This is a genomic window from Caldinitratiruptor microaerophilus (assembly GCF_025999835.1).
In the GTDB taxonomy this organism is placed as follows: Bacteria; Bacillota; Sulfobacillia; order Symbiobacteriales; family ZC4RG38; genus Caldinitratiruptor; species Caldinitratiruptor microaerophilus.
Map to the genome: position 1 here is coordinate 1,658,064 of NZ_AP025628.1, position 56,797 is coordinate 1,714,860.

Annotated in this window: 56 protein-coding genes, 3 tRNA genes, 3 rRNA genes and 1 riboswitch (1 of these 63 running past the window's edge); of the genes, 18 read left to right on the top strand and 44 right to left on the bottom strand. The window is 69.4% G+C overall.

Going from position 1 to position 56,797, the window contains the following annotated elements; genetic code table 11:
* The first annotated feature begins 49 nt into the window (after positions 1-49).
* From caldi_RS08030 to caldi_RS08085, 12 genes are all read left to right on the top strand, one after another.
* On the top strand, positions 50-808 hold the full coding sequence (locus tag caldi_RS08030) for an EAL domain-containing protein (protein ID WP_264844578.1): 759 nt from the start codon (positions 50-52) through the stop codon (positions 806-808).
* Between the two features lie 8 nt (positions 809-816).
* A riboswitch (cyclic di-GMP riboswitch) is annotated at positions 817-901 on the top strand.
* A 126-nt stretch (positions 902-1,027) separates the two neighbouring features.
* Positions 1,028-1,609 carry a DUF5317 domain-containing protein gene (locus caldi_RS08035; protein ID WP_264844579.1) on the top strand — a complete coding sequence of 194 codons (582 nt, stop codon included), beginning with the start codon at positions 1,028-1,030 and terminating at the stop codon, positions 1,607-1,609.
* A 684-nt stretch (positions 1,610-2,293) separates the two neighbouring features.
* Complete coding sequence (locus caldi_RS08040; RefSeq protein ID WP_264844580.1) at positions 2,294-4,012, top strand: HD domain-containing phosphohydrolase; 1,719 nt, start codon at positions 2,294-2,296, stop codon at positions 4,010-4,012.
* 3 nt (positions 4,013-4,015) lie between these two features.
* Positions 4,016-4,315 carry an STAS domain-containing protein gene (locus tag caldi_RS08045; RefSeq protein ID WP_264844581.1) on the top strand — a complete coding sequence of 100 codons (300 nt, stop codon included), beginning with the start codon at positions 4,016-4,018 and terminating at the stop codon, positions 4,313-4,315.
* Between the two features lie 190 nt (positions 4,316-4,505).
* Positions 4,506-5,144, top strand: a complete 639-nt coding sequence (locus caldi_RS08050) for a PP2C family protein-serine/threonine phosphatase (protein WP_264844755.1) — start codon at positions 4,506-4,508, stop codon at positions 5,142-5,144.
* Positions 5,145-5,167: 23 nt separating this feature from the next.
* A complete protein-coding gene (locus caldi_RS08055; protein ID WP_264844582.1) occupies positions 5,168-6,394 on the top strand; it encodes a FapA family protein in 1,227 nt (408 codons plus the stop codon).
* A 162-nt stretch (positions 6,395-6,556) separates the two neighbouring features.
* On the top strand, positions 6,557-7,171 hold the full coding sequence (locus caldi_RS08060; RefSeq protein ID WP_264843435.1) for a DUF6431 domain-containing protein: 615 nt from the start codon (positions 6,557-6,559) through the stop codon (positions 7,169-7,171).
* A 95-nt stretch (positions 7,172-7,266) separates the two neighbouring features.
* On the top strand, positions 7,267-8,652 hold the full coding sequence (locus tag caldi_RS08065) for a DDE-type integrase/transposase/recombinase (RefSeq protein ID WP_264841556.1): 1,386 nt from the start codon (positions 7,267-7,269) through the stop codon (positions 8,650-8,652).
* A gap of 23 nt (positions 8,653-8,675) precedes the next feature.
* On the top strand, positions 8,676-9,482 hold the full coding sequence (locus caldi_RS08070) for an ExeA family protein (protein WP_264841555.1): 807 nt from the start codon (positions 8,676-8,678) through the stop codon (positions 9,480-9,482).
* Positions 9,479-9,802 carry a hypothetical protein gene (locus caldi_RS08075; protein WP_264843437.1) on the top strand — a complete coding sequence of 108 codons (324 nt, stop codon included), beginning with the start codon at positions 9,479-9,481 and terminating at the stop codon, positions 9,800-9,802. The genes caldi_RS08070 and caldi_RS08075 overlap by 4 nt, the downstream gene beginning before the upstream one ends.
* Positions 9,803-9,898: 96 nt before the next feature.
* Positions 9,899-10,591, top strand: a complete 693-nt coding sequence (locus tag caldi_RS08080; protein ID WP_264844583.1) for a hypothetical protein — start codon at positions 9,899-9,901, stop codon at positions 10,589-10,591.
* Between the two features lie 30 nt (positions 10,592-10,621).
* Positions 10,622-10,903, top strand: a complete 282-nt coding sequence (locus caldi_RS08085; protein ID WP_264844584.1) for an STAS domain-containing protein — start codon at positions 10,622-10,624, stop codon at positions 10,901-10,903.
* Positions 10,904-10,990: 87 nt separating this feature from the next.
* Here the strand turns inward: caldi_RS08085 and scfB are convergent, their stop codons facing one another.
* The 11 genes from scfB to caldi_RS08140 form a co-directional block, all read right to left on the bottom strand.
* The gene (gene scfB / locus caldi_RS08090; protein ID WP_264844585.1) at positions 10,991-12,403 is read right to left on the bottom strand and encodes a thioether cross-link-forming SCIFF peptide maturase; all 1,413 of its coding nucleotides are present in this window, start codon (positions 12,401-12,403) and stop codon (positions 10,991-10,993) included.
* Between the two features lie 83 nt (positions 12,404-12,486).
* Positions 12,487-12,672 carry a six-cysteine ranthipeptide SCIFF gene (scfA, locus tag caldi_RS08095; RefSeq protein WP_264844586.1) on the bottom strand — a complete coding sequence of 62 codons (186 nt, stop codon included), beginning with the start codon at positions 12,670-12,672 and terminating at the stop codon, positions 12,487-12,489.
* 327 nt (positions 12,673-12,999) lie between these two features.
* Positions 13,000-13,075, bottom strand: a tRNA-Val gene (locus caldi_RS08100).
* 4 nt (positions 13,076-13,079) lie between these two features.
* Positions 13,080-13,155: transfer RNA gene (locus caldi_RS08105), tRNA-Ala, on the bottom strand.
* Between the two features lie 118 nt (positions 13,156-13,273).
* Positions 13,274-13,879, bottom strand: a complete 606-nt coding sequence (locus caldi_RS08110; RefSeq protein ID WP_264844587.1) for a DedA family protein — start codon at positions 13,877-13,879, stop codon at positions 13,274-13,276.
* A 117-nt stretch (positions 13,880-13,996) separates the two neighbouring features.
* A complete protein-coding gene (locus caldi_RS08115) occupies positions 13,997-15,646 on the bottom strand; it encodes a glycoside hydrolase family 26 protein (RefSeq protein ID WP_264844588.1) in 1,650 nt (549 codons plus the stop codon).
* Positions 15,647-15,736: 90 nt separating this feature from the next.
* Positions 15,737-15,831 (bottom strand) — tRNA-Ser (locus tag caldi_RS08120).
* Between the two features lie 150 nt (positions 15,832-15,981).
* Positions 15,982-17,445 (bottom strand): ISLre2 family transposase, encoded by a 1,464-nt coding sequence (locus caldi_RS08125; protein WP_264841566.1) that lies wholly within the window; start codon positions 17,443-17,445, stop codon positions 15,982-15,984.
* A 176-nt stretch (positions 17,446-17,621) separates the two neighbouring features.
* Positions 17,622-18,173, bottom strand: a complete 552-nt coding sequence (locus caldi_RS08130) for a nitroreductase family protein (RefSeq protein ID WP_264844589.1) — start codon at positions 18,171-18,173, stop codon at positions 17,622-17,624.
* A gap of 42 nt (positions 18,174-18,215) precedes the next feature.
* Positions 18,216-19,100 carry a fumarylacetoacetate hydrolase family protein gene (locus caldi_RS08135; RefSeq protein ID WP_264844590.1) on the bottom strand — a complete coding sequence of 295 codons (885 nt, stop codon included), beginning with the start codon at positions 19,098-19,100 and terminating at the stop codon, positions 18,216-18,218.
* Between the two features lie 220 nt (positions 19,101-19,320).
* A complete protein-coding gene (locus caldi_RS08140) occupies positions 19,321-19,620 on the bottom strand; it encodes a Mov34/MPN/PAD-1 family protein (RefSeq protein WP_264844591.1) in 300 nt (99 codons plus the stop codon).
* Between the two features lie 61 nt (positions 19,621-19,681).
* Between caldi_RS08140 and caldi_RS08145 the strand changes: the two genes are divergently transcribed.
* Positions 19,682-20,158, top strand: a complete 477-nt coding sequence (locus tag caldi_RS08145; protein ID WP_264844592.1) for a flavin reductase family protein — start codon at positions 19,682-19,684, stop codon at positions 20,156-20,158.
* Positions 20,159-20,329: 171 nt separating this feature from the next.
* Positions 20,330-21,271, top strand: a complete 942-nt coding sequence (locus caldi_RS08150; RefSeq protein WP_264844593.1) for an acetamidase/formamidase family protein — start codon at positions 20,330-20,332, stop codon at positions 21,269-21,271.
* Positions 21,272-21,345: 74 nt separating this feature from the next.
* Here the strand turns inward: caldi_RS08150 and rrf are convergent.
* The 3 genes from rrf to caldi_RS08165 form a co-directional block, all read right to left on the bottom strand.
* Positions 21,346-21,462, bottom strand: a 5S ribosomal RNA gene (gene rrf / locus caldi_RS08155).
* A 58-nt stretch (positions 21,463-21,520) separates the two neighbouring features.
* Positions 21,521-24,499, bottom strand: a 23S ribosomal RNA gene (locus tag caldi_RS08160).
* A 221-nt stretch (positions 24,500-24,720) separates the two neighbouring features.
* Positions 24,721-26,263 (bottom strand): 16S ribosomal RNA (locus caldi_RS08165).
* The 16S, 23S and 5S rRNA genes sit together here, the layout of an rRNA operon.
* Positions 26,264-26,714: 451 nt before the next feature.
* Here caldi_RS08165 and caldi_RS08170 point away from each other — a divergent pair.
* Positions 26,715-27,974, top strand: coding sequence for a transposase (locus caldi_RS08170; RefSeq protein ID WP_264844594.1), 1,260 nt, complete (start codon positions 26,715-26,717; stop codon positions 27,972-27,974).
* A gap of 239 nt (positions 27,975-28,213) precedes the next feature.
* On the opposite strand, the gene caldi_RS08175 is transcribed toward caldi_RS08170, so the two are convergent.
* The 9 genes from caldi_RS08175 to caldi_RS08215 form a co-directional block, all read right to left on the bottom strand.
* On the bottom strand, positions 28,214-29,677 hold the full coding sequence (locus caldi_RS08175) for an ISLre2 family transposase (RefSeq protein ID WP_264844595.1): 1,464 nt from the start codon (positions 29,675-29,677) through the stop codon (positions 28,214-28,216).
* Between the two features lie 344 nt (positions 29,678-30,021).
* Entirely contained in the window at positions 30,022-31,086 is a 1,065-nt protein-coding gene (locus caldi_RS08180) for an AI-2E family transporter (protein ID WP_264844596.1), read from the bottom strand.
* A gap of 130 nt (positions 31,087-31,216) precedes the next feature.
* Positions 31,217-31,393 carry a hypothetical protein gene (locus tag caldi_RS08185; RefSeq protein ID WP_264844597.1) on the bottom strand — a complete coding sequence of 59 codons (177 nt, stop codon included), beginning with the start codon at positions 31,391-31,393 and terminating at the stop codon, positions 31,217-31,219.
* 46 nt (positions 31,394-31,439) lie between these two features.
* Complete coding sequence (locus tag caldi_RS08190) at positions 31,440-31,643, bottom strand: hypothetical protein (protein WP_264844598.1); 204 nt, start codon at positions 31,641-31,643, stop codon at positions 31,440-31,442.
* A gap of 7 nt (positions 31,644-31,650) precedes the next feature.
* Positions 31,651-32,157, bottom strand: a complete 507-nt coding sequence (locus caldi_RS08195) for a PRC-barrel domain-containing protein (protein WP_264844599.1) — start codon at positions 32,155-32,157, stop codon at positions 31,651-31,653.
* A gap of 59 nt (positions 32,158-32,216) precedes the next feature.
* On the bottom strand, positions 32,217-33,353 hold the full coding sequence (mnmA, locus tag caldi_RS08200) for a tRNA 2-thiouridine(34) synthase MnmA (RefSeq protein ID WP_264844600.1): 1,137 nt from the start codon (positions 33,351-33,353) through the stop codon (positions 32,217-32,219).
* A gap of 59 nt (positions 33,354-33,412) precedes the next feature.
* On the bottom strand, positions 33,413-34,591 hold the full coding sequence (locus caldi_RS08205; protein WP_264844601.1) for a cysteine desulfurase family protein: 1,179 nt from the start codon (positions 34,589-34,591) through the stop codon (positions 33,413-33,415).
* A 54-nt stretch (positions 34,592-34,645) separates the two neighbouring features.
* Positions 34,646-35,059 (bottom strand): RrF2 family transcriptional regulator, encoded by a 414-nt coding sequence (locus tag caldi_RS08210; protein ID WP_264844602.1) that lies wholly within the window; start codon positions 35,057-35,059, stop codon positions 34,646-34,648.
* 79 nt (positions 35,060-35,138) lie between these two features.
* Positions 35,139-35,954: an inositol monophosphatase family protein gene (locus tag caldi_RS08215; protein ID WP_264844603.1), complete on the bottom strand. Its 816-nt coding sequence runs from the start codon at positions 35,952-35,954 to the stop codon at positions 35,139-35,141.
* Positions 35,955-36,106: 152 nt separating this feature from the next.
* On the opposite strand from caldi_RS08215, the gene caldi_RS08220 reads away from it, so the two are divergent.
* The 3 genes from caldi_RS08220 to gph all read left to right on the top strand — a co-directional run bounded on the left by caldi_RS08220 (position 36,107) and on the right by gph (position 39,183).
* Complete coding sequence (locus caldi_RS08220) at positions 36,107-37,051, top strand: amidohydrolase family protein (protein ID WP_264844604.1); 945 nt, start codon at positions 36,107-36,109, stop codon at positions 37,049-37,051.
* 74 nt (positions 37,052-37,125) lie between these two features.
* Complete coding sequence (locus caldi_RS08225; protein ID WP_264844605.1) at positions 37,126-38,463, top strand: AAA family ATPase; 1,338 nt, start codon at positions 37,126-37,128, stop codon at positions 38,461-38,463.
* Positions 38,464-38,487: 24 nt separating this feature from the next.
* On the top strand, positions 38,488-39,183 hold the full coding sequence (gene gph / locus caldi_RS08230) for a phosphoglycolate phosphatase (protein WP_264844606.1): 696 nt from the start codon (positions 38,488-38,490) through the stop codon (positions 39,181-39,183).
* Positions 39,184-39,191: 8 nt separating this feature from the next.
* On the opposite strand, the gene caldi_RS08235 is transcribed toward gph, so the two are convergent.
* The 21 genes from caldi_RS08235 to caldi_RS08340 form a co-directional block, all read right to left on the bottom strand.
* On the bottom strand, positions 39,192-39,578 hold the full coding sequence (locus caldi_RS08235; protein ID WP_264844607.1) for a YraN family protein: 387 nt from the start codon (positions 39,576-39,578) through the stop codon (positions 39,192-39,194).
* Positions 39,571-40,389: a ribonuclease HII gene (locus tag caldi_RS08240; RefSeq protein ID WP_264844608.1), complete on the bottom strand. Its 819-nt coding sequence runs from the start codon at positions 40,387-40,389 to the stop codon at positions 39,571-39,573. Before caldi_RS08240 ends, caldi_RS08235 begins: the two co-directional genes overlap by 8 nt.
* Before the next feature lie 111 nt (positions 40,390-40,500).
* The gene (gene ylqF, locus caldi_RS08245) at positions 40,501-41,391 is read right to left on the bottom strand and encodes a ribosome biogenesis GTPase YlqF (RefSeq protein WP_264844609.1); all 891 of its coding nucleotides are present in this window, start codon (positions 41,389-41,391) and stop codon (positions 40,501-40,503) included.
* 23 nt (positions 41,392-41,414) lie between these two features.
* Complete coding sequence (gene lepB, locus caldi_RS08250; RefSeq protein ID WP_264844610.1) at positions 41,415-42,023, bottom strand: signal peptidase I; 609 nt, start codon at positions 42,021-42,023, stop codon at positions 41,415-41,417.
* Positions 42,024-42,158: 135 nt separating this feature from the next.
* Positions 42,159-42,509, bottom strand: coding sequence for a 50S ribosomal protein L19 (gene rplS / locus caldi_RS08255; RefSeq protein WP_264844611.1), 351 nt, complete (start codon positions 42,507-42,509; stop codon positions 42,159-42,161).
* A gap of 78 nt (positions 42,510-42,587) precedes the next feature.
* Complete coding sequence (gene trmD, locus caldi_RS08260; RefSeq protein ID WP_264844612.1) at positions 42,588-43,397, bottom strand: tRNA (guanosine(37)-N1)-methyltransferase TrmD; 810 nt, start codon at positions 43,395-43,397, stop codon at positions 42,588-42,590.
* A gap of 5 nt (positions 43,398-43,402) precedes the next feature.
* Positions 43,403-43,915, bottom strand: coding sequence for a ribosome maturation factor RimM (gene rimM, locus caldi_RS08265; RefSeq protein WP_264844613.1), 513 nt, complete (start codon positions 43,913-43,915; stop codon positions 43,403-43,405).
* Entirely contained in the window at positions 43,912-44,319 is a 408-nt protein-coding gene (locus tag caldi_RS08270; protein ID WP_264844614.1) for a YlqD family protein, read from the bottom strand. The genes rimM and caldi_RS08270 overlap by 4 nt, the downstream gene beginning before the upstream one ends.
* A complete protein-coding gene (locus caldi_RS08275) occupies positions 44,316-44,546 on the bottom strand; it encodes a KH domain-containing protein (RefSeq protein ID WP_264844615.1) in 231 nt (76 codons plus the stop codon). The genes caldi_RS08270 and caldi_RS08275 overlap by 4 nt, the downstream gene beginning before the upstream one ends.
* 61 nt (positions 44,547-44,607) lie before the next feature.
* Positions 44,608-44,889 (bottom strand): 30S ribosomal protein S16, encoded by a 282-nt coding sequence (gene rpsP / locus caldi_RS08280; protein ID WP_264844616.1) that lies wholly within the window; start codon positions 44,887-44,889, stop codon positions 44,608-44,610.
* Positions 44,890-44,934: 45 nt separating this feature from the next.
* A complete protein-coding gene (ffh, locus tag caldi_RS08285; RefSeq protein ID WP_264844617.1) occupies positions 44,935-46,329 on the bottom strand; it encodes a signal recognition particle protein in 1,395 nt (464 codons plus the stop codon).
* Entirely contained in the window at positions 46,326-47,102 is a 777-nt protein-coding gene (ylxM, locus tag caldi_RS17630) for a YlxM family DNA-binding protein (RefSeq protein WP_319951809.1), read from the bottom strand. The genes ffh and ylxM overlap by 4 nt, the downstream gene beginning before the upstream one ends.
* Complete coding sequence (ftsY, locus tag caldi_RS08300; RefSeq protein WP_264844757.1) at positions 47,099-48,028, bottom strand: signal recognition particle-docking protein FtsY; 930 nt, start codon at positions 48,026-48,028, stop codon at positions 47,099-47,101. The genes ylxM and ftsY overlap by 4 nt, the downstream gene beginning before the upstream one ends.
* A gap of 10 nt (positions 48,029-48,038) precedes the next feature.
* Positions 48,039-51,623, bottom strand: coding sequence for a chromosome segregation protein SMC (smc, locus tag caldi_RS08305; RefSeq protein WP_264844618.1), 3,585 nt, complete (start codon positions 51,621-51,623; stop codon positions 48,039-48,041).
* A 106-nt stretch (positions 51,624-51,729) separates the two neighbouring features.
* Entirely contained in the window at positions 51,730-51,990 is a 261-nt protein-coding gene (locus caldi_RS08310) for a stage V sporulation protein S (protein ID WP_264844619.1), read from the bottom strand.
* Between the two features lie 143 nt (positions 51,991-52,133).
* Positions 52,134-52,865, bottom strand: a complete 732-nt coding sequence (rnc, locus tag caldi_RS08315) for a ribonuclease III (RefSeq protein WP_264844620.1) — start codon at positions 52,863-52,865, stop codon at positions 52,134-52,136.
* Between the two features lie 5 nt (positions 52,866-52,870).
* A complete protein-coding gene (fabF, locus tag caldi_RS08320) occupies positions 52,871-54,133 on the bottom strand; it encodes a beta-ketoacyl-ACP synthase II (protein WP_264844621.1) in 1,263 nt (420 codons plus the stop codon).
* Positions 54,134-54,267: 134 nt separating this feature from the next.
* The gene (gene acpP / locus caldi_RS08325; protein ID WP_264844622.1) at positions 54,268-54,510 is read right to left on the bottom strand and encodes an acyl carrier protein; all 243 of its coding nucleotides are present in this window, start codon (positions 54,508-54,510) and stop codon (positions 54,268-54,270) included.
* A gap of 47 nt (positions 54,511-54,557) precedes the next feature.
* The gene (gene fabG / locus caldi_RS08330) at positions 54,558-55,304 is read right to left on the bottom strand and encodes a 3-oxoacyl-[acyl-carrier-protein] reductase (RefSeq protein ID WP_264844623.1); all 747 of its coding nucleotides are present in this window, start codon (positions 55,302-55,304) and stop codon (positions 54,558-54,560) included.
* A 1-nt stretch (position 55,305) separates the two neighbouring features.
* Positions 55,306-56,247, bottom strand: coding sequence for an ACP S-malonyltransferase (fabD, locus tag caldi_RS08335; RefSeq protein ID WP_264844624.1), 942 nt, complete (start codon positions 56,245-56,247; stop codon positions 55,306-55,308).
* Between the two features lie 26 nt (positions 56,248-56,273).
* Positions 56,274-56,797, bottom strand: the 3' portion of a protein-coding gene (locus tag caldi_RS08340) for a DegV family protein (RefSeq protein ID WP_264844625.1). Its footprint extends 319 nt past the window's final position; only the last 524 of its 843 coding nucleotides appear in the window; its start codon lies beyond the right edge, outside the window; it ends in the stop codon at positions 56,274-56,276.

Genomic DNA, 56,797 nt, shown 5'->3' on the forward strand with positions numbered 1-56,797 from the left:
CCTGCGCGGCTGCTCGGCGCCGAACCGAAGCCCACGGGAGTGTCGCCTCATGTCGAGTCGGGATGTTCGGCCCAGCGGGGACCTTCTGGGAGGTCGCACTGTAACAATCGCGTTCCAGCCCATCGTGGATATGTCGAATGAAGACATATTCGGCTACGAGGTGCTGGTGCGCGACTCCGGCGGCAGTACCGGCGCCAACGGGCTCGTCCGTCAGGCTCTCGCCCGTGGCGAGATGAACCGCCTGGACCGGCGGGTGCTCACCCTGTGCATTCGCCAGAGGACCGTCTGGGCCGGACTCCCGCTCTTCGTGAACATCGGCCCCCTTTCCCACCCGGATGTTGACGTCATGGCCCGGGCTTACCGGCGGTGGGTCGTGGCTCACGGACTCGACCCTGCGCGGATCGTGTTCGAGATCAGCGAACGCGTGCCCATCGTCGGCGGCCCCGGGCTGGCCTGCGCGCGCGCTTTGCGGGCAGCCGGGTTCGGCATCGCCCTGGACGACGTCGGGACTGGCTTGTCGGGACTCGGCGCACTCATCGAGGTGAGGCCTGATTACATCAAGGTCGACGGCACCATCACCCGGGCAACCGCCCAGGACCCCTGGGCACAGCAGGTCGTTGCAGGGCTCGTTTCGCTCGCGGCCAACGTGGGCATCCGGTTGATCGCCGAAGGGATCGAAACGGGGGAGCACTTGCGGGCCGTCATCCGCCTGGGCGTGCGATACGTCCAGGGCTACTACCTGGGACGTCCCGTCGTGTACGCAGGCGACCCGACGCCGTTCACCGGCCGTGTCGGGGGCCTGCGGTGACCGACGTATTCCATCCGGGGTAAACCCGTCGAAAGGCGGGGGCACAAAGCCACGGGTCTACGGCCGGTCGGCCAGGATCGCCGGGCTGCTGGGATACGCCGTACAGGTGGGGCCTTGGGCTCCTCACAGTGGCCATTCGAGCAGAGCGCTGGGGGCTCAGGTCCTCCCACCCGGAGGCAAGTGTATCTGCAGGCGGAAGAGAAGGAGCGCTGCACACGGATGATCCTTGAAGGTGTCCTGATCGGGGTCCTGTGGGGGTGGACGCGACGAGGAACGCTCCGCCGCCTGGTCTCCCTCCCGCTGCGGCAGCCATGGTGGTTCCTGGTCGGACTCCTGCTCCAAGAGGGCGCGATCTTGCTGCGAGCTCAGGGATGGCTGCCGCCGTGGTCTGTACCCGTAGCCGTCCTGCTGGCCCACGTCTGCATCATCGCCGGGCTCGTTGCAAACCGGCACCTACCGGGCACAGGATGGCTGGCCGCCGGGACACTCCTCAACCTCTTGGTCATCGCCGCCCATGGCGGTCGGATGCCCGTTCTGGACTCCGCCATACGCGCCGCCGGACTCGACGGATTTCGGTGGATGCTGACCGCAGGGGCCGCCAGTAAGTACACCCTTCTTCCAGATGGCGATCCGTGGGCGGTCCTGGCAGACAGCATCCCTCTCTACCCTCCTTATTACCCCCTGCGCCGGGTCGCGAGCCTCGGCGACATCGTCGGCATGGTAGGCATGGCGGAGATCGTCGGCCTCGGCATGCAGGGGCAGGGGAAGCGTTCCCAGGCACCAGCAGGTCGGGTCATCTAGACGGGTGATCGAGATTTGGGGCTGGCGGGCAAGATTCGCCCGAACGGGGAAAGGAGGGGTAACATGAAGCGCTGGCTCTGGCTGGTACTCACGCTGGCGGCCCTGGCGGCCGTCGCTGCGTCCCGCTTCCCGTGGAAGGGCTAGTCGCTTTCGGCGCCCTTTGCGAGTGATCCCCTCGCTTCCAGACTGAGTTCGCTGCCCGCCAGCCCTATCCCCATTCCGGTACCGCATGTCGCCACGGAACCACCGGGACCTGTTGTCGGAGTGATAGGCATGCCGTACCGAGCCTACGCGTTGGCGATCCTGGTCGCGGGTATCGGGGCAGCCATCGTAACGAAAGCTGCACTGGAGATTACAGGCCTCCTTGCATTTGATTTTGTTCTTCTTATCTTGTTGAGTTCTCTATTTGAACTTTATCCCGTTTCCCTCCCGAGTGGAAGACATCTCTCCCTGGGAAGCGCCTTCTCGCTAGCAGGACTCATCTTGCTGGGTCCTTCTCACTACGTCGTGATTGAAGGTATTGCTGGGCTGTTGGGTATACCACATGGGGAAAAGAGATGGAAGTGGCTATTCATTAGCCTTTCGAATGTGGGCCAATACGTCATCGCAGCGTATCTAACGGCACGAGTATACGTGGTAGTAGGGGGGCGTCCCGGGGCGCTCGACTGGGCGATCCCTCTTCGGTTGGCAGTCAGTTCGGCCGTCTACATCGTTTCAAACGTCGGATTGGTCAGCTCGCTCGACTGGGCAACGAACGGCCGTGCTCCTCTCCACACCGCGAAGGCCTTGTTGGAGGACGGTGGCCCCGGGTTCCTGGTTACGGCCGGTTTCGGGCTCGCGATGGCATATGCTTGGAAGGCCGGCGGCTGGCCTCAGGTGGCACTCCTTTGTTTCGCTATCCTGGCCTTTCGCCATGCCGTGCAACTGTACCTGGAGATGAAGCGGCGGTGGCTCAACGCCATCGCGCAGGCGCAGGTCCTCGGGGCGCACGGCCATGCCAAGCTGGCTCAGTCCCACTCCCACATGGTGGCAGACCTGTCCCGGGAGCTGGCAACCCGGCTTGGGCTTCCCCAGGACGAGATCGACCTCGTGCACGTCGCCGCCCTCGTTCATGACGTCGGCGAGGTCGAAGTGGCTCCGCGCGTCGTGGCCGCCTACTACCGAGGTGCCGTGCTGACTCTGAACGACGCCCAGGAGTACCAGCGCCATGCCGTCGTCGGGGGCGAGATGGCTGCCCGTCTTTCCGGCGTGGATCGGGTCGGCGTCATGGTTCGACACCACCACGAACACTGGGACGGTACCGGCTACCCGGACCGCCTCGCGGGGCAGGCGATCCCCCTGGGCGCCCGGATCCTGGCCGCCGCGGAGGCGGCCACCATGATCGCCATCCGGGAACCCCACCTCTCTCGGCAGGAGCTCATCCAGAAGGTGGCCGCGCTGTCTGGTACGGTGCTCGATCCGGCCATCACCCCGAAGTTGATCGAGATCCTCGGCAGCGACGACCCGATCCTCGCCGAACCCGGATCCGCCGTGCCCACGGGTACGGACATCTCCAAGCAACTGCTCGAAGCGGTGGGAGAGCCCACGTTACTCGAACTCCTCGATGTCGGGCACATCTTGCATTACAAGGGCGGTCACTTCTACCTGACCACGGGAGAGCCTGCATCACCGATCCATGGCCTTCCGGAACTGGTGGAGCTGTCGCTCCGGCAGGGGCAACCCGTGCGGCAGCAACTCGCCGACGCGTCCAGGCAACGCATCTACGAGGTCTTCTGTGTACCACTGGCCGAAACAGCCATCGTCCTGATGCTGGATATCACGAACTTGCTCTCGGCCGAACGGGAACAGCGCCGGCGCCTGCAACAGGCGTACAAGGACGTCCTCTTTGCGGTCACCCGCGGCAAACTGCGCTTCCTGGACGAGACCGACCTGCGCGCGCTCCTGACAGAGGGAGAGGTCTTCGCCTCCCTCGCTTTCCAACACCCCAGGCAGGTTCGGGAGTGCCGGCAAGCTGCGATCGACCTGGCCGCGCAACACGCCCTCGCGGATCGGTCGTTCCCGCTCGCCCTCTGCGTGTCGGAAGCAGTTACCAACGTTCTCAAGCACGCCGGCCGCGGTCAGTTCGAAGCCAGGGTGATCCACGATGGCATCCGCATCGTGGTCACCGATTCCGGTGCCGGGATTCCTCTGGACATCCTGCCCAACGCGATTCTGGTCGACGGCTTTTCCACCAAGGAGTCGCTCGGAAAGGGCTTCAACTTGATGCTCCACTACATGGATCGTGTCTGGATTTACACCTCGCCGGAAGGGACGACGGTGGTCCTCGACGTTGTTCGCCAGAGAAAAACGGAAACCGGAGATAAATACGACGCCGAGGCAGTCCACGAACCTGAGGGGGGCTGAATTATGCTGCGAGCAATCCCGTACCATCCAGACGATGACTCCGTTCGGATTCGACTCGAGGGTGAACTGGACATGGATACCTTGCCCGAACTGATCGCCGTGCTCGACAGCGTTGGCGAAGCGGCAAGGGTGGTGCTGGATTGCGAAGCCCTCGACTTCATCGATTCCACCGGCGTGGGGTATTTGCTGCGATGGGGACTCCGGCGCAAAGCAGAAGGGCGAGAACTGCAGTTGATCAATCTCAAACCGGATATCTGGGAAACCCTGAACGTCCTGGGTTTCTTTGCGGTTCTGGCACAGTGACGGGGGAATCGGGATGACACACCCAACCAGAAGCAAGACTAACATTCGTTCTGGATCGGGCGACGGTATATTTCATTTTCGGCAGTCCGATCTGGAACTGGCTTACCAGATACAGTTCACTTTCCTTCACGGTTCCCCGCCTACGATTCCAGACACCTCCCTCTCCGGCGTAAGCCTGCCCGCCCAGGTCATGGGGGGGGACTACTTCGACTTCCTCCTCACGCCCCGCGGGACGGTGCGAATGTGCGTTGGCGACGTCATGGGGAAGGGCCTGGCTGCCTCCATGCTCATGCTCATGGCGCGCGTAGCCATCCGAGCCCTGTCGGACATCGCCGACTCACCGGGCACACTACTGCACGAGGCAAACCGGATCCTCTACCCCGATTTCCATCGCCTCGGGTCCTTTCTCACACTGTGCTTCATTGAATACCACCCGGCGACGCGAGCCCTGGCGTGCGCCAACGCCGGTCACCTCCGTCCGCTGATTTACCGTTCTGCGAGAGAGATCGTGGAAGTCGACGTCAACGGAATGATGATGGGCGTCCTGCCGGATTCCTCCTACGAAGTGACCTCCCTCACCCTGTCACCCGGCGACACGGTGATCCTCTACTCGGACGGCGTGATCGAAGCCACCAGGCCCGACCGACAACCGATCGGGAAGCGCGGATTCTACGAGATACTCCGCGGTCTGCCCCCGGAACTTCCCCTTCCGGTTCTCCAAGAGCGGGTGCTGCAGGCGTTGCGGCAGCACACGGGGGCTCAGCCCCAGCGCGACGACATGACGCTTGCCTTCCTGCGAGCAGGCGCCCCGGCTGATCAGAAGGTCTAGCCGCCAGAACGGAGGTGGGGGTCGTGCTCGGGTTCCTGTTTCGGTGGCGTCGAAAGCAAGAGGCACCCGGCCTCCAGAACCAGTCCGGCTCGTCCCGCGCCACCCAACCCGAATGGCTGGGCTCCTCGCCTGCGTCGCGCCAAGATGGGTACGTGGAACTCGTGGGATCCCAGCTGCGCGTCGTGGAACCCACAGGCCCGGGGGGCGATTGGCCTCTCGTGGTCCCCGGCCCCGGGGTCACTGTCCGCTGCAACGGGGTCGTGATGACCGCGCCCTTTGTCGCAACCAAGGCACACCGCATCGAAGTCGAGGTGGAGACAGGCGAACAGGAGCTTCGTCCCCGCCACTTCCGGGTCGAGCTGGCTTCCGACCGCATGACAGCAGAGCTATGGCTGGAATCCGCCGAGACCCAGCGTGAAGTCCTGGTGAATCCGGGTAAGGTCCGCGTTCTGGAACTGAAGACGCAGACGGTCAGGGAGACACGTCCGAACCCACCGGTCGAGGCAATCCTCTCGGAACTGGAGCGCCTCGGTGTGACCGAAGGGATCGACCGCGCGGCTGTCGAAAGTTTGTTGAGCCAACCGGTAGAAACGCGAGGGATCATCGCCAGGGGGACACCGCCCACTCCGCCCCGCGACGCCAGGGTCGAGTGGATGGTTGAAACCGGCCACGCCACCATCGTCAAGCCGGGCACGCTGCTGGCCAAGGTGTTCCCTTCCGAGCCGGGCAAGCCGGGTAGAGACCTCACCGGCAACATCGTTCCGCCTCCCGCCGCCCCTCCGGTATCGATCACCCTCGCGGCGGGAGAAGGAACGACTCTGACTCCGGACAGGACCGGGATCGTCGCCATTACAGAGGGACGGCCAGCCATCGAAGAACAGGATGGCACCATCCGTGTCAAGATCATCCCCGTGCTCGTGCATCGCGACGACCTGTCGGCGAACACCGGCACCATCTTCTTTCACGGAGATGTGCACGTCCTCGGGCACGTCATGGAGGGCACCCACATCGCCTGTGACGGTGATATCTGGATCGAGGGAAATGTGGAGCGTTCGCTCATCCATGCCGGCGGACGCGCCACGCTGAAAGGACGAGTGATTCGAAGCCGCATCCGCGTCGGCAAACCCGCCGCCCAGACGTCAGGGCTCCTTCCCAAGCTGATCGGTCTGCGCGATCTGCTGAGCCAACTCGAAACGGCATCCGTTCAAGTTCTCCACTGTTTTCGCCCACGTTATTTGTCGCCGCGTTGACCGGAGTGGTTGGCGCTGGAAGGGGACCAGGAGATAGGTGTGGAAGAGCCTGGGGAGGTCGAGCCTCCCCGTTTTCGCGTGGGAGGTGGAAATAAAGACACCTGCCCCGGGCCGAATTTCCCAGCCGAGCCCCGGGGCAGGCTTCAGAGGAGTTACCTCTGCGTGTCCATCATACTGCCCCTTGCGGTCTCAGTCAAAGCGTACTTACGCCGGTACGGCCGTGACGGGCCCGCACTGGCGCTTCGTTGTGCAGGCTGCGGCCGGCAGATGCGGAAACATGGCGCCCACCATCGGTCGGCGGTCACTCGCCGGCGCATCTACCGCATTCCCATCTACCGCTGGTTCTGTCCCCGGTGCAAGCACACGTGCTCGGTCTTGCCGGACTTTCTACGTCCGTACGCCCGCTTTGTCACGCTGCTGCGGGAAGTGGTCGTGCGCCGGCGCCTTCAGCGAGGAAGGTCGTGGAGGGATCTCACCTGGGAAATCAGTTCACCGGCGGTCAGTGTGGTGTCGGAGCGCACGCTGCGCCGGTGGGTGCGCACGGTTCGCAGTATCGCGGGGAATTGGGGACAGTTCCTGACCGCCTGGCTGCTGGAACAGCGACCCGCCGTCGACGTTTTCACGCTGGTCCCCCGCCACGAGGGTCCCGACGCCACCTTTCATTTTTTGCTCGCGCTGGGTGACTGGCTCCGGCGGCAGATGTCCGTGGACCCTGCCCGCCACCGTGGGCTGTTTGCGTTCCTGAACGGCTTTTGCGAGGCCCCGGCGCCTCTGTGAGGTACGGCTCCCCCCCACCACAAACTTTGTCCCTCCCGGCTGGCTCGGCGTGCCGGCCATAATGGCGGCAACGACGCCAGCAGGGGAGGGATTCCATGGACGAGCAGCAGCGGGAAGAGATCGCCACGTTCCGCTGGAGCCTCATCGCCCCCGTACTGACCCAGAACCTGAGCCCGTCCGAGCGCCAGCGCCTGTTGCGGGAGATCGCCGGGCACCCGCACGAGATCCCTTCCAGTGACAAGACCCGAGTCGGGCTCAGGACGCTGCAGCGCTGGGTCCAGGCCTACCGGCAGCACGGGTTCGAGGGGCTCAAACCGCACACCCGGGCGGATGCGGACCAGGGCCGGGCCGTTCCCCCGGAGGTCCTGGAAGCGGCGATCGCCTTGCGGCGGGCGGTGCCCGACCGTAGTGTGCAACAGATCATCGCCTTGCTCGAGCTGGACGGAAAGGTCGCACCCGGGCGTCTCAAACGCACCACCCTGGGCCGCTACCTGGCCCGGGCAGGCTGCACCCGCCAGGAGTTGCGCAGCAAAGCCGCCCGGAGTTTGCTCCGCCGGTTTGAGGCCCAACACCGCAACGACCTGTGGCAAGGAGACGTCCTGCACGCCCTGTCGCTGCCGGTGCCGGGACAACCCGGGAAGCGGCGCCAAGTCTACCTCATGGCTTTCCTCGACGACCATAGCCGAGTCGTTTACGGCCAGATGTATTTCGAGGAGAAGCTCCCCCGCCTGGAGGACTGCCTCAAACGCACCATCCTCCGCTACGGCCTGCCCCGCCAGATCTACGTGGACAACGGGGCGATCTACTCCACCCGCCACCTGGCCCGGATCTGCGCCAAGCTCGGGATCCGCCTCAGCCACTCCCGCCCCTACCGACCCCAGGGGCGGGGAAAGGTTGAAAAGTTTTTCCAGTACGTCCGCCGCAGCTTTGTACCCGAAGCGCACGCGCTGGTCGAAGCCGGCCAGCTCCGCACCCTGGACGAACTCAACGAGTTCTTCTGGGCCTGGCTCGAGGTGGCCTACCTCAGTCGCCCCCACGGCAGCACCCACCAGACCCCCCGCCAGCGGTTCGAGGCGGACACCGAGCCCTTGCGCCGCATCGACCCTACGGCCCTGCGGGAGGTGTTCCTCTGGGAGGAGCAGCGGGTCGTCGACAAGACCGGATGCTTCTCCCTGCATGGGAACCGCTACGAGGTCGACGCCGCCCTCAGCGGCCACCGGGTGCTCCTGCGCTACGACCCCTACGACCTCAGCCAGATCCAGGTCTGGCACGAGGGAAAGCGTTTCCCGGACGCTGCCCCCCTCCAGCTCCGCCGCACTCACCACCACGCCGTCCCTGCCCCGGCCCAACCCCCGTCCAGCGACGGGATGAACTTCCTCACCCTGGCCCGCAAGCACCACGAGGCCGAGAAGCAGCGCCGCCTGGGTCAGACCTCTTACGCTCGCCTGGTCGGCCACAAGGACGGTGAGCCGTCACGCTGACCGAGTACTTCGGCCTCAAAGCGGTGCCCTTCGCCAGGGAGATTCCCACCGACCGGCTGTTCCCCGCTCCCCAGCACCAGGAACTGCTTGCTCGCCTCCAGTACGCCATCCGCCACCGCGCGTTCGCGGTCGTCACGGGTGAGGTCGGCGCCGGGAAGTCCACCGCCATCCGGGCCCTGTACGATCAGCTCGACCGGACCCGCCACCTGTTCGTGTACATCGCCGACTCCCGTCTCACCCCCAGCGCGTTCTACCGAGACGTGCTCACCCAGCTTGGGGTGGCCCCGCCTTCTCTGTTCCACGGGCGGGAGGTGAAACGGCTTTTCGAGCGCACCATCCTGGACGGTTACACCACCAACGGCCGTCAGCCAGTGATCGTCATCGACGAGGCCCACCTCCTCAGCGGCGCCATGCTCCAGGAGGTCCGCTTCCTCCTGAACTTCCACATGGACTCCATCTCGCCGCTGACGTTCATCCTCGCCGGCCAGAGCGAACTCCGGGGGCTGCTCCGGCTTCGCACCTTCGAGGCCATCGCCCAGCGGGTTCAGGTGCGCTTCCACCTCACCGGCCTCGGGGAGGCCGAGACTCTGGCCTACATCCAGCACCATCTCCACCTGGCCGGCGCCGACCGGCCCCTCTTCTCCGAGCAGGCCCTGCGCAAGATCGTCACGGAGTCCCGGGGCATCCCGCGGGTCATCAACACGATCTGCACGAGCTGCCTCCTGGACGCTTGCGCCCATGACCAGCGCCTAGTGGAGGAGGCCCACGTCGAGCGGGTGCTGCTCGAGCTGCAGGATACCCAGGCCCCCAGAGGAGGTAGCCCGTGGTGACAGATTCTGGCCTGCAACACGCCGGGGTTTCGCTGCGGCTTTACGGGTACGAGATCACCGACCTGCTCGACCTGCTGGAGGCCGCCATCCGGCAGGCCACGACCGGAGATGGGGTCCGGCGCGGCCAGGCGGTCACGGCGTTCATCCTGAGTTACCGTCTGCTCCACCGGTTACGGAACCTGAAGAGCCGGCCCACGTGCCGGCTCGACCTTCCCGTCTTCCGGTACATCGAGGACTACGAGGCTTGGTGGTGGCGCCTCTACCGGGAGTTCGTTCACAGCCCCGGGGTCAACCACCCGTACGGCCCCGGCGGATTCTAGTGGCTGCCGGCCCTGCATTTCGGACTCTGGGGCGCATCCTTACCACGGGCTGCGCCCCTTCAGCGCCAGTGGGCCGGTCACATCTCATGAACGGCCATGACATCGTCGCTGGTCACCGGAGCGACAAATAACGCGGTCAGCAACATCCACCATCCACGTTACTCGCAGGTAGCACAGGGCAAGCTGAGGCCCGTTTTGAACCTCCTTCTTCAGCACCGTTTTACGCAATTCGAATCGTTTCTCAGTGCCATCCGGGGCGGGCTGGCGGATGCATCCAGCTCTGCTCGCGCCCACCTGGAAGAACTGACTCAGTCGCTGCAAGCTCTCGCCGACACGAACAACGACGAGGTCACGCTGGAGTACCTGCAGAATACCATCCGCCTCGCATCGGAGAGCATCGATTCGATCAAGAAATGGGCCAACCCGCCCACGGACAATCGCGTGGAACTCTACTACTCTTTCGCATCCGAATTGGAATGCACAGGACCTCTCGTTGTCAGCGGACCGGGCATTGAAAGCACGATAATTCACGCTACAGGACCCGTGGACATCCACGGCTACATGCGCGGCGGATACATTAAATGCGCGCGAAACGTGAGCATCGGCCAGATCGGTACTCCAGCAGGAAAGACGACCGAAGTGGTCGTTCCAGAGGGTTATTCGATCCTGGCAAATAAAGTATATCCGAACACGATTCTTCAAGTCGGCCAGATCAAGCATAAATTCCAACGCGAACACTCTATGGTGCAGTTTTCAGCGGCGACCGCGGAAACATATCGCCACGGATGATCTTCGGGGGTGCCGGGAGGGAAGTCACCCATGTCGTCTGCACCCTATACGATTCATTTGACGGGAAGTCTCGATATCGAAACCGCGGATACGCTCGTCGAACAAGTCCAGGCAGCCGCCAAACACCATGAAACGATCCGCCTTGACCTGTCCGAACTTGGATTCCTCGACTCGACCGGGGTGGGCGCTCTTGTACGCCTTCACCAGGAGTTGCAACAACAAGGGCGTGAATTACAGCTGTACGGCGTGTCTCCCGATATCCGGGAGTTGCTCAGCTTGCTCGGGGTGCTGAGTATTCTCAACGTCTCTTGAAACGCTTGTCCACGCTTCCCGAGAAAAGGTGTACGGCTTCCTCCCCCTCCTCAATGCCGTGCCGGCGGAGAGGAACTTGCCTGCCCGTCACCAGTCCTCCCCTGTTTCCGCCTGAGCCCGGAGCCACAGGGCACATTCTACCCGCTTTTTCACCAGAGCACAGCCGACCGGGTCCGGCTGGTGGATGTCGCCGGTGACGAGCTCCGCGTTGGCGTGGCAACCACCGCTACAGTAGTAACGGACCCAGCACTCCCTGCAACCGGCCTTGGAGTACACATGACAGTTGACCAGTTCCTGCTGGACCTCGGTGGCGGTGATCCCGGTCCACACGGTGCCCAGCTTGAACCGAGGCCGCCCCACGAACTGGTGGCACGGGTACAGGTCGCCTTCGGGGGTCACCGCGAGGTACTGCAGACCCGCACCGCAGCCCTGAATCCGCCGGGGAAGGCAGGGACCCTGGTCCGCCTCCAGCGCAAAGTGGTGGAAGACCGCCACCTTACCCTGTCGCTGACGTTCTGCCAAGATCGCCGCGAGCCGTTCATACTCTGCCGCCACCGCCGGGATGTGCTCCGGGCGCAGGGCGTTGGGATCCTCCGGGCGCAACACCACGGGCTCGATGGCAAAATGCGGCGCGCCGATGACATCCATCAGGTGTACCGCGTCCTCGGCGAAATCCAGGTTCCGACTGGTGAAAGTGCCCCGCACCACCGCGTAAGCTCCCGCCCCGGAAACCCCCTGGGCAGCACCGTGGGCCCAGGCCGGTACGCCACCCGGTGCCCGCCTGGCCAACACGGCCCGTACCGCCTGCGCTACCCCGTCGTAAGAACCGCTGCGCATGGCATCGTGCACCCATGGCCGGCCATCGACGCTCAGGATGAGGCTCACCCGTTCACGGTCCAGGAAGTCCAGGATTTCCGGAGTCAGCAAGGTACCGTTGGTGGTCAGGGTAAAGACCATCTCCTTGCCCGCGGCAGCGGCGGCCTGCCGGGCATAGCGAACGGTGTCCTGCACCACGGGCCAGTTGAGTAGGGGTTCCCCGCCGAAGAAGTCCACCTCGCACACCGGCCGCTCCCGGGAGAGCCGGAGCAACAGGTCTACGGCCTGCCGGGCCACCGCCGCCGGCATGAGGGCACCGGGGCCCCCGTAGCGGCCCTTGTCGGCAAAGCAGTACGTACAGGACAGGTTGCAGGCGTGGGCAACGTTCAGGCAGATGGCCCGCAGAGGCTCGTCGCCCCGGGGCAGTAGGTCCCCCCAGTCGGGCTCCGGGGAGAAGAGCCAGCCCCGCTCGACCAGTTCATCCAACTCGGCCAGCGCCTCGTCCACGGCTTCGGCGCCGAAGCGGCCCCTGAGGGGAGCCAGGGTTTCCGGAGTGCAGTCGTCGGGGTAGTACTCCAAAAGCTCCCAGACCAGGTCATCAACCTGGTGCAGGCTGCCGCTGTGCACGTCCAGGACCAGTTTGCGGCCGTGCACTTCAAACCGGTGGATCTGCCCCCTGGACAAGAGCGAAGACTCCCTTCGGACGACGCCAGGCGCGAGCAGGGCGGGTTGCGGCCACTGGGCCAGGGCCCGCCCCCCGTCCTGCTCTAACCGGCCGTTGTGACGGCGCTCGTGGTGGAGTTCAGCAGGGTGCTCACCGGGCAGACGATGTTTCCCACGGTACATGAGGTCTTACAGGCCGACTGGCAGGAGACGGCACACTCGGTGCAGCCCCTGTACTTCGCCGTTTCCTGCAGGGCTGGGGCCACCACCGTCTTGATGTGCTTGGCCACTTTGACACCCCCCGGGAAATCAATCCTGTGGCAGATTATATCATCGTCATCCGCGGCCCGCGTACACGGCCGGAGGAAACCCAGCGAACGTACTGGTCCAGGTCGCCTAATGTGGGCCGTAGAGGCCGCACGGGGCGGTGGGCAGGCGTACACGGGCCTGTGCCGCGAGATACCAGTGGCCCGCTGCGATCTGGGCCCGGAAGTCGCGGAAGTCGTCCACGAGGACGTCGAGACCTGTGGTGCCCACATACGTTGGTGGCTCATATGCAGGTCATGACGAATTCCGGCCCCGGGAACCAGTCCCGGGACCGGAATCGTCCTTTCGTCTGGTGCGCGGTAGTGGGCTCGAACCACTGACCTCCTGAACGTCAATCAGGTGCTCTCCCAGCTGAGCTAACCGCGCAGGTTGGTGGAGCTAAGGGGAGTCGAACCCCTGACCTCGTGAATGCCATTCACGCGCTCTCCCAACTGAGCTATAGCCCCACATCCCGTCCCGGCCGGCGGCCCGCTGCCTCAACCCGGGACACCAAGTATTATAGGTCCTCCCGGGAGAGGGCGCAAGTGGCCATGCTGGGTTCCCCGGGTCTGGCAACCAGGCGTCTCACTCGGGCAGGGCCTTACGGGAGCGCAGCCCCCGGTGCACGAAGTACGTACCCACGACCACCACCACGGCGACCAGGACAGAGAGCACCAGCCCCCCGCGGCCGACGCCCAGCCGGCCCAGAAGCCCGGCCAGCGAAACCCCGAGGCCGATCCAGAGGATCGCCCACGCCAGGTTCAGAACCAGCATGAAGGGGGCAAACCGCCGCAGGGGGACCCGGGCCAGTCCGGCCAGCCACAGGCTCTGCCCGAAGCCCCAGTTGATCCACCGCGTGAAGAACAGGACGCGCAGGCCGTGCCGGTGGAACCAGGACTCCAGCCGCTCGAGTCGCGAGGCCGACACCCCGGCCCAGGACGACATCCGCTCCACGAGCCGCCGGCCGCCCAGGTACCCGACGCCGTACCCCGCGAAGTTGCCGATCACCGTCGTGACCCATGCGAGCAGAACGAGCAGCCAGAATGGGTACCGACCGGCGTGGGCGAGCGCACCCGACAGCACGAACGGGATCTCCGCCGGCAGCGGCAGACCGGCACCCTCGATCACGAACAGGAGCCCGACGCCCCACAGCCCCAGGGCCGCCAGGCGGCTCACCCACGCCTCGAGCACCCGGCCGACCTACCTCCCTGCATCGCCCGCGAGAACACATCATGCGGGGTGGGATTCTCCGCTCGCCTTCCGGGCTCCTTCCAGCCGCGGTGGCCCAGGGGCGGCGGGCGACCCCGGTCAGGACCCGACGAACCGGATCGGGTTGACGAAATACGGGTCGCGAAGGCCCTCGACGAACGCCCGCCGGCTCTCGGGGCTACTGTCCAGCCGGTACTGCCTGGGCCCTTCCGTCCCGTTCCACCACACCGCGATCTTGATCTCGCGGAAGTCGGTCTTGAGAGCTTCGAACATGTCCCGGATCCACTGCGCCTTGTCGCCCGGCCCGCTGTGGCTGGCGAACTCGGTGATCATGAGCGGCTTGCCCGGGTACAGCCGCCGGTACTCGTCGTACGGAGGTCCGTACGCCTCGCGGAAGGTCCGCCAACGGCTGCCCGGGTTCGAATTGCCCAGGTTGTACGCGGTGAGCCCGACCCAGTCGACGTATCGGGACCCCGGCCAGTAGACCGTGTGGTGGTTCCACTTCCAGTTCGGGAACGCCGTGTCGTTGGGGTTCCAGACCCAGATGGCGTTATCCGCCCCTTCGGCGCGGAAGATCTCCCACACGTAGCGCCAGGCCTGGCGGTAGAGTTCCGAGTCCTTCCCGTACTGGAATGCGCCCCACGGCACCCAGTCCGTGTTCATCTCGTTGTCGAGTCGGAAGAAGAATGGCCGGCCCCACTCCCGGGCCGCCTGAGCGTACGTACGCAGGTACTCGTCGAACTCACCGCTCAGGATTCGCAAGGTGAGGCTCAGGGGCTCGCTGTAGACGCGCTCGCGCTCGACCGGGTGCCACGACTGGAGCGTGAGCATCACGAGGCGGCCGTCCCGGGCAGCCATCTCGAGCTCTGCCGTCGGGAAGGGCTGGCCGAAGGACTGGTACGTCATGAGCACCCCGAAACGCACCCCGAGGTCCTTCTCGTACTCCCGGAAACCTGCGTAGTTCCAGGTCGGCCCCGGTGCGAGGAGAGGATCGAAAATCCCCCAGATCAGGCCGCTTTCGGGTACCTCCCAGCGAAGCGGCGTCCGGCCCTGCCACTCCCGCCAGTCCCGGCCAGCGGGTGGGTCCGGCAGCTGCTGGCGCGGAGGGGAGCCGTCCGGTACGACCGACCGCGCCAGGTCCAGCTGGGCCCGCTGCGCGGCGACGTACTCGGACTCGGTCGCCTTGAGGAGGATGGTCACCACGAGGCGCGGGGATTCGACCAGGTCGATCTCACGGTAGAAGCGCCGGTCCTCCTGCAGCCGGAGCAAGGCCGGCCGGCTCCACGACACGATGCGGGCCGTCTTGCCGGCTAGCGTCGCGGACTCGTCGCCGAGGAGGCGGATCCCGTTCCACTGCTTGAGCACGGAACGGTGGCCGTACTCAATGTAGGTGCGCGCGTCCGCCAGGTCGGCGCGCAGGTCCTGCACGTACACCTCCATGACCGCCCCCGGGGCCTGCAGCCGCGTCATGACCGCCGGCGCGGCGTCATCTACCCGCCACCCCGGTGGCAGGCGAAAACGCACGCCGTTCCCCGAGTAGACCTGGGACGGGTGCGAGGGCCCGGTCGGGACGGCCGTCCGCGTCCCCGCCGGATCCACCGGTAGCCGCGCAGCCACCTGTCCTCCGGGATCGAGGACCGCGACGGCTCCCGGCAGGTCTACCGGGCGGCGGACCGAGCCAGGCGTACTACCGGCCGCCGAACCGACCAGGAACGAGAGCGCCGTTGCCAGGGTGAAAACCCTTGCCAACCTGGACAGTACCTACCCCACCCCTTAGGCACCCGAGGCAAATGAAACGGCCCCGGACGGTCTCCCGCACCGGGGCCCCGACTGACGCTCTGGCGGAGAGAGTGGGATTCGAACCCACGCCACGGGGTTACCCCCGTGCTAACGGTTTAGCAAACCGTCCCCTTCGGCCTCTTGGGTATCTCTCCACCCGCTGGGGCGCGGCTTGCCGCCACCTGACGACGAACCGGCGCGAATGCAATATACCACGGCACCGCACGGAGCGTCAACCGGAGTAACTGTCGCGGCCGTGTCAAGCTTCGGTAGGTGACCCGACAAGGCCCGAATTTTTTGGTTCGTTATGCACTCCGCGGCAGCGCCCTCACAAGCTCACGTAGCACGTACTTGACCCACGGCGAGCCGGCAGCTGGTCCGCTGAGCGCCGGCAGGTTCACCCGCAGCCATGCCTCCGGATCATTCAGTTCCCCGGGCTGCACCCGAATCGCCGTCGAGCCGGTTGCCTGGCGCAACACCTCCGACTGCATCGGCCAGGCCTGCCGCCCCATCACCGCCAATTCCCCGTTCGCCCGGGCCGCCAGCAGCCGCACCAGATGGTCCGCTCCCCTGTCACTCCACTGCGCTCCATGGCGCTTCATCCGTCGGGCGACATGGTGGAACACCTGCCCCTCAATGGTGCCCAAACTGTCTGCGGCCCCGGAACGGCAGATGCCGTCCCAGTTCTCCTGCAGGTACTTCCGCAGCCCTGCCACACGCTTGCGCTGCGCCCCACGACTGGCCCGCTCGGCCGTCGCCAGCACCTGCTCCACCTGGCTCCAGTCCTTGACCTTCAGGGCCTCCACCGCCTTCCGGTAGGCCTCCTCGTCATGCGACAGACCCTCCAGCAGCGCCCGGCGGAGGTGGAACGGGTCCAGCTGGTACCTCGCTCCGGCAAACGTCCCCGCCCACTGCTTCACCCACGGGGCACCGTCGCCGCCCACCACCACGTCCTGTACCGCACTCAGATCCCACTTGCTGCCGAAATCCGCATACGTCTGCTCCGAGAAGACCTCCGCACTGGCCAAGCCTGCGGTCACCCGGCGCTCTACCAGTTGCCACCGGTTTTGCCCGACTTGCTCTTTGCCCTCATAGCCGACCGCCAGCTTCAGCCCCAGGTGCCTGTGGGCTCCCCGGGGACCACGGCCTTGGACCACCACCTCGTCCACCTCAATCCGCAACCGCTCGGTCCGCCGCTGCCCCGCCGGCACCTCGCCACGGTCGAACACTGCACGGCGCTGCGCTTCGGCTTGCTCCACCCGTACAGCGCCCACCTCCTGGACCTCACGCCAGACGCTCATCGCTCGGACATCCATGCCCCCCAGCGTGAGCTTCGCCAGCACCGCCGCCGCCCGGTGGTACGGCATCTCCGCGGCCATCGCCACCGCCAGTTCTGTGGCCCACGGCGACAGCCGCTGGCGGGCTGTCCACCCCAGCGCCTCGTCCAGCAGGAAATGGCCTTCCCCGCTCTGACGGTCCCGGTAGTACCGCCGCCGCACCTGCACCTTCCCAAACGGCGTCACGATCGTCCGCGGCTTGCTGTGCACCAACTCATATCGCGCCGCGTCCCGCCGGCGCATCAGCTCGTCGTCCAGCCGGTGCAACGCCAGCACCAGCGCCCGTCGCGCCACCTCCTGCACCAGCCGGAAGATCCCCTTCTCCAGTTCCATGAAGTCGTGGCGGGTCCGCAGCAACTCCGAGATCCCATGCACCAGCAGCAGGATTAGGTCCATGATCTCACGAACTAGCCACATCGAGACCTCACCCATTACCAGGCCTTGTCGGGATGGTTGCTACCGCAACCTACCAGGTGAGGTCTCATTCTTTGTTGTCCCCACCATCTCCTCCCGAAATGTTATCCGGCCAACTGTCGCATCGGAAGCCCTGCGCTTACAGCGAGGCTGTCTGCGGGCCGGCCGGTCCGCCACGGCCCGCAGGCCCGTGCCTATTCCGTGATCCAGCTGGTCTTCTCCTGCCAGGGTGTCCGAGGGGTGTCCCGGACCTCCGCCGGCAGCCCCACGTAGATCTGGCCGATGATCTCCGCATCGGCGGGCACGCCCAGGAATTCCCGCAGGGGCTCATAGTGGATGAACTGGCCGGTCCGCCAGATCGCCCCCAGGCCCTCTTCGTGCGCCACCAGGAGCATGTTCATGATCGCCGCGGCGGTCGCCAGCCGGTTCTCGTGGGTCTCCTGCTCCGACTTGCCCCGTCGCGCGCTGACGAAGATGAGTGCAGGGATCGTCCGGATCTCCACCGTGTGGCGGGAGATGCGGTCCGGATCCGTCTGTCCGGACTCCCGCATCTGGCGGGCACGGAGCTCGGCCACGCGCTCTCGCCCCGTCCCCATCACGACGTAGAAGTGCCACGGCTCCGTCAGCCAGTGGTTCGGAGCCCGCACCGCCGCCTCCAGCATGCGTTCGATCGAATCCCGCCGGATGGGGTCGGGCAAGAAACGCTTGGCCGAACGGCGGGTAAGGATGGCCGTGCGTACATCCACGCGGGTCACCCCCTGCGCTGTACCGGATCCGCACCGACGCCGTCAGGCACGGCGGAACCGGTTGACCAGGCGGCCGAGCCGGCCGATCTCGATGGCGACCTCGTCCCCGTCCTGGAGCCACACGGGCGGCTTGCGGGACATCCCCACGCCGAACGGGGTTCCGGTGGCGATGACGTCTCCCGGTTCCAGGGTGATCCCCTGAGAAATGTACGATACGATCTCACGGACCGGAAAGATCATCTCCGCCGTGCTCGAATCCTGCATGACCTGCCCGTTGAGCAGGAGGCGGATCGGAAGGTCCTGGACGTCGGGCACCTCGTCCTTCGTGACGAAGTACGGGCCCAGCGGGGCGAACCCGTCCTGGCTCTTGGCCCGGACCCACTGCCCGTCCGAGAACTGAAAGTCACGGGCGCTCACGTCGTTCATGATCGTATACCCGGCGACGTAGTCCAGCGCCGCCTCGGGAGACACGCCCTTGCAGCGCCGCCCGATGATGACGGCGAGTTCCGCCTCGTAGTCCACCTGGCTACTTGCCGCCGGCAGCGTGATGGTCTCGCCGGAGGCCGCCAGCGCGTTGTTCCACTTCGCGAAGAGCACGGGAGCCTTCGGGGGCTCCATCCCGGTCTCACGGCAGTGATCCAGGTAGTTGAGGCCAACGCAGATCAGCTTGCCGGGTTGCGGCACGGCCGGGGCCAGGGTCAGGCCTGCCTCGTCGACCCACTCGACCTCGCCCGATTCGAGAACTCGTTCCACGAACGCCTGGAGGCTGCGAAGGGCACGTTCTCCGCCCTCCAGGATCTCGGTGATCGATTGCGGCACGTTTCGCACGCCTAGCCTTCGCCTCGCGGCATCGACGTCCAGAACGCCGCGTTCGGTCCGCACGCCGAGACGCAGCCCCGTCTCGTCGCGGAACGTCAGGAGATACATCGCCGCTCTACCCCCCGTTCGAAGTGCGCCGGCCGGCCTCCCCGCGCCTGCCGGCCATGAATGCGTTCTTCTCCGGGGCCTGCTTCTCCTCCGGCACGTGGGCACAAAGGGCCGGTCCCCCGACCCAACCCGAACGGGGCCCCTCCACGGGCGCTTGGCACCGGGCTCCGGGACGTGCTCGGTCGGGCGCGCCCCGCTTCCTCCCGGGCGGGGGAGGTTCTCAGGCGACGCGCACGTCGACCGGGTGAACCTGGCCGTCCACGATACGATATCCCCGCAGGTCCGGCTCGTCCCCCGCAAGCGAGAGGATCAGGTAGACCGAGTCCGGGTGGTGCGCGTTCTGGATGTCCGTGGGGGAGGGGCAGGCCCGGGTGGCCGGATGCGGGTTGAAGATCGCCACCAGCTCGAGCCCATCCCGGTCCAGTTCCCGCATCACGCGCAGGATCTCCAGAGGCGGGATCGCGCCGGACCCGACGGTCGGGTGGAAGGACCGGGCCGGCACGCGCCGAATTCCGATCAAGCCGGCCACCGCCGGCTTCCCCAGAGACGGGGGATCACGACGAACGGGAGGGGATTCGCCCATGGACCCCGCTACCAAGAAGCGCGCGTTGCGCGATATCACGTATGGCCTGTACGTGGTGGGAACCCGTGACGGCGACGAAGTGAACGCCTTCACCGCGAACTGGCTGACCCAGGCGTCCTTCGACCCGCCACTCGTCGTCCTGGCAGCGAAGAAGGGCAGCACGTCGACGGCGATGATCGAGTCCAGCGGCGTGTTCAGCGTGAACACCCTGGAGACGGGGCAGAAGGACCTGGCGGCCGAGTTCTTCAAGCCGGTCCACCGCGTGGGGAACAAGTTCGGCAACGTCGCCTTCCGACTCGGGGAGACGGGCTGCCCGATCCTCGAGGAGGCGCTCTCGTTCTTCGAGTGCCGGGTCGTCGACCGGGTGGACCGCGGCGATCACCTCATTTTCGTCGGGGAGGTCATCAACGCCGGCTTCCATCGGGAAGGCACGCCCCTCACGCTCCGGGAGACGGGCTGGCATTACGGCGGTTGACCCCCGGGCGCAGCCCGGGGGCCAACCGGGTCGGCGAGAAGGCTTGCGATCACGGAACGCTCGGGGACTTTCCCTCGGACACCGGCAGGATGTGTCACGAATTCGTGGAATCCCTATGTTACTTCTCACTTCCCGGACGGCAAGACCAGGGGGATCTCAAGGGGGGTTCACATGGCGCGCACACACTATTTCCCTTCCGACAAGGTGCACTTCACCTGGGATGTGGGCCATGAGCCCGTGCTGGCGATCGACAGCGGCGATACGGTCATCGTCGAAACCCGCGACGTGAGCGACAACCAGATCACGCCGTCGTCGGATGCGAGTGTGATCACCACCCTGAACTGGGACCGGGTGTATCCCCTCGCCGGCCCGATTCACGTGAACGGGGCAGAGCCGGGTGACACCCTGGCCGTCGAGATCCTCGACATCCACACCCGGGGGTGGGGCTGGACGGCGATCATCCCGGGGTTCGGGCTTCTGGCCGAGGACTTCAAGGAGCCGTACCTTCGCATCTTCGACCTGAGCCAGGGTGACGTGACCTACCTCCGGGAGGACATCGCCATCCCGATCGAGCCGTTCTTCGGGACCATGGGGGTGTGCCCGGCCGGGGCCAGGGCCCAGCCCGTCATGCCGCCCGGCACGTTCGGCGGGAACATGGACACCCGGCAGCTCACCCGGGGCGCCACCCTGTACCTGCCGGTACAGGTGCCGGGGGCGCTCTTCAGCTGCGGCGACGCCCATGCCGCTCAGGGAGACGGCGAGGTCTGCGTCACCGGCATCGAGGCACCGATGTACGCGGCCCTGCGGTTCACGCTGCACAAGGGACGGCGGATCCCGTCGCCCCAGTTCGTCACCGGCGGCCCGCTGACGCCGCGGGTGAACCACGCGGGCTGGTACGGCACCACCGGCGTCGGGCCGGACCTCATGCAGGCCGCCAAGGACGCGGTGCGTTCGATGGTCGTCCACCTGACGGAGACCTACGGCCTGTCCGCCGAGGATGCCTACGTGCTCTCCAGCCTGGTAGTGGACCTCAAGATCTCGGAGATCGTCGACGCCGGTCAGTACATCGTGAGCGCCCTGCTGCCCCTGGCCATCTTCCGGCAGGCGAAGTAGGCGCCCGCACCCCGCGGGAAGACGCGCAGAAGGCCAGCAGGACGGATGGTCCGTCCTGCTGGCCTTCAAGATCGCTCGGGCGCCGACCTACTCTCCCGGGGGCTAGGGCCCCCAGTACCCTCGGCCCTGGCGGGCTTAACGACCGGGTTCGGAATGGAGCCGGGTGTGGCCCCGCCGGTATGGGCACCCGAATTCGTGCACAGAGGCGTTGGGTCTGCGACCCAGGTGGAACCGCACGCCGCCTTTGGCCGGGTCAAGCCCTCGACCGATTCGTACCGGTCCGCTCAACGCCTTGCGGCGCGTACACGCCCGGCCGATCGACCTGGTCATCTCCCAGGGGTCTTACTCCCTTGCGGGATGGGAGACCTCATCTCCGGGCCGGCTTCGCACTTAGATGCTTTCAGCGCTGATCCGTTCCGCACATGGCTACCCAGCGTTTGCCCCTGGCGGGACAACTGGTACACCAGCGGTGCGTCCACCCCGGTCCTCTCGTACTGGGGGCAGCTCCCGTCAAGTCTCCAACGCCCGTGGTGGATAGGGACCGAACTGTCTCACGACGTTCTGAACCCAGCTCACGTACCGCTTTAATGGGCGAACAGCCCAACCCTTCGGACCGACTTCAGCCCGAGGATGCGATGAGCCGACATCGAGGTGCCAAACCTCCCCGTCGATGTGGACTCTTGGGGGAGATCAGCCTGTTATCCCCGGGGTAGCTTTTATCCGTTGAGCGACGGCCCTTCCACTCGGTACCGCCGGATCACTAAGCCCTGGTTTCCCACCTGCTCGACCTGTCCGTCTCGCAGTCAAGCCCGCTTCTGCCTTTGCACTCCCCGGATGATTTCCAACCATCCTGAGCGGACCTTTGGGCGCCTCCGTTACCCTTTAGGAGGCGACCGCCCCAGTCAAACTGCCCGCCTGGCACGGTCCCCCACCCGGCTCACGGGCCAGGGTTAGAGCGCCGGGGGTCCGAGGGTGGTATCCCAACGGCGCCTCCACAGGGGCTGGCGCCCCTGCTTCTCCGGCTCCCACCTATCCTGTACACGCACCACCAGCGCCCAACACCAGGCTGCAGTGAAGCTCCACGGGGTCTTTCTGTCCAACCACGGGTAACCTGCGTCTACACAGGTCGCTCAATTTCACCGGGTCCCTCGCCGAGACAGCGCCCAAGTCGTTACGCCATTCGTGCGGGTCGGAACTTACCCGACAAGGAATTTCGCTACCTTAGGACCGTTATAGTTACGGCCGCCGTTTACTGGGGCTTCGGTTCAGAGCTTCGCCTTCCGGCTCACCCTTCCCCTTAACCTTCCAGCACCGGGCAGGCGTCAGCCCCTATACTTCGCCTTCCGGCTTCGCAGAGACCTGTGTTTTTGGTAAACAGTCGCTTGGGCCGTTTCCCTGCGACCCCCAGGGGCTCCGGGCCGCTCGGACCCCTCACCCCCGAGGGCCCCCCTTCTCCCGAAGTTACGGGGGCAGTTTGCCGAGTTCCTTAGCGAGGGTTCTCCCGCGCACCTGAGGATTCTCTCCCCGCCTACCTGTGTCGGTTTGCGGTACGGGCACCCCGTGCCTCGCTAGCGGCTTTTCTTGGCAGTGCGGGCCCGGCTGCTTCGGTACTCCATTCCCTCGGCGTCGCCTCTCACGTCTACCCGGGGGGACTTCCCTCCCCGGGCACGCTACCGGCTTGCACCGGCTCGACCAGCGGCCGGCCATGCCTGCCCCCCTGCGTCCCCGCCTCGCTCAATCGGCCGGTGGTGGTACCGGAATCTCCACCGGTTCCCCATCGCCTACGCCCTTCGGCCTCGGCTTAGGCCCCGACTTACCCTGAGCGGACGAGCCTTCCTCAGGAACCCTGAGGCTTTCGGTGCGGCGGATTCTCACCGCCGTTTTCGCTACTCATACCGGCATTCTCACTTCCGTCCCCTCCAGCCCGCCTTCCGGCGAACCTTCGCCGGGTACGGAACGCTCCCCTACCATCGGAGCCTCGCTCCGATCCGCAGCTTCGGTGCCGTGCTTAGCCCCGTGAATTTTCGGCGCAGCGCCACTCGACCAGTGAGCTATTACGCACTCTTCGAATGATGGCTGCTTCTAAGCCAACATCCTGGTTGTCTTCGCAGCGCCACATCCTTCCCCACTCAGCACGGACTTCGGGACCTTGGCTGGCGGTCTGGGTTGTTCCCCTCTTGACCCCGGATCTTCGCACCCGGAGTCTGACTCCCGGGGTCCGGCCGGCGGCATTCGGAGTTGGAGTGGGTTCGGTAACCTGTACGGCCCCTCCCCCAATCCGTCGCTCTACCTCCGCCGGCTACCTCCCGAGGCTCGCCCAAAAGCGATTTCGGGGAGAACCAGCTATCTCCGGGTTCGATTGGCATTTCACCCCTACCCACAGCTCATCCGATGGCTTTTCAACGCCAACCTGGTTCGGGCCTCCACGGGGTCTTACCCCCGCTTCACCCTGGCCATGGGTAGATCACCCGGTTTCGGGTCTGCGCCCACGGACTTGCGCCCTTTCAGACTCGGTTTCCCTCCGGCTCCGCACCTGAGGTGCTTCGCCTCGCCCGTGATCGCAACTCGCCGGTTCATTCTTCAAGAGGCACGCCCTCACCCCATCGGGGCTCGGACTGCTTGTAGGCACACGGTTTCAGGTTCTCTTTCACTCCGCTCCCGCGGTGCTTTTCACCTTTCCCTCACGGTACTCGTCCGCTATCGGTCGCCAGGCGTCTTTAGCCTTGGAGGGTGGTCCCCCCGGATTCACACGGGATTCCACGTGCCCCGTGCTACTTGGGATCCCGTCCGGAGCCGCCGCCCTTTCGCCTACCGGGCTCTTACCGTCTGCGGCAGGCCGTTCCAGGCCGCTTCGGCTAGAGCGGCGGTTTCTCACTCCGCCGGTGGTCTGCCGCCCACCCTGACGGTCCCGCTACCCCGTGCCTGCAACGCCGGCAGGCTTTCCCACAGGCACGGTTTGGGCTCTTCCCCGTTCGCTCGCCGCTACTGAGGGAATCTCGCTTGATTTCTCCTCCTCCGCCTACTGAGATGTTTCAGTTCGGCGGGTGCCCCCCGGCCGGCTATGCATTCACCGGCCGGTGACCGGGGTTCCCCCCGGCCGGGTTCCCCCATTCGGACATCCCCGGATCCCTGCCTGCTTGCGGCTCCCCGGGGCGTTTCGCCGCTGGCCGCGTCCTTCCTCGGCACCTGGCGCCCAGGCATCCACCGTGCGCCCTTATCCGCTTGACCGTTCGCCTCAGGCGTCTTGCGGTTCCGCCTGTGTCGCAGTCCCTTCCCTCTGTGCACTTGTCAAGGTGCAGGACCGGCCGCCCCCCGCCCGGGGGACCGCCCGGTCCCTGGGAACTGACCAGTGTGGGCTTCCGGAACCCTGCGGCGCCGGCGGCCGCTCCCGCAGCCCCGGCCTCAGCCGCCTCCCCGGCGACCGACCGACCTGGGAGAAAACTCCCTAGAAAGGAGGTGATCCAGCCGCACCTTCCGATACGGCTACCTTGTTACGACTTCACCCCAGTCATCGGCCCCACCTTCGACGGCTGCCTCCCTCTCGGGTTGGCCCACCGGCTTCGGGTGTTGCCGACTCCCATGGTGTGACGGGCGGTGTGTACAAGGCCCGGGAACGCATTCACCGCGGCGTGCTGATCCGCGATTACTAGCGATTCCGCCTTCACGCAGGCGAGTTGCAGCCTGCGATCCGAACTGGGACCGGGTTTTTGCGATTCCCTCCCCCTCGCGGGTTCGGTCCGCTCTGTCCCGGCCATTGTAGCACGTGTGTAGCCCTGGACATCGGGGGCATGATGATTTGACGTCATCCCCACCTTCCTCCGGGTCGTCCCCGGCAGTCTCCCGTGAGTGCCCACCTTCCGTGCTGGCAACACGGGACGGGGGTTGCGCTCGTTGCGGGACTTAACCCAACATCTCACGACACGAGCTGACGACAACCATGCACCACCTGTACCGCCCTCCCCTTGCGGGGCTCACGCCCTTTCGGGCGCTACCAGCGGCCTTTCAAGCCCAGGTAAGGTTCTACGCGTTGCTTCGAATTAAACCACATGCTCCACCGCTTGTGCGGGCCCCCGTCAATTCCTTTGAGTTTCAGCCTTGCGGCCGTACTCCCCAGGCGGAGCGCTTAATGCGTTGGCTACCGCACGGCAGGGGTCGATACCCACCACACGTAGCGCTCATCGTTTACGGCTGGGACTACCAGGGTATCTAATCCTGTTTGCTCCCCCAGCTTTCGCGCCTCAGCGTCAGTCAGGCCCCAGGCAGCCGCCTTCGCCACTGGTGTTCCTCCCGATCTCTACGCATTTCACCGCTACACCGGGAATTCCGCTGCCCTCTAGCCCACTCAAGCCCGGCAGTTTGAAAGGCACCTCCCCGGTTGAGCCGGGACCTTTCACCTTCCACTTACCGGGCCGCCTACACGCCCTTTACGCCCAGTCATTCCGGACAACGCTCGCCACCTACGTATTACCGCGGCTGCTGGCACGTAGTTAGCCGTGGCTTCCTCGCCCGGTACCGTCACCCGCGCGGCATTCCCTCCGCACCGGCCTCGTCCCGGGCAACAGGGGTTTACAACCCGAAGGCCTTCTTCCCCCACGCGGCGTCGCTGCGTCAGGCTTTCGCCCATTGCGCAAGATTCCCGACTGCTGCCTCCCGTAGGAGTCTGGGCCGTGTCTCAGTCCCAGTGTGGCCGTCCACCCTCTCAGGCCGGCTACCCGTCGTCGCCACGGTGGGCCGTTACCCCACCGTCCAGCTGATGGGCCGCGGACCCCTCCCGGCCCGGGGCCATCGCCCCTCTTCTCCCAGCCCCATGCGGAGCCGTGAGCTTACCCGGTATTAGCAGGCCTTTCGGCCTGTTATCCCGGTGGCCGGGGCAGGTTATCCACGTGTTACTCACCCGTCTGCCGCTGGGCCCCCGAAAGGGCCCCGCTCGACTTGCATGTCTTAGGCACGCCGCCAGCGTTCGTCCTGAGCCAGGATCAAACTCTCCGTCCCAAAGCTTCCGCTTTCCCCCGGAAAGCCGATCCCGTCGTCCGGAATCCTCCCGGTTTCCGTCCGCAGGCTCCTTCCTGCCCACACTGTTCAGTTCTCAAGGACCGGGCCGCCGGCCTTCCGGCCGGCGGGCGGCGCCCGACGGCGCCGCCGCAGGATCGTCATCTTATCACGGCCCGCTACCGTCTGCAACCGGTAATTGTTGCTATGCCGTGATCGACGCCCTGCTCTCTGGCGAGTGTTGATTATAGCAGCGCCCCTGGCCGGTGTCAACGTGGCCCGCTTCCCGGCAGGAGCTACGCAACTCCTCCTGCTGTGCCGCACCGCAGTGACAATTCGCGGCCTTTCCCTTGAGCGGCAAAATTCGCGGTCCGGAAGGAATTTGTTGGTAAGGCGCGAAGAAGAATCCCGGCCCACCCATCCTCTCCCAAACGGGTGGCCGGGGAGGTCGAGAATGAAACTGCTCAAGCAGTTCCTTCGCTACGTCTCCAACACGTTCCTGCTCCCCCAGCACCTCCGGCGCGTTCACGCCCGCCGCCATCCCACCCGGGTTCAGATCCCCACCGACTCCGCCCTTTTGGCCTGGATCCTCGGTTTCGCCGCCCGCGTTCACAGCCGCGAGGAACTCGGCCGCCTCCTCGACCGTCGTTCCCTCCACCGCCTCACCCGCCGCCACATCAGCGCCGACTCCCTCGCCCGGATCGCCGCTCAGCTCGACCGCGACTGCCTTCGCGCCCAACTTCTCGTCCCGCTCATTCGCCGCATGCGCCGCAACAAACTCTGGTCCCCCGGCTCCATCGGCCCCTTCGTCATGGTCGCCATCGACGGCACCGAACCCATCCGCTCGGACCACCGCCACTGTACCCACTGTGCCACCCGCACCCGAGCCGACGGCCAGGTCGAGTACTACCACCGCGTCGTCGTCGCCTCTACCGTCGGCACCCACCCCCGCATCCTCCTCGACCTGGAACCCGTCCTTCCGGGCGAGTCCGAAGTGGCCGCGGCCAGTCGCCTGCTCGAACGGCTTGCCAACACCTTTCCCTGGCTCCATGTCTTCCTCCTCGACGCCGGCTTCGCCAACGGACCCTTCCTGGCCCAGATCCACCGGTTTGGCCGCGGCTTCATCGTCCGGGTCAAAGACCACGAGCGCCGCCACCTGCTCCGCGACGCCCAGGCCCTGGCCGCCCGCTCCCAAGCCGACCGGTGGGAGGCCGCCTGGGGCCACCACCGCCTCCGCGTCCATGCCTGGGATGAGGACGGGTTCACTTCGTGGGATTCCTACCCTGGTACCCTCCGGGTCTTGATCGTGGACGAGGAGGAACTCCCCGAACCCGCCACCCGCCGTCGACGCATGCCCTCCCCCGGCAGGCTCTGCCCCCGGGCCTTCTACGTCACCAACCTCTCCCCGGGGCAGCTCCCTACCCGGGCTCTGTGGGAAGCGGCTCATCACCGCTGGAACCTGGAAAACACCGGCTTTCATCAGCTCAAGCACGAGTTCCACTGGAACCATGCCTTCGCCCACCAGAGTCCCGGGGCACTCTTCAACACCTGGCTGCTCCTGGCGGTGGCCTTCAACCTCTTCCTCACCTTCGTCTACCGCCGGCTTCGTGCAGGCAGGCAGGGCAACAAGCCGCTTCGCTGGCTCGCCCAGGAACTGTATGCCGCCCTACGGGTCGCGCCTGCTGAGCAACTGCCTTACCTGGCCGCCGGCTGACGGCATCCGCGCACGAACGGGTGGGGAGACGCAGGAACGAAGTGCAACATCCATCTACTGGCAGCAACAGAGCCCTCGCTCTGTACGTTCTCCTTTTCACTCTCTTCCCCGGTCCCCACGCAGACCTGCTCCAACCCACCTTTTCGGCCTCTCAGAAACCGGAGTTGCGTAACTCCTGGCTTCCCGGGCCGTGTCAAGCTTCGGTAGGTGACCCGACAAGGCCCGAATTTTTTGGTTCGTTATGCACTCCGCGGCAGCGCCCTCACAAGCTCACGTAGCACGTACTTGACCCACGGCGAGCCGGCAGCTGGTCCGCTGAGCGCCGGCAGGTTCACCCGCAGCCATGCCTCCGGATCATTCAGTTCCCCGGGCTGCACCCGAATCGCCGTCGAGCCGGTTGCCTGGCGCAACACCTCCGACTGCATCGGCCAGGCCTGCCGCCCCATCACCGCCAGTTCCCCGTTCGCCCGGGCCGCCAGCAGCCGCACCAGATGGTCCGCTCCCCTGTCACTCCACTGCGCTCCATGGCGCTTCATCCGTCGGGCGACATGGTGGAACACCTGCCCCTCAATGGTGCCCAAACTGTCTGCGGCCCCGGAACGGCAGATGCCGTCCCAGTTCTCCTGCAGGTACTTCCGCAGCCCTGCCACACGCTTGCGCTGCGCCCCACGACTGGCCCGCTCGGCCGTCGCCAGCACCTGCTCCACCTGGCTCCAGTCCTTGGCCTTCAGGGCCTCCACCGCCTTCCGGTAGGCCTCCTCGTCATGCGACAGACCCTCCAGCAGCGCCCGGCGGAGGTGGAACGGGTCCAGCTGGTACCTCGCTCCGGCAAACGTCCCCGCCCACTGCTTCACCCACGGGGCACCGTCGCCGCCCACCACCACGTCCTGTACCGCACTCAGATCCCACTTGCTGCCGAAATCCGCATACGTCTGCTCCGAGAAGACCTCCGCACTGGCCAAGCCTGCGGTCACCCGGCGCTCTACCAGTTGCCACCGGTTTTGCCCGACTTGCTCTTTGCCCTCATAGCCGACCGCCAGCTTCAGCCCCAGGTGCCTGTGGGCTCCCCGGGGACCACGGCCTTGGACCACCACCTCGTCCACCTCAATCCGCAACCGCTCGGTCCGCCGCTGCCCCGCCGGCACCTCGCCACGGTCGAACACTGCACGGCGCTGCGCTTCGGCTTGCTCCACCCGTACAGCGCCCACCTCCTGGACCTCACGCCAGACGCTCATCGCTCGGACATCCATGCCCCCCAGCGTGAGCTTCGCCAGCACCGCCGCCGCCCGGTGGTACGGCATCTCCGCGGCCATCGCCACCGCCAGTTCTGTGGCCCACGGCGACAGCCGCTGGCGGGCTGTCCACCCCAGCGCCTCGTCCAGCAGGAAATGGCCTTCCCCGCTCTGACGGTCCCGGTAGTACCGCCGCCGCACCTGCACCTTCCCAAACGGCGTCACGATCGTCCGCGGCTTGCTGTGCACCAACTCATATCGCGCCGCGTCCCGCCGGCGCATCAGCTCGTCGTCCAGCCGGTGCAACGCCAGCACCAGCGCCCGTCGCGCCACCTCCTGCACCAGCCGGAAGATCCCCTTCTCCAGTTCCATGAAGTCGTGGCGGGTCCGCAGCAACTCCGAGATCCCATGCACCAGCAGCAGGATTAGGTCCATGATCTCACGAACTAGCCACATCGAGACCTCACCCATTACCAGGCCTTGTCGGGATGGTTGCTACCGCAACCTACCAGGTGAGGTCTCGTTCTTTGTTGTCCCCACCATCTCCCGAAATGTTATCCGGCCCGCTTCCCGACCAGGACCTCTTCTGCGCCGGCTCGGTCGCCCCGTTCGCCCTGACCGCGCCGCAGGAGCCGCGGCCCGAGGCCCGGGCCCACCGCAAGGCCGAAGCAAACGTAGAGACGCCGCGCGGCCCTGAGCGTCCGGATGGCAGCCTCCGCGGGCTGCAAGAGGTTGGCAACGCTTTGCCGGCGGCGTTCTCACGGGAGACTTCGCCGCCGGTGGCCGCACTCCTGCCCCGGGCCGGGGCCACAGGCTCACGCCCGGTTCCCGCCGCCCTCCGGCGGCGACCCCGGGGGCGAGCTGAGGCCGCGCACGGCGAACCCCCACACCACCCGCAAGATGCCCGCCACCGGCACGGCGAGGAGCATGCCCCACACTCCGGCAAGGTAGCCGCCAGCGAGAATGGCGAACAGCACGGTCAGCGGGTGCAGCCCCACGGAGGCGCCCATGACGTGGGGGCCGAGCACCGCGCTCTCCAGCTGCTGGATGACGGCGAAGGCCAGCGCGACCTGTAGCGCCCGCACGGGGGATATCGACAGGGCGAGGAGGGTGGCAGGCGCGGCGCCGGCCACGGGCCCCACGTACGGCACCAGCTCGCACAGGGCTGCCCAGGCACCCAGGAGGAGGCTGTACGGGAGGCGCAGGAGCCAGGTGGCGAGGGCGGCCAGGGCGCCCACGGCCAGCGCCAGCAGGAGCTCGCCGCGGATGAACCCGGCCAGCACGCGGTCGAGCTCGTGCAGGAGCTGCACGGCGTGCGGCCGCCAGCGGCGGGGCACGGCATGCACGGCTGCCCGGTGAAACTGCGGCAGGTCCCGCAGCAGGTAATAGGCGAGAACGGGCGCCAGGGCCAGGTACAGGAGCCACTCGGCCAGCCCGGCGATGCCGGCGGCCGTCGCCCCCACGAGTCGGTCGGCGCGGGCCTCGAGCTCCGCCAGGAAGCCGAGGGCGCCCTGCCGCACGCCGTCTGGCACACCCGGCTGGCGGAGCCGGGCCTCCAGGGCGTCCAGGTGGCCGCGCAGGGCGCCCACCCCGTCAGGGACGCCGCGCAGCAGCTGCTGCAGCTCCCGTGAGGCTGCCGGGGCGGCCCACATGGCCACCGCGGTCCCGGCCGCCGCCAGTGCCGCGTAGACGCTCATGATGGCGCAGGACCGGCTCATGCCCCGGGCCTGGAGGACCGCGACCGCCGGAGCCAGCAGGTAGGCCAGGACCAGCGCCAGGGCAAAGGGCACGAGCACCGGCCGGACCGCCAGCACGAGCCACGCCACGCCCAGCCCGGCCCCGAGCAGAAGGGCTGCCCCCCACGTGCGCCGCGACGCCATGGCCCTCCCGGACAGGCGCAACCCCACATCGCCTCCGCGTGGCCGGCCCCGGTCCGGCAGCGGGCAGCGCCGCGGCGCGCCCGGCCGGAAACGATGGGGGCGGGCCGAAACCCGCCCCGTGGTCCTGCTGTCAGTCCCTGGCCATCATGTCCCGCGCCATGCGCCGGCCCCGGAACCACATCCGGCTCATCCGGCGCCCGGCGCTGTCGGCGAGCTCGGCCCGGGTGAGGGGGACCATCCACATGAGGAGCGCGGCCCCCAGGATCGCCCCGGTCACGAGACCGCCGAGAAACCCCCGGGTTCGCACCGCGTTCACCCCCGTGCGCCGGAGCCGGAGGTGACGGCACCCGGCGTCAGGCCGGCCCCGGCCTCGGGGTCGGCTCTGCCGGCCCGGGCACGTTCTCCGGCCCGGCGGCGATGAGCTCGCCCTCGGCGTCCAGGTGGAAAATGCGAACGCCGCTACCGGCCACGTTGAACTCGACGCAGCAGTCCCAGCAGTAGTATTGCTCGGTCCCGACCCGACCGATACTCGCACTCCCGCAGTTCGGGCAGCGCACGCGCCACTCACTCCCCGGCGCCCGTCGCCCACGGCGGGCGTGTGAGATCGGACCCGGCCCCCAGGATCAGGGCCTCCGGCCCCGCCACCAGGGACGCGGGCCCCGGCAGAACCGTCTGACCGGAGAGGAGGTCGTCGACGAGGCCGGCCGAAACCTGATACCCGGTGATGGTGCCGGAGGTCGGGTCGACCCAGGCGTCCGCCAGGTGCCCCAGGTCCGCGCCCCCGGCGCTGTAGAGCGGGCGGCCCGCCACCTGCTGCCAGGCCGGCCCCGTGCCGGCCTCGGCCGGAACCAGGGGACGGGGGGCGGAGGCCACCACCACGGCCCCGTCGCCCACGGCGACCACCGCCGGCCAGTCGACCGCCCGACCGGGGCGGAGCCAGCCGCCGGGCTCCAGCACGAGGGCGACCACGCGCCCGCCGTCGGCCGAGAGGAGCACGTCGCGCACCCGGCCGAGGCGGCGGCCGCCGCCATCGAGGACCGGAAGGCCCAGCAGGCTTGTCAGCCTCCGCACGGCGCTCACCGCCGGTTCCGATTCTCCCGTGGGACCAGTTTGCCCACCCGCCTGCCGGGTTACTCCCGTACCGCCGCCGCGGGGCGGGGCGCGCCGGCCGGCGCCGGGACGGACTCGATGGTTCCGCCGCCGAGAACCCACTCGCCCTGGTAGAACACCACCGCCTGGCCGGGGGTGAGCGCCCGCTGGGGCTCGTCGAAGACGACGCGCACGCGGTCCGGCCCTTCCGGCACCACCGTGCACGGGGCCTCGGGCGCCATGCGGCGGATCTTCGCCGTGGCCCGTGCGGGGCCCGTCAGTTCGGCGACCCGGATCCAGTTGAGGTCGGCCGCGATGAGCTCGCGCCGGTACACCTCCTCGTCACGGCCCACGATGAGCGTGTTCGTGTCCGGGTCCAGGTCCACCACGTAGATGGGTTCGCCCATGGCGGGCAGTCCCTTCCGCTGGCCGATCGTGTACAGGGGCAGCCCCTTGTGGGTGCCGATCACGCGGCCGTCCGTGGTGACGATGGGACCGGGGCGAATCGCCTCCGGGATCTTCTCGGACAGGAAGCGGCCATAGTCGTTGTCGTACACGAAGCAGATCTCCTGGCTGTCCGGCTTGTCGTGGACGGGCAGGCCGACCTCCTTCGCCTTGCGCCGCACGTCGGGCTTCAGCCAGTCCCCGAGCGGGAACAGGGTGCGGCTCAGGGCCTCCTGGGTCATGTTGTGCAGCACGTACGTCTGGTCCTTGCGGGTATCCCGCGCCTTGCCCAGGAGCCACCGCCCTGTCTCCGGGTCCCGTCCCACCCGGGCGTAGTGGCCGGTGGCGATGAGGTCGCAGCCAAGCTGGCGAGCCCGGTACAGGAGCGCCGAGAACTTCACGTAGCGGTTGCAGGCGATGCACGGGTTCGGCGTGCGGCCCCGGGCGTACTCCCGGATGAAGTAGTCGATGACCGTCTCGGAGAACTTGCCCTGGAAGTTGAAGACGTAGTAGGGGATCCCCAGGATGTCCGCGACCCGGCGGGCATCCTCAACGGCCGCGAGGGAGCAGCAGCCGGAGTGCTCGTTCAGGCGGACGTCCGCCGGGATGTCGTCCGTCCACGTGTTCATCGTCACCCCGATGACCTCGTAGCCCTGCTCGACAAGCAGGGCCGCGGTGACCGAGCTGTCCACCCCGCCGGACATGGCCACCAGCACCCGCTTCCTCTCTGCCACCGTGCTCCCCCCTCTTCTGTACGTGTGACGCCCCGGCCGGAGGCCGGGGCGCCCGGCGGTCACTCGGCCACCGGGATGCCGCGGATCGCCTCCACCACTCTGTCGAGGACCTCCAGCATGTAGTCGACGTCTTCTTGCGTGTTATCTTGCCCGAAGCTGAAGCGGAGCGTGCCGGCAGCCCGCGCGCGGGGCAGGCCGATCGCCTTCAGGACGTGCGACGGCTCCACGGACCCGGCGGTGCACGCCGACCCCGCGCTGCAGGCGATGCCTTCCATGTCGAGCCGCATGAGGAGCGTCTCCGCCTCCACGCCCTCGAAGCTCAGGCTCGCGTTGCCGGGGGTCCGGCGCGCCGCGTGGGTGGCCGGGTCCGGCCCGTTGACGTACGTGCCCGGGATCCGCTCGAGGACGCCCGCCACGAAGCGGTCCCGCAGCTGCCGGGCGTGCTCCGCCCGGGCCTCGAGCTCCAGCCGCGCCAGTTCGGCCGCCTTCCCGAACCCGGCGATGCCCGCCGCGTTCTCCGTCCCGGGGCGGTGGCCCCGCTCCTGCCCGCCGCCGTACAGCATCGGGCTGAACGGGACGCCCTTGCGGACGTAGAGCGCCCCGACCCCCTTCGGGCCGTAGATCTTGTGGGCGGAGAGGCTCAGGAGGTCGACGCCCAGCGCGCCGACGTCCACGGGGATCTGGCCGGCGGCCTGCACGGCGTCGGTGTGGAACACCACGTCCGGGCGCCTCGCCTTGACCGCCGCCACCAACCCGGCGATGTCCTGGATGGTGCCGATCTCGTTGTTCGCCAGCATCACGGACACCAGGACGGTGTCCGGCCGCAGGGCGGAGACGAGGTCTTCCGCCCGCACGAAGCCCGTCACGGGCTCGACGGGCAGGACGGTCACCTCCCACCCCTCCCGCTCGAGCTGCCGGGCGCAGTCCAGGACCGCGTGGTGCTCGATCGCGGTGGTGATCAGATGGCGCCCGCGGCCGCGCGCCGCCTCCATCGCCCCCCGCAGCGCCCAGTTGTCCGCCTCGGTGCCGCCGCTGGTGAAGAAGATCTCGGAGGGTCGGGCGCCGATGAGGCGCGCGACCTGCTCCCGCGCCCACTCGACGTGCTTGCGGGCCGTCCGGCCGAACCCGTGCACGCTGGAAGGGTTGCCGAAGTCCTCGGTGAGGACGCGGGCCATCACCTCGGCCACCGCCGGGTGCACGCGGGTGGTGGCGGCGTGATCGGCGTACACCTTGCGCACGGACGTGACCCCCCGCCGGCTCACAGCTCAGAACTCACAACTCACAACTGACAACTAGATTTCGTACACGAGGTTGCGGCGCGCCAGTTCCTCCTTCTCCTCCTCGACCAGGTGCAGGAGCGTCATGGAGTCGAGGAGCTTCCCGACGCGTTCGATCACGCGGCGCCAGGCGCCCGATCCCACCTGGTCGCCCTCCTCCTCCAGCTCCAGCGGGCCCTCCAGGGCCCGGAGGATCTCCCCGACGGTGATGGTCTCCGGCGGGCGTCCCAGCGTGTACCCTCCCTGGGCGCCGCGCACGCTCGTCACCAGGCCGGCGCGCCGGAGGGGGGCGGCGATCTGCTCCAGGTAATGCTCGGAAAGCCCCTGCCGGTCGGCGATCTCCTTCAGGGAGAGCGGTCCGGATCCGTAGTGGTATGCGAGCTCGAAGAGCGCCTTCACGCCGTACCGTCCCTTGGTCGACAGCCGCATCGGTGAATCCCCCAATCCCGGGTACGCCCTGCGGAATTCCCCGTGCCCATTGTAGCACGGCCGGAAAGGGCTTCCCGTTCTAGCTCCCGTAGCCCGTGGCCCCGGCGTCGCGCAGGAGCCGGAGCAGGTCGTCGTGGATGGGGCCGCACGTGGCCACGATGTGCCGGGTTGCCGCGGTGTACGGACGGCCCAGCGTGTCCGTCACCCGGCCGCCCGCCTCCCGGACCAGCAGGGCGCCGGCGGCCATGTCCCACGGGCTCAGGTTCACTTCCCAGAACCCGCTCAGCCGCCCGGCGGCCACGTACGCCAGGTGCGTGGCCGCCGAGCCGAAGTTGCGCAGGTTGCGGATCACCGGGACGAGGGCCCGCACCCCGTCGACGGCCACCTGCCGGTACGCCGGCTGGGAGGGGAACCCGGTCGCCAGCATGGCGTCGGCCAGGCGTCCGCACGGCCCCACCCGCAGCCGCTGGTCGCCGAGCCAGGCGCCCTCGCCGGCGCGTGCCGTGAACAGCTCGTCGCGGTACGGGTCGTACACGACCCCCACCACCGGCTCCCCGTCCCGCACCAGGGCGATGCTCACCGCCGACGCCGCCAGCCCGTGGACGAAGTTCGCCGTGCCGTCCAGGGGGTCGACCAGCCAGAGCTCGGGGCCCCGCCGGAGCTCCTCGTCCAGGTCGCGGCCGAACGCCCACTCCTCGCCCACGACCGGGACGTCCGGGAACGCCTCCCGGAGCCGCCTGCGGATGAGGTCCTCCGAGGCGCGGTCAACCTCGGTGACCAGGTCGGAGGGGCCCGACTTCGTGTCGTACGCGTCGATCCGGCCGAGCGCGCGCCGGATCAGGTCCCCGGCCGCGCGGGCGGCCTCCACCGCCGCCTGCAGGTGTGCTGCCAGCATCCTTCGACGCTCAGCCTCCCGCCCCTCATGATGCCTCATTTTCGCGGGGACGGCTACTGCCGGCCGTGACCCGGACCCCGGTCATCCCGGCACGAGAGGAATTCGTTGATTCCCTACGGAATCGAAAGAAACCGTCGAGGTGATGGGCGAGCATGGTCAAGATCGGCAACGTCCGCGTGATCGACTTCCACGTCCACTTCCCCGCCGCGCCCCCGCACTTCCGGGGGCGGCAGGTGCACCCCCTGATCGCCGAGTACGGCCGCCGGCGGGACGCCCGCATGGCGGCCGAATGGGACTTCGAGACCCCCAGCGAGCCGTGGGCCACCGACCCGGCCCAGGAGCCCGCCCTCGCCGACCGGTGGGCGGCGGAGGTGGAGAAGTACAACCTGGAGCGGGTCGTCTTCGTGATGGGCTCGTCCAACGAGAACCTGGCGAAGGTGGTCGCGCGCCACCCGGACCGTTTCGCCGCCCTCGTCTTCCTGCCCGACCCCCTGGCCCCCGGAGCGCTGGACGAGCTGCGCCGGGGCGTCGAGGAGTGGGGCATGCGCGGGCTCAAGCTCCTGGGGCCGCGCATCGACGCCCCGCTCGACGACCCCCGCCTCCTGCCGATCTGGCAGTACGTGGCGCAGAAGCGGCTGCCCGTCCTGATCCACTTCGGGCCGCTCGGCAAGGCGGGGGGCGTCGTGTGGCATCCGAACATCTCCCCGCTGGCCCTGTTCCCGGTGGCACAGCGGTTCCCGGAGATCCCCTTCGTCGTCCCCCACTTCGGCTGCGGCTACCCCCAGGACCTGCTGTGGCTCATGTGGTCGCTGCCGAACATCTACGTGGACACCTCGGGCTCCAACCAGTGGATGCGCTGGATGGTCCAGCCGCTCGACCTGGAGACGCTGTTCCGCCGCTTCTACGAAACGGTGGGCCCGAAGCGGATCGTGTTCGGCACGGACTCCTCCTCGTTCCCGCGCGGGTTCTCGTACCGGTACCTGCAGGACCAGGTCCGCGCCTGCCGGCACCTCAACTTCCGGGAAGAGGACCTCGAGGACATCTTTCACCACAACGCCGCCCGGCTCCTGGGCTACATGCCGCGGGAGGACGAGTAGGGCCCGTCTCGCCACGGCCTCTCGCTGCCGCCGGCCCCGCGAAAGGTTAAAATGAGGGGGACGGAGGTGACGGGGTGGACCTCTTCGAGTGGTCCCGCCGGCAGGAGGCGGCCCGGTCGGCGCCCCTGGCGGACCGGATGCGCCCCCGCACGCTGGACGAGGTCGTGGGCCAGGAGCACATCGTCGGCCCCGGGCGGCTCCTGCGGCGCGCCATCGAGGCGGACCGGCTGTCCTCCCTCATCCTGTGGGGGCCGCCCGGCAGCGGCAAGACGACCCTTGCCCGCATCATCGCCGCCACCACCCGGGCGCACTTCGAGCAGCTGAACGCCGTGACTGCCGGGGTCTCGGACATCCGCCGCATCATGCAGGAGGCGCGGGATCGCCTGGGCCAGCACGGCCAGCGGACCGTGGTGTTCGTCGACGAGATCCACCGCTGGTCCAGGTCCCAGCAGGACGCCCTCCTCCCCTACGTGGAAGACGGGACGATCATCCTGATCGGGGCGACCACGGAGAACCCCTCGTTCGAGGTGATCCCGCCGCTCCTCTCCCGGGCCCGCCTCTTCCGGCTCGAGCCGCTCACGGACGAGCAGGTCCGCACGGTGGTGGAACGGGCCCTCACCGACCCGGAGCGGGGGCTCGGCCGGGAGGCGGTGCGGGTCGACCCCGAGGCGCTGGACCACATCGTGCGCATGGCGAACGGGGACGCCCGCAGCGCCCTGAACGCGCTGGAGCTGGCCGTCCTCACCACCCCGCCGGGACCGGACGGCGTGCGCCACGTCACCCTCGCCGTGGCGGAGGAGTCCATCCAGCGGCGCGTCCTGCGCTACGACCGGGAGGGCGACCAGCACTACGACGTCGTCAGCGCCTTCATCAAGTCGATGCGCGGCTCGGACCCCGACGCCGCGCTCTACTGGCTCGCCCGGATGATCGAGGCCGGCGAGGACCCCCTCTTCATCGCCCGCCGGGTGGTCATCCACGCCAGCGAGGACGTGGGGATGGCGGACCCCATGGCGCTGGTGGTCGCCGTCGCGGCGATGCAGGCGGTGCACATGGTCGGCTGGCCGGAAGCCCGCCTGGCGCTGGCGCAGGCGGTGGTGCACGTGGCCACGGCGCCCAAGTCGAACGCCGTGTACGTGGCCATCGGGGAGGCCATGAAGGACGTGCAGGAGAAGCGGGCGGGTGAGGTGCCCGTGCACCTGCGGGACGCCAGCTACAAGGGCGCGGCGCGCCTCGGCCACGGCGCCGGATACAAGTACCCGCACGACTTCCCGGGCGCCCACGTCGCCCAGGTCTACGTGCCACCCGAGGTCCTCGGCCGGGTGTACTACCGCCCGTCGGACCGGGGGTTCGAGGCGGAGATCCGCCGCCGGCTCGAGGCCTGGCGGTCGGGCGGCGCCGGCCCGCAGCCGTGACTCTCGCTTCAGGACGGTGCAGGCATGTTCTCCGGAATCCGCGTCGTGCTGTTCGACCTGGACGGCACCCTGATCGACTCGAAGGACGACCTGGCGAAGGCCGCCAACCTCACCCTGGCCGACCTCGGCCTGCCCTCGCTCCCCCCTGCGCAGATCCACCGGTTCATCGGCAACGGGACCCGGGTGCTGGTCCAGCGGACCCTGGCCGCCGCGCGCGAGCGGGACGGCCGGGGAGATCCCGCCGCGCTGTGCCCGGAGGACGTGGACGGCGCCCTGGCGATCTTCCGCCGCCACTACCGGGAGCATTGCCTCGACCAGACGCGGCTCTACCCCGGCGCCGGGCGCACCCTGGCCGGGCTCCGCGACGCCGGGGTCCACCGCGCCGTGGTGACCAACAAGGACGGCGAGCTGAGCCGGACGATCCTCGCCGGGCTCGGCGTCCTCGACCTGGTCGAGGTGCTCCTGGGGCCGGAGGACGTGATCCACCGGAAGCCGCACCCCGAACCCGTCTTCCGCGCGCTGGACGCCTTCGGGGCCCGGCCCTCCGAGGCCCTTCTCGTGGGCGACAGCCCCGTGGACGCCGAGACGGCCCGCGCCGCGGGCGTGCCGCTCTGCGCGGTCACGTACGGCTACGGCCTCGACAATCCCGAGGCGCTGGCCCGCGCCGGGGCAGCGGCCGTCCTGGACCGCCTGGACGACCTCCTGGACCTCCTCCGGTAGCCCGCCGTTCACGGGCCGAAGGCCCCCGGGATCCACGTCACGCGCCAGCCGCCCCGCCCGTCGGGGGCGACCTCGGTCACGTCGAACCGGCACGGCCGGTCCGGACGGGGATGGTCGCGGAGGAAGGCGGCGGCCAGACGGCGGAGGCGCATCTGCTTCGCCGGACCCACCGCCTCGGCGCCGGTGCCGAACCGCGCGGACCTGCGGGTCTTCACCTCCACGAACACGAGCGCCGGCCCGTCCTCGAGGACCAGGTCGATTTCCCCCAGCCGGCAACGCCAGTTGCGCGCGACGAGGGACAGCCCCTGCGCCAGGAGGTGCGCGAGCGCGGCCTCCTCGCCGGCGCGCGCGACTGCCCCGGTCTGGCGCTTCGCCCCCGGCCGTGGCTCAGGCATCCCCGTGCGGCGGCCGGGCCGGGGCGGCGGACAGCGCTTCCCGCGGCTGCCCGAGACGGCGGTGGATCGGACACGGGCCGTACTTCTCCAGCGCCGCGCGGTGCTCGGCCGTCCCGTATCCCTTGTGATGGGCGAACCCGTACTGCGGGTAGAGCCTGTCCATCTCCATCATGTACCGGTCCCGGGTCACCTTGGCGACGACGGCGGCGGCGGCGACCGAGGCCGAGGCGCCCTCCCCTCCGGCGACCAGCGTCTGAGGCGGGCCGGGGTGGGGCAGGTGCAGGGAGGCCAGCAGGAGGTGGTCCGGAGGGACGGTGAGGCCCCGGACCGCCCTGGACATGGCCTCGTAGGTGGCGAGGAGGACGCTCGTCTCGTCGATCCCCGCGGGGTCGGCCATGCCGACCCCGACGGAGACGGCCACCCGGCGGATCTCGTCGTAGAGCGCCTCCCGGCGGCGCTCGGTCAGGCGGCGGATGTTCTCGAGCCCGGGGAGGAACACTTCGCCGGGGAGCACCACGGCCGCCGCGACCACCGGCCCGGCGAGTGGCCCCCGCCCCACCTCGTCCACGCCCGCGACGTAGCGTGCACCCTGACTCCACAGCCGCCGCTCGTGCGCGTACATCCGGGTCAGCAGGGACTTCTGCCGCTCCCACTCCTCCAGCCGCTCGCGACAGTACCGCACGAGCCGCTGCGCCCCGCCCCGGGGATCCCCCGCCAGCGCGGCGATGACCTCGGGGTAGCTTTCCGGTCCCCTCGCCTGCACGTACTGGTGGAGCTGGCGCAGGCTCATCTTGCGAAGGCTCACCCGCACGCGCTCATGCCCCCCGTCTGCCCAGATGAACCGAGGCCCCGCGCCGAGCCGGAGGGCACTCGACTCGATGGCACACGTCTCGATGACGGAGGGATGTTCGGCGCTTTTTTCTCAAAATCCTCCCGGCCCCGAGCAGCCGTCGGGACCGGGGAGCGGCTCGGGCGGCTGCTCCAGCGTCAGCCGGCCGAGGCGGCCCTCGCGGAGCTCGCGCAGGATCAGGGCCGCGGCCCGGTCCGCGTCCGGAAGGCCGCCGGGACGGAGGAGCCCCCGGAAGCGGGCCACCTGCGCGAGCGCGGCCTCCGGATCGGCCGGCGGACCCTCCAGCCCGAACCGCTCCCGGACCGCTCCAGGAGCCAGCGCCTGCAGGTCGGGCAGGAGCGCGGCGGCCACCCGGGGGATGTCCACCACCTCCTCGCGCACGATCCCCAGGGCGACCAGGAGGTACCCCGTCCTGGGGTCCACGAAGCGCGGCACGAGGATGCCGGGCACGTCGAGGAGTTCGAGGTCGCCGACCCGGACCCACTGGAGGCCCCGCGTGACCCCGGGCTTCTCGCCCACACGGGCTCGCCGGCCGCCGGCCATGCGGTTGAGCAGCGACGACTTGCCCACGTTGGGCATCCCGACCACCATCACCCGCGCCGGGCGGGGCAGCCGCCCGCGCGCGCCGAGGGAGGCGACCACCGGCTCGTAGAGGCGGCGGACCTCCACCAGCACCTCCCGGACCCCCGTGCCCCGCGCGGCGTCCACCGCCACGGCCGTCAGCCCCTGCGCCGACAGGTGGCGGAGCCAGGCGCCGGTGGCGGCCGGGTCGGCCAGATCCGCGTGCGCCAGCGCGACCACCCGCGGCCTTCGCCCCGCGAGCTGCGCCAGGTCCGGGTTCGCGCTGGCCGCCGGCGCCCGCGCGTCCCGCACCTCCACCACCACGTCGACCAGGCGCAGGGCCTCCGCAACCTGCCGCCGCGCCCGGACCATGTGTCCGGGGAACCAGGAGATGCTGCCCACGGCCCGCTCCTCCTGCCGGGCAGCTACTGGCCCGCCATCGGCGTGGAGGGCGCGGTTGCCCGCGGGCCGGCCGCCACCCGCCCGGAGAGGAGGTCCCAGCGGTCCAGCGGCCAGAACCGCAGGAACGCTTTCCCCTTGACGTACTGGAGGGAGATCTCGCCGAAGGCGCGGCTGTCCTCGCTGTTGTCCCGGTTGTCGCCCATGACCCAGATCGTCCCGGGCGGTACGACGCGCGCCTTGAACGTGCCGGTGTGGCGGAACCGCAGGTAGGGCTCGTCCAGCGGCTGGCCGTTGACGTACACGACGTCGCCCCGGGCCTCGATGCGGTCGCCGGCCACCGCGATCACGCGCTTGATGAAGTCACGCCGGCCGGGACCGTACGGATAGCGAAAGACGACGATGTCCCCGCGTTCGGGGGGGTGGAAGCGGTAGATGAACTTGTTCACCAGGAGGCGTTCGCCGTCGCGGAGGGTGGGCTCCATCGAGTGGCCGTCGACCACGAACACCTCCACCACGTAGTGCCGGATGGCCAGGGCGATGAGGAGGGCGATGACCACCGTCTCCACGACCTCGCGCAGGGCGCTCTTCCCCTTTGTCCCGCGCGGCGGGGAGCGGTGGGTCCCGGCGTCCACCGGTGCGCTCTCTTCCGTTACCGGGTATCCTTCCGGGGGCTGCGGCACGCGGCGATCCACTCCCTTCGCCGGTGCGGCGCCACCCCGGGGCACCGCCCGGCCGCAGAAGGGCGCCGGGCCATGTGCCCGGCGCCGTCACCGATCCCGCTTTTCCTTGATCCGGGCCGCCTTGCCGGTCAGCCGGCGCAGGTAGTACAGCTTGGCCCGGCGGACGTCACCCCGCCGCACGACCTCGATCTTCTCGATCTGCGGCGAGTGCACCGGGAACGTCCGCTCGACGCCCACGCCGTACGACACGCGCCGCACGGTGAACGTCTCGCGCACCCCGCCCCGCTGGCGCTTGATGCACACGCCCTCGAAAGCCTGGACGCGCTCCCGGTTGCCCTCCACCACCTTGACGTGCACCCGCAGGGTGTCGCCGGGGCGGAAGTCCGGGATGTCCTTGCGCATCTGCTCCTGCTCGAGCAGGTCGATCACGTTGGCCACTTCGATCCCCCTTTCGCCACGGCGTTCACACCCGGCACCGGGCCGGGTGGTGGATCGCCCCCAGGATCAACGAGACGATTATAGCAGACTCGACCGCGGACCTGCCAGGCCCAGCTCGCGGCGCAGCTCTGCCAGCATGCGGCGGTCGTCGTCGTCCAGCCGCGCCCGCTCCAGGAGGTCGGGCCGCTGCAGGAGGGTGCGGCGGAGCGCCTCCCGGCGCCGCCACCGCGCCACGGCGGCATGGTCCCCGCTCCGAAGCACCGCCGGGACCTCCATCCCCCGGAAGGAGGCGGGCCGCGTGTACTGGGGCCCCTCGAGGAGGCCGGTCGCGTACGAGTCGTCGGCGGCGGAGCGCTCATCCCCCAGGACGCCGGGAACCAGGCGGCACACGGCGTCGATCATCACCAGGGCCGGCAGCTCGCCACCGGTCAGGACGAAGTCGCCCAGGGAGACCTCGTCGGTGACGATCCGCCGCACCCGTTCGTCGAAGCCCTCGTACCGGCCGGCAACGAAGATCAGGTGCGGCTCGCCGGCGAGCTCCCGGGCCATCTCCTGGGAGAACCGGCGCCCCCCCGGGTCCATGAGCAGGATCCGGGGCCGGCGCCCCGCCGGCGGGGCCGTGAGGCCGCCGGCCGGCACCGCCTCGGGAAAGGGGCCCTGACGGATCGCGTGCTCGACCGCCGCGTAGACCGGCCCGGGCTTCAGCACCAGACCCTGGCCGCCCCCGTAGGGGTAGTCGTCCGTGACCTGGTGGGGCCCCTCGCCGAACGCGCGCAGGTTCACCACGCGCACGTCGATCAGGCCCTTCTCCCGTGCCCGGCCGAGGATGGATTCCTCCAGCGGCCCGTAGCACAGGTCGGGGTGCAGGGTGACGAGGTGAATGAGCATCGGCGTCACGGCTCCAGGAGGCCCGGGATCGGCCGGATGACGACCCGCCCGGCGGCCGGATCCACCCGCTCGACGAACTGGCGCACGAACGGCACCCGGGCCCGGTGTCCGGCCTCGAGCCGGATCACCAGCACGTCGGCGGCCGGGGCGGGTTCGACCGCCTCCACCCGGCCCAGGCGTGTCCCCTCCGGGTCCTCGGCGACCATCCCCACCAGCTGGAACACGTAGAACGTGTCCTCCGGCAGGGGGTGAAGCGCGGCGGCGTCCACTCGCAGCTCTCGCCCCCGGAGGGTCTCCGCCGCCGAGCGGTCGTGCACGCCCTCCAGCTCGAGGACCGGCATCCCGGCCCGGACGAAGCCCACGAAGCGGCAGCGTCGCGGCCGGGGCTCGTCCCCCACGTAGACTTCCCGGAGCGCGGGCCAGCGCTCGGGGAAATCTGTCAGGGGATACACCCGGACCGCCCCGCGCAGGCCCTGCGGGGCCACGATCTGCCCGATGGTCACCCGGGACCCGGTCATGTGCGGCGGATCGCGACCACGCGGCCGTCCTCCACCAACACCTCCGTGGCGAAGAGGCCGTCCCAGTCGTCCCCGACCCCGACCTCCGCCACCGCCTGCACGGTGCCGGTGACCACCTCGCTCCCCAGGGGCAGGCCGGCCACCTCCGTCACCCGCCGCATCAGCTCCTGCTTCTCGGCCTGGCGCTTCTCCTTCTCGAGCTCGACCGCCTGCCGGAGCGCGAGCTGCTGCTGGGCGGTGAGGGTCGGGCTCAGGGCGGCGCGCTTGACCTGGCTGTCCAGCTCGTCGATCTCGGCCTCCACCTGGCGGATGGCCGCCTGCAGCTCCGCCACGAGCCGGCTCTTGAGCTTCTCCGTGACCCGGGCCTTCACCGTCAGCGGACGCACGATCTGGATCTTGTTCACTGCGCGAACTCCACGTGAACCCGCCGGCCATCCCGGACGGCTGCCGACTTCACCACGGTGCGGATCGCCCGGGCCACCCGGCCCTGCCGGCCTATGACCTTGCCCAGGTCGTCCGGGGCGACGTGCACCGTCAGGGTGACGCTGCGGGCCGTCTCCTCCTGCTCGACCACCACCTGGTCGGGGTGATCCACCAGTGATCTTACGAGAATCTCCACCAGTTGTTTCACCGCAGAGTACCCCCGTCACGCCGCCCCGGCAGCGGGGCCCGGGCCGGCCCGGGCCGCCCCGCTACCCGTTCGCCGGCTGCGCGGTGCCCCCGCGCAGGGCCTGGAAGACGCCGGCCCGCTTCAGCAGGGCCCGGGCGGTGTCCGTCGGCTGCGCTCCCCGGCGGAGCCAGAGGACGGCCTTTTCCTGATCGATCTGGACCACCGGCGGCTGGCGGGTCGGATTGTAGTAGCCGATCTCCTCGACGAAGCGCCCGTCGCGCGGGGAGCTCTCCTCCGCGACCACCAGGCGGTAGAACGGCTGCTTCTTCGCACCCATGCGGCGCAGGCGGATCTTCAGCGCCACCCGATGTCACCCCCTTTCGTGGCCGGCGCGGCCGCCGCCTTCCGGCTAGCGGCGCCCCGGCGGAAAGCCCGGGGGGAGCCCGGGCCCAAGGCCCGGCAGGCGCGGCCCCTTGCCGCCACGCCGTGCCAGGGTCCTTTCCATGCTGCTCATCTGCTTCATGAGGCGCCGGGTATCCTCGAACTGGCGCAGGAGCCGGTTGACGTCGGCCACCCGGGTACCCGACCCGGCGGCGATGCGCCGGCGCCGGCTGCCGTCGATGATCTCCGGGTGGCGCCGCTCCTGCACGGTCATCGAGTTGATGATGGCCTCCACCCGGGCCAGCTCCTTCTCGTCGACCTTCAGGTCCTGGAGCTCGCGCAGCCGGCCCAGACCCGGGATCATCGACAGGATCTGCTCCAGCGGGCCCAGCCGCCGCATCTGCCGGAGCTGGTCCCGGAAGTCCTCCAGGGTGTACTGGTCCTTCGCCAGCTTCTTCGCCAGGGCCATGGCCTTCTCGGCGTCCACCGCCTCCTGGGCCTTCTCGATGAGGGTGAGGACATCCCCCATGCCCAGGATGCGGGAGGCCATGCGCTCCGGGTGGAAGGGCTCCAGGGCGTCCAGCTTCTCCCCCGTGCCGGCGAACTTGATGGGCCGGCCGGTCACGGCCCGGACGCTGAGCGCCGCCCCGCCCCGCTGGTCGCCGTCGAGCTTGGTGAGGATGATCCCGTCGATGCCCAGCCGGCGGTGGAACTCCTCCGCCACGTTGACGGCGTCCTGGCCGGCCATCGCGTCGACCACCAGGAGGACCTCGTGCGGGGAGACGGCGGCCTTGATGCGCTCGAGTTCGCCCATGAGCTCGTCGTCGACGTGCAGCCGCCCGGCGGTGTCCACGATCACCGTGTCGAGGCCGGTGCTGCGGGCGTGCTCCACCCCGGCCCGGGCGATGGCCACGGGGTCCTGCTGCCCCATCTGGAAGACCGGTACGCCGGCCTTCTCCCCCAGCACCTGCAGCTGGCGGACGGCGGCGGGCCGGTACACGTCGGCCGCCACCAGGAGCGGCCTGCGGCCCTGCTTCCTGAGGTGGACGGCGAGCTTTCCGGCGTGGGTGGTCTTGCCCGACCCCTGAAGCCCCACCAGGAGGATCACGGTGGGCGGCTTCGGGGCCACCGACAGCTTGGCGTGCTCGCCGCCCATGAGGGCGGTGAGCTCCTCGTAGACGATCTTGATGACCTGCTGCGCGGGCGTGAGGCTCTCGAGCACCTCGGCGCCGACCGCCCGCTCCCGGACCCGGGCGATGAAGTCCTTCACCACCCGGAAGTTCACGTCGGCAGCCAGGAGGGCAGTCCGGACCTCCCGGAGGGCGTCGTTCACGTCGGCCTCCGTCAGCTTGCCCTTGCCCCTCAGCCGGCGGAAGACCTCCTGCAGCCGGCCGGACAGGCTCTCGAAGACCGCCACGGTCATCCCCCCTCGGCCCGGTCGGCCCGCATCAGCTCCTGCAGGCTTCGCCACGCCCCCTCCACGGAGGCGGCGGCCGGGTCCTCCGGCGCCACCTGCCTGCGGAGCCGGGACAGGTGCCCCGCCAGCGCCTCCAGGGCGGCCTGACGGCGAAGGAACTCCGCCACGAGGCCGAGGCGCTCCTCGTAGCGCTCCAGCGCCTCCAGCGCGCGGCGCAGCTGCTCGTGGACGGCCTGCCTGGAGACACGCTGCGTGCCGGCGATCTCCCCCAGGCTGAGGTCCTCCAGGTAGTACGCCCGGACGAGCTCCTGCTGGCGGTCCGTGAGGAGCGGGCCGTAGAAGTCGTACAGGAGAGCGGCCCGCTCGCGGGCCTGTACCAGCGACTCCCCGTGGGAGTCCGCGGGGTGGCCTCCCGATTCTACCCCGCCGGGGGACGGGGTGTCAACCCGATGTTCTTGACGCGTCTCGGCCGGCGCCCAACGTGCGGCGTCGCGGGCCTCGTACTTGGCCAGGACGCCCCGGAAGGCGTCCTCCAGCGAAATCCCGAGCTGGTTGGCCAGGGCGCCGACCACGAACAGGATGTCGCCCAGCTCCTCAGCCACGTCCCCGGGGGGCTCGCTCGCCTTCTTCGCCTTGGGCCCGAAGCGGTCGCCCAGCTCCCGGGCCAGCTCGCCGACCTCCTCGGTGAGCCGCGCCAGGTTGGCGAGGGGCGGCCAGTACCCGTCCCGGAACCGGCTGATCCAGGCGTGGATGGCGTCCTGGACCTCGTCGAGCCTCATGGTGCCGTCTCCCGGGTCTCGAAGAGGGCGTCCACGAAGGCATCCGGGTCGAAGGGCTGGAGGTCCTCCATCCCCTCTCCCACCCCGACCCACTTCACCGGCAGGCCCACCTCCCGGCGGATGGCCACCACGACCCCGCCCCGGGCGGTGCCGTCGAGCTTGGTCAGCGCCACGCCGGTGACGCCCGCCACCTCCGTGAAGAGGCGCGCCTGCTGCAGCGCGTTCTGCCCGGTCGTGGCGTCCAGCACCAGGAGCACCTCGTGCGGGGCGCCCGGCAACTGCTGGCCGACCACCCGGCGGATCTTGCGCAGCTCCTCCATGAGGTTCGCCTTGTTCTGCAGGCGGCCCGCGGTGTCGATGAGGACCACGTCCGCCTGCCGGCTCTTCGCCGCCTGCACGGTGTCGTAGGCAACCGCGGCCGGGTCAGAGCCCTCCGACTGGCGGATCACGTCGGCCCCGGCCCGCTGCCCCCAGACCACCAGCTGGTCGATGGCCGCGGCCCGGAAGGTGTCGGCCGCCCCCAGGAGGACCTTCTTGCCCTGCCGCCGGTAGTACCCGGCGAGCTTGCCGATCGTGGTGGTCTTCCCCGCGCCGTTCACCCCGACGACCAGGATGACGGTGGGTCCGTCCGGGTTCTCCGCCATGGGCACCGGCTCGCCGAGGAGCTCCCGCACCCGCTCCTTGAGCGCGCCGATGAGGCGCGACGGGTCCTCCAGCCGGCGCTCGCGCGCCACCCGCCTGAGGTGCTCGATCAGGGCCTCGGTGGTCTCCACCCCCACGTCGGCCTGGAGCAGCACCGCCTCCAGTTCCTCGAAGAGCGTCTCGTCGATGCGGCGAAGCCGTGCGGTGACCGCCTGGAGCCGCTCCACCAGGGCTCCGCGGGTCTTCGCCAGGCCCGCCCGCAGGCGGTCGATGAAGCCCACGATCCGTTCCCTCCTAGCCCGCCAGCCGGCGGTCGGCGTCCTGCAGGCGCACCGAGACGACCCGCGAGACGCCGTTTCCCTCCATGGTGACCCCGTAGAGGGCGTCCGCTACGGCCATGGTGCCCCGCTGGTGGGTGATGCAGATCACCTGGGTGGTCTTGCTCAGCTCGGACAGGTAGCGGCCGAACCGGGCCACGTTGGCCTCGTCGAGGGCCGCGTCCACCTCGTCGAGCACGACGAACGGGCTCGGCCGTACCCGCAGGAGCGCGAAGAGGAGCGCCGCGGCCGTGAGGGCTCGCTCGCCACCCGACAGCGCCGCCAGGGGAGTCTCCTTCTTGCCGGGCGGCTGGACGACGATCTCCACCCCGGTCTCCAGCAGGTTCGACTCGTCCAGCAGCACCAGGTCGGCCTGCCCGCCCTCGAACAGGCCCCGGTACACGTCCCGGAACTCCCGCCGGATGCGCTCGAAGGCGGACCGGAACTGGGACTCGATCCGCCGGTCCAGCTCGTCGATGGCCCGGTACAGGGACTCCCGGGCCTCCTCCAGGTCGCGCGCCTGCGCGGTCAGGAACGCGTGCCGCTCCGTGGCCTGGCGGTGTTCCTCCACCGCGGCGAGGTTCACGGGTCCCAGGGCGAGGATCGCCTCCCGCAGTTCGGCGAGGCGCTGCCGGGCCTCCTGCGCCTCCTCGGGGGCCAGCGCCTCCGCCGTCAGGCGGGCCGGGTCCGCGCCGAACTGCTCGCGGGCCCGGGCCCGGAGCCCCTCGAGCTCGCCCTCCAGCCGCGCCGCCTCCGCCCGGGCCCCGGCCACCAGCGACTGCAGCTCCTGCGTCGTGCGACGCAGCTGGCGGGCCTGACGCTCCAGCCCCGCGATCTGCCCCTGCACCTCCAGGAGCCGCCGGTCCAGCGCCGCCTTCCGCCCGGCGGCCTCCTCCCGTTCGGCCGCCCGCGCCTGCTCCTCCTCCCGCGCGATGGCCAGATCCGCCCGTGCCTGCTCTTCCCGCCGGCGGGCGGCGGCCAGCCGCTCTTGCCGGTCCTCGAGCTCCTGCCGGAGGCGGCCGCGCTCGCGGGCCACCCGGTCCTCCTGCGCCGCCAGGGCCCGCTCCTCCTGCGCCAGCTCCGCCAGGCGCACCCGGAGCGCGGTCACGTCCCGACCGGCTGCCTCCGCCTCCCGGCCCAGGGCCTCGGCCCGGGCGAGGGCCGCCTCGAGCGCGGCCGCCGCGGCGGCCTGCTCGGCCTCCAGGGCCTCTGCCTCCCGCAGGAGCCGCTCACGGACCTCCTCCCCGCCCGACCGCTCGGCCTGCAGGGCGGCGGCCTCCCGCGCGAGCGCGTCCCGCTCGCGCCCGAGGCGATCGGCCTCGGCGGCCCAGCGCGCCGCCTCCGCCTGCAGGGCGGCAGCCTCCACTTCGACCCGGCGCAGCGCCTCTCCGGCCTCGGCCCCCTCGCGCGCCGCCTCCCCGGCCCTGCGCCGGGCCTCCTCCAGGGCGGCGCTCGCCTGCCGGATCGCCTGCTCGAGCGCCTGCCGCTCGGCCGCCAGCTCCGCTCGCTCGCGCTCCCGGGCGAGCAGCCCGCCGCCGCGGCCCGTCTCCGCGCCGCCCGTGATGGCGCCGCCGGGGCTCACGAGCTCGCCGTCCAGAGTCACGATCCGCAGCCGGAGGTCCGTCCGCCGGCCCATGGCGATGGCGGCCTCCAGGTCCCGGGCCACCGCCACGCGCCCCAGCAGGTGGCGGATCGCCGGCGCCACCCGCTCGTCGAAGCGGCACAGGTCAGCGGCCACCCCGACGAAGCCGGGTACGGCCGCCAGCTGCGCCCGCTCGGCGGCGGACAGCCCGGACGGCCGCACGAGGTCGAGGGGCAGGAAGGTCGCCCGCCCGCCGCCGCTGCGCTTCAGCTCCTCGATGCAGGCCCGGGCGACCCGCTCGCTCTCCACCACGACGTCGTTCACCGCTCCGCCCAGGGCCACCTCGAGGGCCCGCTCGTAGGCGGCGTCGGCGCGCACCAGCTCGGCCACGGCCCCGACCACGCCCCGCGCCCACGGCTTTCCCTCCTCCCGGCCGCGCAGCACGGTCCGGGTGCCGCGGCCGAAGCCCTCGAACCCGGCGCGCAGCTCCTCGAGGAGGGCCAGGCGAGACGCCACCGCTCCCTGGCGGGCACGCAGGCGCTCCAGTTTCGCGGCGTGCGCCTTCGCCTCGGCCTCGGCCTGCCGGGACGCCGCCCCGGCGGCCTCCAGGCAGCGCGACAGCTCCGCCCGCCGTCCGGCCAGGTGCTCGAGACGGGCGGCGACCTCCCGTGTGCGCTCCCGGGCAGCGCGCTCCTCCTTTTCGAGCGCGCGCTGCCGCTCCCCGAGCTGCGCCAGGCGCCGGTCCGCCTCGGCGCCCGCCCGCTCCTCGGCCTGCGCCCGGTTCCGCCGCTCGGCCGCCGCCTCCGCGGCGGCGAAGGCCCGCGCCCGCTCGGACTCCGCCTGGTCCCGGGCTTCCTCCTGGGCCTGGCGGAGGTCGCCCAGGCGCGCCTCGGCGCCGGCGAGCCGGGCCTCGGCCTCCGCCCGCTCGGCGGCGACCTGGGCCGCCCGGGCCGCCGTGGCCCCCGCCTCCTCCTCGACCTCGCGCAGGCGGGTAGCCGATGTGGCGATCTCCGACTCGAGGCGGACAGCCTCCTCCGCGGCCCGGCGCGCCTCCTGCTCCGCAAGCCGGGCCCGCCCGCGGGCCTGCTCGAGCCGCGCGGCCAGGTCGGCGAGAGTGGCCTGGAGCGCCGCCCCCTCCTCCTGCAGGGCCGCCGCCAGCGCCCGGGCCGTGCCCAGCGCGGCTTCCGCCTTCTCCAGCTCGCGCTCCGCTTCGCCCATGCGGCCGGCCGCCGACGCCTCACGGGCACGCTGCCCTTCCAGGGCGCGCTCGGTCCGGACCAGCGCGAGGGCCAGGAGCCCTCGCTCGAGGCGGTCGACCTCGGCGGTCAGCCCCTGGTGGCGGCGCGCGGTCTCCGCCTGGACCGCGAGGTCGGCCAGGCGGGCCGAGACCTCCTGGATCAGGTCACCGAGCCGCAGCAGGTTCTGCTCGGTCTCGGCCAGCCGGCGGGCCGCCTCCCGGCGGCGCACCCGGTAGCGGGCGATCCCTGCGGCTTCCTCGAAGACCCCCCGGCGGTCCTCCGGGCGCGCGGAGAGGACCTGGTCGATCCGCCCCTGCCCGATGACCGAATAGCTGTCCCGCCCGAGCCCGGTGTCCAGGAACAGGTCATGTACGTCCTTCAAGCGGCAGGGCGACCCGTTGAGGAGGTACTCGACCTCTCCGCCCCGATCGACGCGCCGGGTGACCACCACCTCCGTGAACGCCACCGGCAGGCCGCCGTCGGAGTTGTCCAGGGTGAGGCTCACCTCGGCAAAGCCGAGGGGCCGCCTCTTCTCGGCCCCTGCGAAGATGACGTCTTCCACCCGGGACCCCCGCAGCTCCCGGATGCTGGGCTCGCCGAGCACCCAGCGCAGCGCGTCGGCGATGTTCGACTTGCCGCTGCCGTTGGGCCCCACCACCGCCGTGATTCCGGGCCCGAACTCGAGGACGGTCTTCTCCGCGAAGCTCTTGAAGCCGATGAGTTCCAGCCGTTTCAGGTACATGGGTACGCTTTTCGGCGACCGGCCGCCCCGCACCTTCCCGCCGGGGAGCCCGCCAGCAAACAAGAAACCAGCCGGGGTGTCCGGCTGGCGGAGATCCGGCATCCGGTCAGCGGGGTTCGACGATGAACCGGATGGCCGTGCGTTCCTCCCCCTCGATGTCGATCTCGGCGAACGCCGGGACCGCCACCAGGTCCATGCCGTTCGGCGCAACGTACCCGCGAGCGATGGCAATCGCCTTGACAGCCTGGTTCACCGCGCCGGCGCCGACCGCCTGCACCTCGGCGCTGCCGCGCTCCCGGAGGACGGCGGCGAGGGCTCCGGCAACCGACTTGGGCTTCGACTGAGCGGAAACTTTTAGTACCTCCACTTCCTCGATCCTCCCCGTCCGTATCTTCGATGCACCCCGCTGATCTTGCCCCTTCGATTTGACAAAAGCTCTCTTGCAACTTGGGGGCATTTTCTTTTCTATTCCTCATCGGCCCCGGAACTCCTCTTGCACCATTCATCGTTTCATAAGTTCTCATCGGAACGCGGCTCCGCCCCGTCCGACCGGCCCCGCAACCGGAGCAGCGCCTCGCGGGCGGCCTCCTGTTCGGCCGCCCGCTTCGAGCTCCCCTCGCCCTCCCCCGCCGCCTGTCCGCCCACGAACACGCGCACCCGGAACCGCCGCGCGTGGGTGGGGCCTTCCTCCGCCACCACCTGGTAGTGCGGCGGGCGCCCCGTGCGGCGCTGCGCCCACTCCAGCAGCTGCGCCTTGTGGTTGGGGTGCAGGCGCCCGGTGCGGGCCGCCTCCACCTGCGGTGCGAGTTGCGCCACGACGAGATCGGCGGCCGCCTGCAGGCCGCCGTCCACGTACACGGCCGCCACCAGGGCCTCGAGGGCATCCGCCAGGTTCGACTCGCGGTCGCGGCCCCCCATCCGCTCCTCGCCCTTGCCCAGCTGCAGCACTTGCCCGACCCCCAGGGCGCGCGCGGACGCCGCCAGGGTGGGCGCCGACACGAGGGCCGCCCGCACCCGGCTCAGCGTCCCCTCCGGCCAGTCGGGGTACCGCTCGTAGAGGTAGCGGCTGATGACCAGGGAGAGCACCGCGTCTCCCAGGAACTCGAGCCGCTGGTTCGAGGGGCCCCCCACCTCGTACGCGTAGGTGGGGTGGGTGAGCGCCTCGACCAGCAGTTCCGGCTGCCGGAACCGGTGGCCCAGCACCCGCTCCGCCCACTCGACGAGCTCCGCTTCGTCCGCCATGGACGTCACCTCGGCGGGTCCGCCGCACCCTCCCGGAAACGGCCCACGATCACGGTCGCGTTCTGGCCGCCGAAGCCGAAGGAGTTCGAGAGCGCCACGTCCACCCTGCCCGGGCGGGCCCGGTTGGGCACGTAGTCCAGGTCGCACTCGGGATCCGGCTCCTCCTGGTTGATGGTCGGAGGAAGGACCTGATCCCGGATGGCCAGGACGCAGGCGATGAGTTCGACCGCGCCGGCCGCTCCCAGGAGGTGGCCGTGCATCGACTTCGTGGACGAGACCGCCAGCCGCCGGGCGTGCTCGCCGAACACGGACTTGATCGCCCGGGTCTCCGCGACGTCGCCCTGGGGCGTGGAGGTGCCGTGCGCGTTGATGTAGTCGACCTGCTCCGGCACAAGCCCCGCGTCCTCCAGGGCCAGGCGCATGGACCGGGCGCCGCCCTCGCCGCTGTCCGGCGGCTGGACGATGTGATGGGCGTCCGCCGAGGTCCCGTACCCCAGCACCTCGGCCAGGATGCGGGCCCCCCGGCGCTGGGCGTGGTCGAGGGTCTCGAGGACCAGGATCCCCGCACCCTCACCCATCACGAAGCCGTCCCGGAGGCGGTCGAAGGGCCGGGAGGCGCGCTCGGGCTCGTCGTTGCGGGTCGAGAGCGCCTTCATCGAGGAGAACCCGGCGAGCGCGATGGGCACGAACGCCGCCTCGCTGCCCCCGGCCAGCATCACGTCGGCCTTGCCTTCCCGCAGGGCATGGAACGCCTCGCCGATCGCGTGGTTGGAGGACGAGCAGGCCGTCACCGTGGTCATGTTGGGACCCCGGAGGCCGAACTGGATGGCCAGTTGCCCGGCCGCCATGTTGGCGATCATCATGGGGATGAGGAAGGGACTGACGCGCCCGGGGCCCTTCTCGAAGAGCACCGCGAACTGCTCGGAGAGCGTCTCCATGCCGCCGATCCCGCTGCCCATGTACACTCCGGCGCGGTCGCGGTCGACGTGGTCCAGGTCGAGCCCGGCGTCCGCCAGCGCCATCTGCGCCGCGGCGATCGCGAACTGGACGAAGCGGTCCATCCGCCGGGCCTCCTTGCGGTCGATGAAGTCGAGAGGGTTGAAATCCCGCACCTCGGCGCCGATGCGGGTCTCCAGGCCCGACGCGTCGAAGCGGGTGATCGGGCCCACGCCGCTCCGTCCGGAGAAGAGACCCTCACGGAAGGCTTCCACACCGGTTCCCAGCGGGGTCACCGCACCCATCCCGGTGATGACCACACGGTTTCGCATTCCACGATCCTCCTGCCTGCGGCTGCTGGCCCCCGGCCGCCGTCCCATGTGAAAAGTCCCGTAGGGCGCCGGCGGCGCCCTGCGGGACGGGGCATCACGACGTACCGGACGGTTTCGGGGAGGCAGCCCCGCGCTTAGGAGTTCGAGCGGATGTACTCGACAGCGTCATTGACCGTCGCGATCTTCTCGGCTTCTTCGTCGGGGATCTCCAGGCCGAATTCCTCTTCCAGGGCCATGATGAGCTCTACGATGTCCAGCGAGTCCGCACCGAGATCGTCGATGAAGTGGGCCTCCGGCGTGACCTCGGATTCCTCCACGCCGAGCTGGTCCACGATGATTGCCTTTACTTTCTTGAAAATATCGTCCTTGCTGGCCATGACGCGCTCGCCTCCTCCAGGAATGGGACCAACCACCGCTGGCTTTCCTAATGCATGGTCATGCCGCCATCCACAGCCAGCGTCTGGCCGGTGATGTAGTCTGCCCCCTCCGAGGCCAGGAATACGACCGCGGCCGCCACCTCTTCCGGCCGCCCGAGGCGGCCCAGGGGGATCTGTTCCACCATGGCCCGTCGCTGATCCTCGCTGAGCTGCATGAGCATGCCGGCCTCGATGGCCCCGGGGGCGACCGCGTTGCAGGTGATGTTCCGGCTTGCCAGCTCGCGGGCGACCGACTTGGTGAATCCGATGAGACCCGCCTTGGCGGCTGCGTAGTTGGCCTGGCCGGCGTTGCCCACCAGGCCGACGGCGGACGTGATGTTGATGATGCGCCCCCACCGCTGCTTGAGCATGGGCCGGATCGCGGCCTTGGTGAGGAGGAACACCCCCTTCAGGTTCGTGGCCAGAACCGTGTCCCAATCCGACTCGTCCATGCGAAGGAGGAGGCTGTCCCGGGTGACCCCGGCGTTGTTCACCAGGATGTCCAGGCGGCCGAACCGTTCCAGCGCCGCCTTCACCAGGGCCTCCGCCCCCGCGGCCGTGGACACGTCCGCCTGGACCGGCAGGGCCTCTCCCCCCGCCGCCTCGATCTCCGCCGCGAGGGACCGGGCCGCTTCCCCGGCATGTATGAAACCTAAAACAACCCGAGCGCCCTGCCCAGCGAGCGCCCGGCTGATCGCCTGTCCCAGGCCGCCTGTGGCGCCGCTGACAACGGCCACCCGGTTGGCTAGAGACATATTACCAGACCCTCCCCAGCGAATCAAGCGCTCCAGCCAGCGTTTGGGGGTCTTCTACATTGAATACCTTCAACCTCCGGTCGATCCGCTTGATGAATCCGGAAAGCGCCCGGCCCGGCCCCACCTCCACGAACGTGTCCACCCCGTCCGCGACCATGCGGCGCACCGACTGCTCCCAGCGCACCGGCGAGGCCACCTGGCGGATCAGCAGCGTGCGGATCTCCTCCGGGTCCTGGACCGGCTCCGCGGTGACGTTCGCCACCACCGGGATCCGGGCGGGCCGGATCGGGACGGCGGCGAGGACCTCCGCCAAGCGATCGGCCGCAGGGGCCAGCATCCGGGTGTGAAACGGTGCGCTGACCGCGAGCTTCACCGCCCGCGCCGCGCCTGCCTCCTTCGCGAGCTGCACGGCCCGGTCCACGGCGGCGACCTCGCCGGCCACGACGACCTGGCCCGGGCAATTGTAGTTGGCCGGCTCGACCCACCCCACCCCGCGCGCCTGCTCGCAGATGGCCTCCACGACCACCGTGTCGAGCCCCAGGATGGCGGCCATCCCGCCCACCCCGAGCGGGACGGCGTCCTGCATGAACCGGCCCCGCTGCCGCACGACCTGCACGGCGGTGGCGAACTCCAGCGCACCGGCCGCCACCAGGGCCGAGTACTCGCCCAGGCTGAGTCCGGCCGCCACCTCCGGCTCCAGGCCCTCCTGCCTCAGCACCTCGAGGCAGGCGACCGAGACCGCCAGGATGGCCGGCTGCGTGTTCTCCGTCTCCGCGAGCGCGTCTTCCGGCCCCTCGAACAGGAGCCGCATGAGGTCCATCCCCAAGGCCTCGCCGGCCTCCTCGAGGCGGCGGCGGGCGGCAGGGTACGCCTCCGCGAGCGCCTGGCCCATGCCCACGTACTGCGACCCCTGGCCGGGGAACACGAACGCGATCTTGCCCACGCGGGACTCGCCTCCCGACGCCGGTGTCAGTCGAAGATCTCCTGCAGGACGATGCCCACGGTGCCGGGCCCCACGTGCACGGCCACCACCGGGCCCACCGGCCCCACGTGCACCTCCTCGGCCCGGTATTCCCGGCGGAACGCCTCGAGCCAGCGCGCGGCCTCGTCCGGCGCCTGCACGTGCAGGACCGCCATCCGCACGCGGGAGCCGGGGCGAACGCGCTCCGCCATGCGCTCGAGACAGCGGGGCAGCACCTTGCTGCGGCCCCGCACCTTGTCGGCCGCGCTCACGACCCCGTCCTGGATCTGGAGCACGGGCTTGAGGTCGAGGAGCGTGCCCAGGAGGGCCGCTGCGCGGCCGATCCGCCCGTTGCGGACCAGGTACTCCAGGGTGTCAACCCCGAAGAGGATGTGGGTCCGCCGGGACGCTTCCCGGGCGTACGCCTCGATCTCGGCCAGAGTCGCGCCGCCGCGGGCGCGCCGCGCCGCCTCCAGGACGATGAGCCCCAGTCCCAGTGAGACGCTGCGGCTGTCGACCAGGGTGATGCCCT

Excerpts from the sequence above, each read along its gene's own strand:
- gph (WP_264844606.1), top strand. The coding sequence starts at position 38,488 with ATGTTCTCCGGAATCCGCGTCGTGCTGTTCGACCTGGACGGCACCCTG.
- caldi_RS08035 (WP_264844579.1), top strand. The coding sequence starts at position 1,028 with ATGATCCTTGAAGGTGTCCTGATCGGGGTCCTGTGGGGGTGGACGCGA.
- caldi_RS08235 (WP_264844607.1), bottom strand. The coding sequence starts at position 39,578 with ATGCCTGAGCCACGGCCGGGGGCGAAGCGCCAGACCGGGGCAGTCGCG.
- caldi_RS08030 (WP_264844578.1), top strand. The coding sequence starts at position 50 with ATGTCGAGTCGGGATGTTCGGCCCAGCGGGGACCTTCTGGGAGGTCGC.
- caldi_RS08065 (WP_264841556.1), top strand. The coding sequence starts at position 7,267 with ATGGACGAGCAGCAGCGGGAAGAGATCGCCACGTTCCGCTGGAGCCTC.
- trmD (WP_264844612.1), bottom strand. The coding sequence starts at position 43,397 with ATGCTCATTCACCTCGTCACCCTGCACCCCGACCTGTGCTACGGGCCG.
- ffh (WP_264844617.1), bottom strand. The coding sequence starts at position 46,329 with ATGACCGTGGCGGTCTTCGAGAGCCTGTCCGGCCGGCTGCAGGAGGTC.
- caldi_RS08085 (WP_264844584.1), top strand. The coding sequence starts at position 10,622 with ATGTCGTCTGCACCCTATACGATTCATTTGACGGGAAGTCTCGATATC.
- caldi_RS08170 (WP_264844594.1), top strand. The coding sequence starts at position 26,715 with ATGAAACTGCTCAAGCAGTTCCTTCGCTACGTCTCCAACACGTTCCTG.
- caldi_RS08210 (WP_264844602.1), bottom strand. The coding sequence starts at position 35,059 with ATGCGGCTGTCGACCAAGGGACGGTACGGCGTGAAGGCGCTCTTCGAG.
- ylxM (WP_319951809.1), bottom strand. The coding sequence starts at position 47,102 with ATGAGGCTCGACGAGGTCCAGGACGCCATCCACGCCTGGATCAGCCGG.
- fabG (WP_264844623.1), bottom strand. The coding sequence starts at position 55,304 with ATGTCTCTAGCCAACCGGGTGGCCGTTGTCAGCGGCGCCACAGGCGGC.
- caldi_RS08045 (WP_264844581.1), top strand. The coding sequence starts at position 4,016 with ATGCTGCGAGCAATCCCGTACCATCCAGACGATGACTCCGTTCGGATT.
- caldi_RS08125 (WP_264841566.1), bottom strand. The coding sequence starts at position 17,445 with ATGGGTGAGGTCTCGATGTGGCTAGTTCGTGAGATCATGGACCTAATC.
- caldi_RS08180 (WP_264844596.1), bottom strand. The coding sequence starts at position 31,086 with ATGGCGTCGCGGCGCACGTGGGGGGCAGCCCTTCTGCTCGGGGCCGGG.
- caldi_RS08220 (WP_264844604.1), top strand. The coding sequence starts at position 36,107 with ATGGTCAAGATCGGCAACGTCCGCGTGATCGACTTCCACGTCCACTTC.
- rnc (WP_264844620.1), bottom strand. The coding sequence starts at position 52,865 with ATGGCGGACGAAGCGGAGCTCGTCGAGTGGGCGGAGCGGGTGCTGGGC.
- caldi_RS08175 (WP_264844595.1), bottom strand. The coding sequence starts at position 29,677 with ATGGGTGAGGTCTCGATGTGGCTAGTTCGTGAGATCATGGACCTAATC.
- caldi_RS08050 (WP_264844755.1), top strand. The coding sequence starts at position 4,506 with ATGGGGGGGGACTACTTCGACTTCCTCCTCACGCCCCGCGGGACGGTG.
- smc (WP_264844618.1), bottom strand. The coding sequence starts at position 51,623 with ATGTACCTGAAACGGCTGGAACTCATCGGCTTCAAGAGCTTCGCGGAG.
- fabF (WP_264844621.1), bottom strand. The coding sequence starts at position 54,133 with ATGCGAAACCGTGTGGTCATCACCGGGATGGGTGCGGTGACCCCGCTG.
- caldi_RS08215 (WP_264844603.1), bottom strand. The coding sequence starts at position 35,954 with ATGCTGGCAGCACACCTGCAGGCGGCGGTGGAGGCCGCCCGCGCGGCC.
- rimM (WP_264844613.1), bottom strand. The coding sequence starts at position 43,915 with ATGACCGGGTCCCGGGTGACCATCGGGCAGATCGTGGCCCCGCAGGGC.
- caldi_RS08080 (WP_264844583.1), top strand. The coding sequence starts at position 9,899 with ATGACATCGTCGCTGGTCACCGGAGCGACAAATAACGCGGTCAGCAAC.
- caldi_RS08135 (WP_264844590.1), bottom strand. The coding sequence starts at position 19,100 with ATGTATCTCCTGACGTTCCGCGACGAGACGGGGCTGCGTCTCGGCGTG.
- acpP (WP_264844622.1), bottom strand. The coding sequence starts at position 54,510 with ATGGCCAGCAAGGACGATATTTTCAAGAAAGTAAAGGCAATCATCGTG.
- caldi_RS08150 (WP_264844593.1), top strand. The coding sequence starts at position 20,330 with ATGGCGCGCACACACTATTTCCCTTCCGACAAGGTGCACTTCACCTGG.
- caldi_RS08145 (WP_264844592.1), top strand. The coding sequence starts at position 19,682 with ATGGACCCCGCTACCAAGAAGCGCGCGTTGCGCGATATCACGTATGGC.